Here is a 40,506-nt window from a genome sequence, read left to right on the forward strand (position 1 = left end):
CGAGCGCCGTAAAGAGATCATCGCCGAGCATCGCACCTATCAGCAGGGCTTGCTTTGGTTCGTGGCGAATGACCCGCGCGTGCCGAAGAAGGTGCAGGAAGAACTGCAAACATGGGGCCTGCCCAAAGATGAGTTCACCGACAACGGCAACTGGTCACACCAGCTCTACATCCGCGAGGCTCGCCGCATGATCGGCCACTTCGTCATGACGGAAAACGAGCTGCGCAAAAAGAAGCCCACGCCCGAGTCCGTCGGCATGGGCAGCTACACCATCGACAGCCACAACGTGCAGCGCCACATCACCGCCGAGGGCTATGTGCAGAACGAAGGCGACATCGGCGTGAGCACGAACGGCCCGTATGAGATCGCTTATGGTTCGATGGTTCCGAAAAAAGGCCAGGGCTCGAATCTGCTCGTCCCCGTCGCCATGTCCGCCACGCACATCGCGTATGGTTCCATACGCATGGAGCCCGTCTTCATGATCCTCGGCCAGAGCGCCGCCACCGCCGCCGTGATGGCGATTGATGGCGGCCTGCCTGTGCAAAGCGTGCCTTATGAAAAGCTGCGTGAGCAATTGATCAAAGACGGCCAGATCCTCCAATACAGCGGCCCGATGTCATCGCGCGGCATCGAAGCCAAGACGCTCAAAGGCATCGTCATGGATGACACGGAAGCCAAAGTCACCGGCCACTGGCAGGAAAGCAGTGCCGCGAAGAGTTTCATCGGCGACGGCTACAGTCACGACGGCAACTCCAAGGACGGCCAGTGTAGTCTGCGCTTTGAACCGAAGCTCACCAAGCCCGGCAAATATCGCCTCATGCTCGCTGCGCCGCCGAACAGCAACCGTGCCAGCAATGCGCTGGTCGAAGTGCAGCACTCGGGCGGCGTGCAGAAGATGAAGCTGAACCTCAAAGAGCCAAAAGCAGGCGAGGGGGTCTTCTGGCTCGATCTCGGTGAGTTCGAGTGCGGCAATGACACCGCCATCACCATCAGCAACGCTGGCGCGGACGGTTACGTCGTCGTCGATGGCGCGCGCTGGTTGCCCATCGAGTAGCACATGCATTACTCACCTGCATGTTCAAATCCCACGGCCAGACACCTCTGACCAAGCCTTCTGCAGGCTTGTACGATCTGGCTTTGGCGGCGGACGATACATTGGCCGATCACGACAAGGTCGGCCAGCCAAGCCAGGATCAACCCGGTATGATCATCAGCGACAGGTACATCCTGAAGTCTGTGATCGGCGAGGGTGGCACCGGCTATGTCTGGTGCGCCGAGCAAACCCATCCTGTGCGGCGTGATGTGGCCATTAAGATCATTCGCAGCGGTCTCGTCACGCAGCCTGTCTCGATGCGCTTCAACCGCGAGTATCAAGTGCTGGCGCGCATGGAGCACCCGAACATCGCTGCCGTCTTCGACGCTGGTGAGTTACCCGACGGGCGCACTTACTTTGTCATGGAGATTGTCTCAGGTTCGCCGATCACCACTTGGTGCATTCAGCACGACGCACCTGTTCGGGAACGTCTGACGATCCTGCTGCAAGCTTGCCTCGCCGTGCAGCACGCCCACCAGAAAGGCATCCCGCATCGCGACATCAAGCCGTCCAACGTCCTGGTCTCAACGCTGGATGGCAGGCCGCTTGTGAAGGTCATCGACTTCGGGATTTCCAAGGCCCTGGAGGGTGACCTCTCGCTGGGTACAGACATGACCCTGCGCGGCACTGTGCTCGGGACGCCGCGCTACATGAGCCCCGAGCAGGCAGGGCTCACCGGGCAGGATGTGGACACGCGCGCGGATGTCTATGCGCTCGGTGTCATGCTTTACGAACTGCTGACCGGCACAACGCCGATCGCGGAAGCTCACGACAAGGACGAGACACTCCCCGAGCTGCTGCATCGCGTGCGCCAAACTGAGATCGAGCTGCCCAGCCGCCGTGTCACGCGCCTGACAAAGAAGACCAAGCTTCTAGTTCAGGAGCTTCGGGGTGAGCTCGACTGGGTCGTGCTGCGTGCTTTGGAAAAAGATCGCGAGCGTCGCTACCCCACCGTACTCAGCTTTGCAGAAGATTTGCATCGCTATCTTTTGGACGAGCCGGTCATCGCCGCACCTCCCAGCTCAGCTTATCGGCTGAAAAAGTGGTTCGTCAGAAACAAGAGCGGCATTGCATCGGCGGCAGCGGTGGTCATTTCCCTCGCAGGTGGCATCGTCGCCACCTTGTGGGCGCTGGAACGAGAGGAGACTCAGCGGCGGGAAGTCCTGAAGCAAACGCAGACCGCCAGGAGTCATGCAGACCTCGCCAGACAGGTGGGAGATCAGCTTCAGGAGCTGCTCATCAATGCCCGCAGGCATGCCGATGCCGGCATGAACACGCAAATGTTGCGCAAGCTAGCGGATGAATGCGCTGCGGGCATGTCACGCTTTGCCGATCAGCCGCAGGCCGAGGCAGAGCTCGCCGGGCAACTTGCCAAGCTTTACTCCGCCCTCGAAGAGCGCACGCGCGCCCTGCCCTGGTTTGAGCGCCACTGGCAACTGCTGAAAAAGACGGAGGGTGAAAAGTCTCCCGACACGCTGACGGCTTTCTTTGAGCTCGGCACACGGAGTCTCGCTTTGATTTCGAAGGATCGGGCAATCGAGTATCTCCGAGCAGCTGCCGAAGGCTTTGAAAGCCTGGCCGAGTCGGATGCCCGGATGCGAGCGCGCGCTCTTCTCACCCGCAAGGAGCTCGCCCGTGCGCTCTCCTTGGCGGGGCGCCATGACGAGTCGCTGGCACTCTTTGAAAAAGTGATCCGCCTGAAAGGCATAAACGATCCTCTGGAGGTCTCGGCCTGGCTCCGAGAGCAGGCAGATGCCCTGCGCAGTGCAGGTCGGCTTCAGGACTCCGCCGCCGCCCTTCAGCGTGCTTTGGCGCTGCTGCCGCAGGAGCGGAAACACATCGCGCGTCGGGCTTATATCCTCAGCAGCCTGGCCACCACGAGCCAGCTTCAGGAGCATTATGACGAAGCGCTGGAAGCGTCTTCAGCACGCTTAGGGTTATTGGAGGAGGAGTATGGCACCCACCACCCACGCGTGCTGAATGCCCTCATCGAGCATGCCTTTCTGACCTGCCTATGTCCGGGGTGTCCGGGAGGTGAAGACACCGCGCGCAAGGCGCTGAGCATCGCCAAGGCCACCGGTCATGAATCCCGCCTCGTGGATGCCTGGATGGCTCTCAGTGAAGTCCAGCGCATGATGCGGAAATTCTCGGAATCTGAGCAGACCATCTGTGAGGCCATCGAGGATGTGAGCCAGACGCGCGCGGAATACTGGCGTATCCTAGAGCTGCATCGTCGGCTGGGTGACCTTCTCGTCGCACGCGGGGAGTATGAGGGTGCCTGGGAGCAGTATGAAATCGCCGCTGATGGCTGGTTTGCCGAGTCCACCGTCGGGAGGTCACCGGAAAAGGAGCGCCTGATCTTCGAAAGCATCATCGCTTTCTACGGACAGGCTGCGACAGCCCAGTCACCCTTCGCCAGTAGTGAAAAGCTCGCCGAATGGCAGCAGCGGCTCAAAAAGTGGGAAGACACCCAACCGGATATCCCAGGGGCGCATAAAAAGACGAAGTCCGTCGTTCCTTAACGTCATGTGCCTCGCCGCTTCAGCACGGCCACCCAGCGGTCCACGGACTTGCCGGGCGCATCTTTGAGTGCGCGGCTGGCTTTGTTCCGCTTGTTGCTCACCACCTCCATGCCGAGCGACTCCAGCGCCCGCAGTGCCAGACGATGCTCCACATCGAAGTAGCTCGTGATCACCAGCATTCCGTCAGGCCGCAGTTTGGCGATGCCTTGATCGAAGATCTTCTTCCACAGCTCCTGCCCGTGCCAGAAGTTCTGATGGCGAAGGAAGACCATGTTGAAGTCATCCCCCAGCTCTTGGTGCTCGTCGATCTTCGTGGCGTCCTCGATCAGGAACTTCGCAGGCAGGTTCGCGTGGTTCTCCCGCGCCTGACGAATCTCGCGGATGCGGATGTCCGCGCCGATCATCTCCACCTCGCCGCCTTTGGTCAGCTCCGATCCCACCTGGATCAGCGTCTCCGCTTCATCGCAGCGACCGCAGGCTAAGTTCAGGATTCGCATGTCGCTCTGAGGCTTCAGATGCGGCTGCAACGAGTCCTGTAGGAGCGTTTTCAGCTTCGACATGTCTTCGGCGATGATGGGGGGCTGCTGCATGGGGCGGGTCATTTATTTCTCGGAATGCCCGTTTCGGCAATCGACGTGCCGCATTTCTTTTGGCATTCGTCATTCTTTCCTCATGTCCTTCGCCCATCCCGCAGCTCTCTGGTGTCTGCTCGGCCTGCCCGCCGTGCTGGCCATCCATTTTCTGCAAAGGCGCAGCCGACGCGAGGTGGTGACGACGCTCTTCCTGCTCCAGCAGATGCGGCGCGAATCCGAGGTCGGGAACCGTTTCGAGCGGCTGCGTTCCTCCATCCCGCTATGGTTGCAGTTGCTCGTGGTGCTTATTTTTACCTGGCTGCTCGCCGGACCTCGCTGGCTGAAAAAAGATGCCGTCCAGCGCATCGCCATCGTCATGGATGCCTCCGCGTCGATGTCCGCTTTCCGTGACGATGCCGAGTCGTCCGTGCGCACCACGCTGAGCATGCTCATCTCACCGCTCTCCCGAGTGGAGCTGACCTTGCTCTCGTCTGATCCCAGCCAGCCCGCGCTGTATCACGGTGCTTCGCAGTCGGATCTGGTATCCGCTTTGCCGCAGTGGCAGCCCCTGCTCGGCGTACATGACTTCACCCCTAGTCTGCGCACGGCTCGCGGTCTCGTGGGCGCGCAGGGCAGCATCATTTTAATCAGCGATCATGTGCTCGCCGAGGCGCTTCCCTTTGAGGCAGCGCTGCTCTCCATCGGCCAGGAAACGGCCAACGTTGGTTGGGCCGGAGTCACGGTGGAGGAAAAGGACGGCCAGCTTTTCTGGCGTGCACTTTTGCGAAACTACAGCGCCCAGCCGCAGGATCGAAAATGGCGCGCCGTGGCCGGTGGCAAGACCTCCGCGCCGACAAAGCTCACACTGGCCCCGCAGGAAAGCCGCACCCTCAGCGGCCTCTTCCCGCCGGAGGATGAATGGATGCTGAGCCTCACCGCCGACGCCTTCACGCTCGACGACAACCTCCCGCTCCTGCGGCCCAAGCCCAAAATCCTTGGCCTGCATGTGCCCGTCTTGCCGGTCCAGGATGGCAGCAGCGAACTGCGGCAGCTCTTCGAGAAATTTGCCGACACTCGGCTCGCGCTCTCCGCAGCTGAGGCAGACATGCGCGGCATCGTCTGGCCGCCCAGCATCGCCCTCGGTGCCGATCAGCACGCCATCATCTTTGCCTCACCCGCCAAGGGCGAAAGCAGCGCCTGGCTGCGCGGCAGCATCGTCGCCGAGGCGCATCCGCTCATCGACGGCCTGAACTGGCAGTCCCTGCTCGTCCGCGAAGGCATGATCGTCCCGCGTGATGAGCGCGACCGCGTCCTGCTCTGGCAGGCGGATCGCCCGCTCATCAGCTTGCGCCGTACCGCCGCTGGCGCGCAGCAGCTCTTCTGCCACTTCGATCTCCTCAGCAGCAACGCCCGCAAGCTCCCTGCGCTTGCCGTTCTCCTCCACCGCTATCTCCAGACGATCCGTCAGGAAAAAATTGCCCCCGAGACCGCGAACTTCGATGTTCGCCAGCGCCTCACGTTCGCCCATCTCCGAGGTGAAAAAGCCACATCGCTTCAGCTCACCACGCGCACGCCTTCCGTCACAATCAGCATTCCCGTTGCCCAGGCTCACCTTCTCCGCGCACCTGCCCAGCCCGGCTTCTTTGAGGTGAAACAAAGCGATGCCCTCCTGCTCCAAGGTGCCGCCCACTTCGCCGATGCCCGCGAGGCCGATCTCCAGCAGGCGAAACCCTTTCAAAACCTCGCCAAACTCAAGCTCACCCAGACCGAAACCACCCTCGAAGCCAACTCCCACTGGCAGCTCTGGCTTTTCCTGCTGCTCACCGCCCTGCTCGGAAGCTGGTGGTGGAGCCGGAGCGGTCAGGGGCGGATGGCAGCACTTTAGAAGCCAGGAACATTTTATGGGGTCTGTTTGTCAGAGTCAGGTTGGCTCCACAAATTTTCAGATGTTGCCTCGCAACGAACGCACTTTCCACACAGTCTACTCGTGCTCTTACACGGGATATTCGTTCTCTAATTATCCACTGATTACGCACAGCAAAGAAAACAAATGATAGGCAAACCATTAGCCTTCCTCTCACCGTGATTCGCCGAGTTGCTATTTTGCTATTTTGTCTTCAGTGGCGGCCTTCTTTTTCTTCTTCGAACCTGCATTTCGCAGCACTTTCGGGATTGGGTCTTCCTTTTTCTGTAGTGCACGTCGTAATTTGCGAAGCGCGATATTCTGGAGCTGGCGAATACGTTCGCGTGTGACGCCGAATTCCTGACCGACCTCTTCTAAGGTGCGTGGTTTCTGTCCAGCCAAGCCAAAACGAGCATCAATGATTTTACGTTCGCGTTCATCCAAGACTGTAAGCAGGCCATCAAGCTGGCCGTGCATATTCTTGTGGCTCAACAATTCGAACGGTGTTTGAGCATTCTCGTCACCAACGATTTCACCAAATTCGGTGCTGTCGTCATCACTTATCGGAGCATCTAGAGATGCTGGTCGCATGGATGCAACCTTGAGTTGGCTAAGTTTTGCACGGTCAATACCAATTTCTTCGGAGAGTTCGTCGTCCGTAGGCTCTCGCCCGAGTTCTTCCGACATGGCCATGGCCACTCGACGCATTTTACTGATTTTATCCACCATGTGGACAGGCAGGCGAATCGTCTTTGATTGATTCGCCAGAGCCCGCTTTATCGATTGTTTGATCCACCAAGCTGCATAGGTGGAGAGTTTGCCTCCTTTGTTTGGATCGAACCTTTCGACTGCTTTCATCAATCCAATGTTGCCTTCGGAAATGAGATCCAGAAGTGGCAACCCATAGTTCGCGTAGTCCTGCGCAATTTTAACAACTAGGCGTAGATTGGCGCGGATCATGTGAGATCGGGCCTCAGGGTCCCCGCGTTTAATCCGTTCAGCAAGATCCACCTCCTGTTCAGGTGTCAGCAAGTCAGTCTTGCCAATTTCCCGCAGGTAGATTTTAATTCCGCCGTCTAATTCCATATGTTCTCGTTTGCTATATAAAGTGTGATTCGTGGCATGTTCTTGCTTCTGAAAGTGAAGAAAGGGGGGATCTAGAATATCATGGCCTATCAAAATCACCTTCTTTTTTTTCGTCCGAGGTAAAATGGGGGGTGATCTTCAAGGTTGAGGATGCTGATGCATACCTGAAGACAATATACAGATTCTCACTTCGGGTTAACAAAAAAAATTGAGGTAAATTTGACAACGGCGTTGATTCTTTGATTAAATTCCAAATTATGGCGACATTCATTGTTTTTTTACTACTTGTTTTGTGTTATCGGCGAATTTCTTAACTGTGGCTGCCGCAGAAAGTGAGACAAGGGCGGCAGAATTTACTCTTTCGAACTTGGAGGCTCCTATCGGGACTCTTGAGTTTGCTTCCATGCATGAAGCTGGCCACGTCGTAGCTGCCAAGAGTGTGGGGTTCTCGGTTAGTACTGCTACTGTTTTCCAGGTTTCTAAGCCAGGAATAGGCCTTTACTGGAAGGGGACAATGAAAATAAAAGGAAGAGGGTGTGGAATGGCCGTCACCAAGCTCGGAGGAAATTTTGCGGTGTTCTTTTTGGATCCTTATAATCGCTTCCAGATCCCTAGTTTTTTAGATATCGTCGGCAGCCGTAGTGTAATCAGTCGCACTGACACCATTACGGACGTTGACTTGGGGGGAGAAAGTTTAACTGAGGCTCAGTATCGTGCGTACAGGGCTTTAACGGCGAACTCGGCCTTGCTGAATCGGGTTTACAATCAATTAAAGACCAAGAAGTCTTATCCCTAGTAATTAATTGAAAAATGATAAATACAAACAACCACAATCGCGCTCTGATTTTGTGGTTTTTATATATACGGGAGCGAAAATGAATTTTCCATCTAAGGGTATTGGTTGAGTTATTGTCATGTGACGTCAGGTCACCTGTTCCACCAGCCCACGTTCCTACAGTCTGCTCACAAGTCATTGTTGATTTGACCAGTGGGCAAATCGGTAACCATTTCGAGAGCATGCATTGGGTTGATATCTGCCAATTTGTGACGGAGCAGTGTAGAATGAACGCCTTTTAATCCTCATAAAGGTGTACCTCCTGAGGCAGAAGTTTAAGGTTCGATGGTTGGTCAGCAAGTCCCCACCCCAGTATCTGCTCTTTCGCTTCAAAGCTTCCTGTTTGTCATGTGTAGTTATTGCGGACGCAGTCACAGCGTTTTTTGACAATCTTTCAGTATGAGATAATAAAATTCACCAAAAGTATCAATGAAAGTATGGCGGAAAATTTTATGATCCGTATCCATTTTGTACTCTGTTACCGCTTGTCTGCGATTAAGGTTTCCATTTGGCGGCTTCATCTGGGGAAGCCGCCTTCCATTGCTCGAGCAATTGGCTGCTGACCTCTTTTTGTCTAACCGGATTGCTGATTGAAAGGGCGGACTTCATCGCGGCCTCAGGATTCGTATTGATTATCATTCGTGCCATCTGTTCCAAGCCGAGATCCTTCTCTAGGCTCGGCCTTTGCTCTCCCAGCCAAGAATTGAAACGCAGGTTATCAGTCATGTACCATGTCTGCATAATGATCTCGAAGGCCTGGGTTCGTTCTGGCATGACCTGAATGCAGCAAACCAGTTCCTTTCTTTCCTGACCGCTGGTATCTTGATCGATCGGTGTAGTCTTGGAGATTGTTTACACATAAGGTGACCGATGTTAACTAATTAATTAATGTTGTGAAAGGTCTCAGTTGCTTGATTCTTGCTCATTTTTTTGCGAACTCATGCTTGATTTGAATGGTGACATATCAGATATAAAGAGCGGTTGCACTTCAGGTGTTCTAATTATTATCGTAATGTGAGTAATTGTATTTTTTTGATTTTTTTCGTGCATTCAGCTCAGTTGTGCGTAAAGTTCAAGCAATGCGGGTATAGCTTAGTGGTAAAGTTCTAGCCTTCCAAGCTAGCCATGTGGGTTCGATTCCCACTACCCGCTCCATTCCATCAATTATTCGTCTTCCGCCATGAAAGCTATGTCACAAAGAATGCAATCGCTTATCGCAACTCTTGCTTGTGGACTGTATTTTGTGCCTTGCCACTCAGGGGCGCAGTCGTCCAAAGATTGTACAGGCATCGCGGCAAATGTTACAGCGGCAGTGATTAAGGAACCTGGCAAAGTGTTAATGATCATCGAAGATGCTCTGGTAATCAATGAGAGCTGTGTCTGCGAAATTATAACAGCTGCAATCAGTGCCTCTAATGCTGATCAGCAACTCGTTACGCAGATTGTGCAGACCTCCATATCTGTTGTTCCGAAGAAATCGTCAGTCATCATGGATTGTGCCAAGCTATCCAGTGCTGGTATCATGAGTAGTGGCATGACTGCCACGGCATCTGGCAAGGATGCCAAGAATGTCAGTCTGGACAGCCCGGAACCCGAGACGGAGTTAGACAGCCCAGAACCCAATGTTCCTGTGCGAGGTGTGTATCTGATGCAGCCGCCTGTGGGAGGCTTCTTGCCTAGAACCCGTGAAAAGGAGTGCATTTCTGCAACACAGGCGAATCCCAATTACCCGTGATCACGGTTAGATTGGACTCAAATATGAATCAGATGCTGTCCACCATGCGTTTATACCCTTCACTCTTGATGGTTGTAGTTTTTACCTTCGTCGGAACTGGCGCTTGGGGACAAGGTTTGGTCGGCATTCAAAATTACTCAGCGGATTTTGAGTCTGATGAGCCGCTCAATTGGAGTGTTACGACGCGAGCGGGTTACGATGTCCTTGATTACGCACTCTCCACGACTGGTAACGACAGTTTCGAATCTTACTATATTCAGGGCGGACTCGGAGCTGCTTACACAAAGGCCGACCCCACCACGCCATGGAGTTTCAACGTTGATGCTGGAACAGTCCACTACTTAGACGGCATTCCACGTTACGATGACACTTTCTACAATGCGCGCGTTGCATTCAACATTGCACATCAATTCTCGCAGCGGCTAAAGATAAGCAACAATTTCTTTCTAACCTACGAAGCTCAACCAAATGTAGCTTTGGGTGGGTCAACGACTTTGTTCAACGGTCAATACCTCTATGGATTCAATAACTTTAACATGAGTTACGCTTGGTCTCAGAGATTCTCGACGACGACTTCATACACGGTCGATGGGATACGATACGAGGATGAAATCGTGTCTGATGCGGAGGATCGTCTGACGCATTTGCTGGCACAGCAGTTTTCATATGCACTAACCAAGCGAACAAGTTTAGTAGCTGAGTATCGTTACCGAACAACGAAGTTTGCGAATGCAGAAGGCAAAAATTTTCAGTCGCACTTCGCTCTAGCAGGTGTGGATCATGCATGGAGTCAGCGATTTGCCGGTTCCTTCCGGGCTGGTGCCGAGTTCTTCCGTTCGGAACGTTCCAACAGTACAGCGCCCTACGCAGAACTGGCTTTGAACTATGCTTTGGCTAAGCAGACACAGGCCCGGTGGTTTGGAGCTATTGGATATGATGGCGCAGAATTGAGTTCATACCAGAGTCGCTATTCGCTACGTACTGGATTGACTGTGAACCACCAGATCAACAAGAGGGTCGGCCTTCATGCAGGAGTGCAGTATGCCTTCAGTGATTTTGATGGTGGCAATATAGTGCCAGATGTGACCGAGCATTCACTTCTTATGTCCACTGGAATCAGTTATAATCTTACTGAAAATGTGGCCTTGGATGCGGCCTATAGTTATTCGATTTTGAGTTCTGATGACGAAGCTCGTGAATTCCAGCGCAACAACATCTCGCTAGGTGTGACAGCTTCTTTCTAACATTCCCCAACAGCCACGCCAACATTAGCCAGCGTGACGTGCGATGCGGCCGCTGTCAGATTCTAAATGGCAAAAGTTAATCCTGGCAGATAATCAATCAAATATGAATGGGCTCAGCAAGGATATCCAAGCTCAAGCAATTGACTCATGGCAAGTCATTCGCAATCGCCTCGGACTGATTTGCCTTTCGTTTCTACTCGTGTTCGCTACGGCAGCCATTATCACATACATTATGCCGCGGAAGTATCGCGGGCGTGTGGATATGAAAATTGAGCGTTTGCCGACGAAAGTGGAAGTCTTTAGCCGAAGCGGAACTGAATTCATGGCTCCCAGCGATGTTATAATCAAGAATGAATTCGAAACCATCAAGAAGCCTGAGACTCTGTACATCGTGGTGGATAAACTGGATTTGCAGAAGAGGTGGACTTTGCCGACCCGACAGGCGGCACTAGCCAAACTGGTGAACAATCTCGACACGCAGTACACGGTTCGTTCCGACTTCGTAGTTATTGAGTATTTTGACCAAGATGCAGTTCTGGCTGCTGAAATCGCGAACGTTGTTGCATCAAGCTACATGCAACAGAGAACAGAAATTGATTCCAAGCAGAAACTGGAAGAGCTCGAGAGAATCGGCAAACAAATAGCCGAACAGGAGCAATTGCGTGATCAGGCGAGGCTCAAAATGCAGGAGGCAAAAAAGAAAGCTGGAATAGTGGGCGACTGGGTATTGGGAGGCGGCCCATCCACTACACCTGGTGCCACCATACAAACCAGCCAGGATTCAATGTCTATTTCTCGCGAGCAGGCGTTGCTGCAGGCAGATCTGGAGGTCCAAAATCTAAACGCAGAGATTGAGCAACTGGCAAAGCTTTCCCCTGATGAACTGGTCGCCCGTGCCTCCGGCTTGAGGCTTGAAAACCCCAACCTTACAGGGATGACCGTTGAATATCAAAAGCTTCAGATCAGCCGGGAGGGATTGATTCAGCAGGGGTTGGGTAAACGGCACCCCCTTGTTCAGGGAGCAGATAGCCAATTAGCAAAGTCGAAGGAATTGATTCTCAGCGAAACACAGTCACACATCCAAGGATTGCAAAATCGCTACGAGGCAGCCAAAAAGCGCAGGGATGCTTTGAAAAATTACAGTGACGTTGCCGACAAAGAGCAATTGGACAAAGGAGATACTTACAATGAGTACAAAATAGCAAAAGATGAGGTGACTTATATAGAGGCGTTGTTGGTGAGGTTCAAGGAAGCCTATTCTGAAACCAAGGCAGGGCTCGAACTCGTTAAAACACCCGCTACAATCTATGCAAAAGCTGAAGTTGAGACTCGTCCGGCGAAACCCAATGTAATGATCAATCTCGCTCTAGGGGCCATCCTTGGCCTCATGTTCGGCCTCGGGTTGGCCTTCTTCCTTGAGTACATGGATACCAGCGTTAAAAGTTTGGATGATGTAGAAAGGTTCCTTGGGCTTCCAGTGCTTGCAGTAGTGCCCAAGAATGTCGGAGTCCTTCATCGTACCAGCGGATTCAATCCTGACGCCGAGGCTTACCGCATTCTGCGCACGAACATTGAGTTCAACCGGCGCAATCTTGAGGCCAATTGCATCACAGTCACCAGCGGAGGTGCCGGGGAGGGGAAGTCAACCACCTTATGCAACTTAGCCACCGTCTGCGCTCAAGGCGGATACAGTGTGCTGCTCATTGATGCCGACCTCCGTCGTCCGAGCTTGCACAGATTGTTTGAGGTCAGCAACGCGACAGGACTGACCAATTTCCTTACCACCAGTGTCAGGCTCGAAGATGTCGTGGTTCGAACACCAATCGAGAACTTGTATTTTCTCCCCAGTGGCCTGCTGCCCTCAGACAGTGCGGGCATTCTGAATTCTCAACGAATGAGCGATCTAATCTCCGATGCGAAGAGCCGTTTTGATTTAGTGCTCATTGATTCCCCTCCCATTCTTGGCGTGAGTGATGCTTCAGTCCTTTCCAATGAGGCCGATTTGACCATGATCGTCGTTCAGCACCGCAAGCTTCCCCGCCACATGCTCATGCGTGTCAAACAGACGGTGGAAAACGTCGGTGGTCGCGTGATAGGAGTGGTCCTGAACAATGTGGATGTACACAGTGATTCCGAGTACCAGTACTACACCAGTTATTACACCTACTACTCTCCGAACAACCAACCTGCGGCAGCAGGCACACAACCACAGAAACGTCGTCGCCAGTCCAAGGGGGCCATGTCTGGTGGTTCCTCGGTGACTTCTTCCCATTCTCCCCCGGCTGATCTTTTTTAGGCATTTCCCATCATCGAGAACACTCTTCTAACAGCCATGAAAACCCAGTTTTTTTTGCTCATTGCCCTGCTTTCAAGCGAGGTCGGCTCCATTGCTCAGACTGGAGAGTTACCCCTAAAAAAAGGTGATCGAATCACTATCTCCATTGGCGGCATACCAGACAACGAGATCGCCCAAATTAGGAATGTTTACACCGTCTCAGACGACGGAACCATTCCTTTGCTCTACATTGGAAACGTCCGTGCTGTTGGTTTGAAGCCATCATCCCTTCAAAGGTCGATTGAGCAAACTTACATAAACCAGGAAATTTATACCCGGCCATCAGTATTGGTTTCGATTGATGGTGGGGAGAGTGCAGCCACGATGAGAACCGTCATGGTTTCAGGCGCAAATAAACCTGGAGCCGTTCCTTATCGGCAGGGTATGACTATTTCCCAGGCCATTATGACAGCGGGCGGTCCCACCCCCTTTGGCAGCATGAAAAAGGTCAAACTGATCCGAGCAGGTCGGCCAGCGACGATTCATAACTTATCGAGTAATGCCGGTGACCCAAGCGTGGACATTCAGGTGCAACCCGATGATCAGATCATAGTGCCGGAGTAGCACTCTTGGTTCCATTCTGTAATGTTGGATGGCTCAGCCGCCACGCTCAAACTTACACTCAGGAAAGTGACTTATCAGGTCAATTCTCGAGTGACTGGCCGCACGGCTCTCACGGCTTCGGCATATTTTACGCCACTGGCGAGACCACGATAGCGTGCTAGCACGGTCTTGCTTTCCACGGCCGAGTCCTTTTGCGGGTCGAAGGGGCTGTTGCGCACAAAGGCCATCAGGCCGCCGAGCCATTCGACGGCTGAGGGCCATTCATCACTGACGTCGAAGTAGGTGTCGGGTGTAAAGTCAATCGTGTGTCCTGGGCCGTTGTCATACCAATAGACTTCACTCGGGCTGCGGACCTGATCTTTACCTAGAAGGCGCGCGGGCTGAAACAAGGCCGCATGGCAGATGGCGCTGGCGGCTTCGTGGTCGGGATGGCGGTCTCTTGGCCATAGCATGAAGGCGATGTCCGGGTGTACATCTGCCACGATCTGAGCGACGGCACGCTTCGCATCCATCGTGGCATCTAAGCCCATGGAGGCATAGTTTAGAAAACGCATCTCGATCCCGCGTTCCCTGGCCATTTCGATACTCTTTTGACGCAGTGCTTCCTCACGGCCTTTCACTGGCGGCCAGTTCGAGTAATCGCCGATCAGACTGAGCATCACGACTCGATGATGCTGCCTCACGGCTTTCAAAAGTGTGCCAGGAAGTCCAAACGGACAGTCATCATAATGGGCACCAAGGGCGAGAATAGTTTTGGGCATGAGCATCAAACGCTACATTCAAATCGCTTCCTTCGATCAGGCTGGGAACCTGGGCTATGCCGGGGGGCGAAGGGCCGCAGCCAGACTTGAGAATGGATGTCTAAGTGCGGCCACTCCGGTTCATGGCGCTTTCACCATGTCCAGGAGGCTGGGCAGGCCTTTTAACGGGTCTGCGGAGGCTGAGCCTGGAGTGGCAGCGGCAGGCTCATCCGAAGACTTCAGGTAGCGGAGGAAGCGGCTGTCGGTGCTGAGGATGAGGCTGGTGTCGGGGGTGATGACGGTTTTGTAAGCCTCCATGGTCTTCAGGAACTCGAAGAGTTCGGCGGATTCGGGGCTGCCGTTGTAGGCTTTGGCATAGATTTCGGAGGCTTTGGCGTCGGCGGCACCTTCGACTTCCTGGACTTTGCGGTAGGCTTCGGACTCGATGAGTTTGAGGTCGCGCTCGCGTTCGCCGAGGATTTTGGCGGCTTCGCCAGCACCTTCGGATTTGAATCGTTCGGCGATCTGGGTGCGCTCGCTGACCATGCGCTGGTAGATGGTCTGGCTGACGGCGGGGGTGTAGTTGATGCGCTTGAAGCGGAGGTCCATGAGCTCGATGCCGAAGCCTTTCACTTTGGGGGCGGCGTTGGCGAAGATCTCTTTTTCGAGCTCGGCGCGGCCTTTGGTGATGGGCGGCATGGTTCCGAGTCGGGCGTCGGCGATGGAGGCGACGGCTCCTTCGACGGCGGCTTCGCGGACGACTTTGCGGTCTTTGGTATTGCGGACGGCTTCGATGAAGTCGTGCCTAGCGATAACGTTTCGGGTTTCGCTGCCGAGGATGTCGGTGAGTCGGGACTGGGCGGTGCGCTCGTCACGGAGGTTTTCAAAGAAGACGCGTGGGTCGCTGATGCGCCAGCGGGCGAAGCTATCGACGACGATGTAGAGCTTGTCCTTCGTGGGCATGTTCACGGGCGGGCCGTCCCACTCGAGGATGCGTTTGTCGAAGCGGTTCACATGCTGGATGAAGGGGGTCTTCACATGCAGTCCGGCGTCTTTGATGGTTTCACCGACGGGTTTGCCGAACTGGGTGATGATGACCTGCTCGGTCTCGGCGACGCTGTATAAGCTGGCGCTGCCGATGATGTAGAGGGCGAACCCAGCAATGAGGATGAGAAGAGAGACGGCGGGTTTCATCGTGCGGAAGGGGCGGCGGGTTGGACGGTTTTGGCCTGCTGAAGCTGCATCAGGGGCAGGAACTGGGGGACTTTGTCATCAATGATGATCTTGCCGGGGATGGTGGGCAGGATCTCGGTGAGAGTTTCGAGGTAAATGCGCTTCTTGGTGACCTCCGGGGCTTTTTTGTATTCGGTGAGCATGGCGGTGAAACGAGTGGCATCACCCTCAGCGCGGTTGACGCGCTCGGTGGCGTAACCCTCGGCCTGGCTGATGCTCTGCTCGGCCTTTCCACGAGCTTCGGGGATGACGCGGTTGTATTCGCCGTTGGCGGCGTTGATGGCGGCTTCGCGCTGCTGCTGGGCGCGGTTGACTTCATCAAAGCTGTCTTTGACTTCGGCAGGCGGGTTGACGTTACCGAGCTGCACCTGATCGACGTGGACGCCCATGTCGAGGGTGCTGGCAATGACTTGGAGACGTTCGAGGGCTTTTACTTCCATCTCCTGGCGGCCGACAGTGAGGACTTCGTCGATGGTGCGGTCGCCGACGACCTCACGCATGACTGCCTCGGAGAGGTCGCGCATGGTGGCCTGGGGCTCGAGGAAGTTGAAGACGTAGGCTTTGGCATCGGAGATGTGAAACTGGACGACCCACTCGACCACGGCGGCATTGAGATCGCCAGTGACCATGTTTTTCTCCAGTTCCATATCATCGAAGTCCTGGTTGTATTGATACTCGTTCAGCGCGCCGCGTGAGCCGTAGCCGAATTCGAGCTTGAGCTGGCGGCGGGTTTCGACGGTGGTGACTTCATCGATGCCAAAGGGCAGTTTGAAGTGCAGGCCGGGCTCGGTGGTGTCGAGGAACTTGCCGAAGCGCTGGACGATGGCGACGGAGTTTGCCGGGACCTGGTAAAAGCTGGAGAAGAGGCCGACGGCGACGACGAGGCCGATAACCCCGAAGAGGATCTTCACCGGGTTCACACGGAAGTTTGCCGGATCAGGGAAGGGGAGGGTGGGACGAACAGACATGGTGGCAGGCTACTCGCTGCGGCTTGGAAGTCCAAAGCCAATGTCTTGCATGTCTGGGGCGTGACCTGTAAATCCTGCCACATGATGCAAACTGCCGTGCTCGTCTTTTTTCTTTTGGCTCTGCTGATCTCCGGAGTGCTAGGCACGGAAACCCGGTTGTTGTTTTTTTGGCCTGGGGCCATTCTGCTGGGGGTGGCTGGACTGCTGGCGACGTTGCGCTGGCGGTTGCGGGTGTTTTTTCCCCCGAGTGATCTCTGTCTGGCTGCAGCGCTGCTCTTTGCCGCTTACACGATCGGAAGGGCGGTATTTTCGCCTGTTTCAGCTTATGCAAGGGAGGATGGGATCATTCTGTTAGGCTGTTTCGTCGCTTATGTGCTGACGGTTACTGCGGCAAGTCATCCGCGCTGGCGAATGGCCTGGCTGGTAGTGCTGCTCATGCTGGTCGTGGGGAATCTGGCGATGGGATCAGTGCATTTATCAGGGAACTGGGGCTACCATCTGGTGCCACATTTTCTTCGGCCAGTGGAGCCTGGGCGGATCGGTGGATTCTTCGCAAATTCCAATCATCTGGGAGCCTTCCTATCAGTGGCATTCTTTCTTTCGGCGGGCTGGCTGTGCTTTGGCCGAGGTGGGGCTGCGTTGAAGCTATGGCTGGCATTCTGCTGTGTAGTGATGGCTGTGGGCGTGTCTTTGACGGTGAGTCGTGGAGCTCTGATCGGTCTGGCCGCGGGTAGCGTGGTGTTTGCAGTGCTGGTATTGTGGATGGTTTGGGAGACGCGGCGGCACTTGTTTTGGAGCCTGCTGGGCGGGGGAATGGTGGCAGGTTTGCTCGTTGGTGGTGTGCTTTGGAAGGTGAACGAGGAGTATCTGCGCAGCCGTGCCGAGCGCATCAAGATGACGGAAGATATTCGCTTTGGCATATGGGAGTCAGCGTTGGCTCAGCACGCGGAATCCCCCTGGATCGGCGTGGGGGCGCGGTCTTTCTATGATGGGGGCACGAGGCTGAGGTCGGCCAGGCTGCCGGCCTGGACGGCAGAACCGCTTTTCGCTCACAATGAGTATCTGCAACTGCTCGCCGACTACGGCTGGGCAGGGGCGGGGGCGCTGGCGCTGCTGGTGCTCGCGCATGTGTCGAATGGAGTGCGCTATCTGAGATGGTTTGTGAGGGAAAGGTTCCTCAGCAGTGGGCGCGTGATCAGCATGAATCTTGCCTTTTGTATCGGTGCCCTGGCCGCGCTGGCGGCGACGCTGGTGCATGCGGTGTTTGAGTTTCATTACCATGTGCCGGCCACGGCTCTTACAGGAGCGCTGCTACTCGGAGTACTGGCGAATCCCGGCTTCGAGCAGATGGCGCGTCCTCAGCGCCGCTTGCCCGGCGTACGAGTCCTGACAAAGCTTGCTCTTGGGGCCTCATCACTGGCCCTGCTGGCGGGAGCGTGGTTCTTCGGGCGTGGCGACCAGGCTTTTGCTCAAGCGAAACTCGCCCAAGCGCGGCGAGATGAGCCCGCACGGCGGCAGCACCTTGAAGACGCTGTGCGTCTAGATCCCTCGAACGCCGAAATTCACTATCAACATGCCCTCGCCATGATGGAGAGCCCAAGTGATGAGGGCCGCTCTCATGACAGTGAATCTTTGCGGCAAATACTGGCCGATCTACAGGTGGCCATCGATCTCAACTCGACAAATTTTCTCTACCACCTTGCCCATGCGGATGTGTGCGATGCCCTCAAGCAGCACGAAGAAGCTCTTGGGAGCATCCAAAGGGCGGTTGCTCTCGCTCCCCGGCATGAGGAGCCGCGACTGGCACTAGGCATTCATTGGCACCGCCTTGCTGGCTGGGAAAAGGCCGAGTCGGCGTATCTCTGGGCACGGGATGCCCAGGCTATGAACAAGCCTGGTACGGCAAACTGGCTGAGCAGCTACCGACTGTTGCTGCAACATGTGGCTCAGCAGCACGAGAAAAGAGCGGGGGCCAAGCCCTGAGCGGGGATGAGGGGAGTTTTTTGAAAAAAGAACCAAACAAGATTAAAAAGCATTTGCCTATTCCCTGATCTGTCCCAGAATGCGCGCCCCCAGCCCCGATCTTCCCCCGAAGGTTAGCTGAAACGAATCTCTCGAGATTCATTTTTCTATCGGAGCAGTGAACCGGAAAAACACTGTGCTCTCTCTGACTAACGCAGAGAAGGGTGCATTGTCTCCTCCAGTCCCATGCCCGGCGCGGCCACCTCAATTGGAACGGATTTTTTAGACAACATGCCCACCATCAATCAGCTCGTCAGACACGGCCGCAAAGACAAAGCGGTGAAGTCAAAGTCGCCTGCACTCGCCAAGTGCCCACAGCGCCGTGGCGTTTGCCTTCAGGTGATGACCCGCACCCCCAAGAAGCCAAACTCGGCTCTTCGTAAGGTTGCCAAAGTTCGTCTGACCAATGGATTCGAAGTCATCGCCTACATCGGTGGCGAAGGTCATAACCTCCAGGAGCACAGCATTGTGCTGGTCCGTGGCGGCCGCGTGAAGGATTTGCCGGGTGTGCGTTATCACATCGTCCGCGGCACTCTGGATTGCCTGGGTGTTGATAAACGTCGTCGTGGCCGCTCCAAATACGGTGCAAAACGTCCGAAGGCAGGTGCTGCTGCCGCTCCGGCTAAAGGCAAGAAATAAGCCTGCTGGTATTCCTCAACTGATTCTCTCTTAACCCTTTCATCAAGTCTTATGGCCCGCAGAAAACGCGTTTACGACAAAGAAGTCGTCAAAGATTCCCGCTACGACAGCGAGATCGTTGCCCGTCTGATCAGCCGCGTCATGGAGTCCGGCAAGAAATCCATCGCAGAGCGCATCGTGTACTCCGCCATTGATCTCCTCAACGAAAAGACCGAAACGGTCGACCCGCTCGAACTCTTCAACCGCGCTATCGAGAACTCCAAGCCCAAGGTCGAAGTCAAGGCCCGCCGAGTCGGCGGTGCCACATATCAAGTGCCGCTTGAAGTCAGTTCTGCTCGTTCCGAGTCCCTGGCCATGCGCTGGCTGGTCGCTTATGCCCGTGGTCGTAAAGGACAGCCGATGCATCGTGCGCTGGCCAACGAGCTCAAGGAAGCTTCACAAGGTCAAGGCTCGTCCGTCCGCAAGCGTGACGACGTTCATAAGCAAGCCCAGGCCAACCGGGCCTTCGCTCACTTCCGCTTCTAATTCAGAAGCGAATTTTTTCTCCTACACATCACACGATTTTCAGTCCCAATGTCCAATCCGAACTCTCCCAACCGCGAATACCCACTGGAGCGCACCCGTAACATCGGGATCTGTGCTCACATTGACGCGGGCAAGACGACACTGACCGAGCGTATCCTCTTCTACACCGGCATGATCCACAAGATCGGCGAGGTGCATGATGGTGCCGCCACGACAGATTGGATGGAGCAGGAAAAAGAGCGTGGTATCACCATCACGTCCGCCGCTGTGACGGCTCGCTGGAAACAGCTCAAGGAAGCTGGCATCTACAAAATGCGCGAAAATGAAGACATGCGGGTGAACATCATCGACACCCCTGGGCATGTGGACTTCACCGCTGAAGTTGAGCGTTCCCTCCGAGTCCTCGACGGCGCGATCTTCGTGCTTTGCGGCGTGGCTGGCGTGCAGCCCCAGTCGGAAACCGTGTATCGCCAAGCTGAGAAGTATGGCGTCCCGCGTATCGCTTTCGTCAATAAGATGGACCGTACGGGTGCCAACTTTGACAATGTGGTGAAGGATGTCCGTCAGAAGCTTGGTGCCAACGCCTGGCCGATCCTGATCCCCATCGGTGCTGAAGACAATCTCATCGGCCAGATCGACGTGGTGAATCAAAAGGCAATCATCTATTCTGATGACGAAAAGTTTGGTTCCAAGTACACTGTCCGCGACCTCGAAGGCGCTGAAATCGCCAAGGCTAAAGAAGCTTTCGATGGCCTGCTCGATCAAGTTTGCAGTCAAGATGACGAACTCGGCATGCAGTTCCTTGAAGAGAAGCCGATCACTATCCCTGAACTCAAGGCTGCGCTCCGCCGCACCGTGATCGCAAACAAGATCATTCCGATGGCCGGTGGTTCTGCCTTCAAAAACAAAGGCGTGCAGTATCTGATCGACGCCGTCATCGATTATCTCCCCGGGCCTCTCGACATCGAGCCTCAAAAAGGCCACGTCATAGACGAGCCTGAAAACGAAGTCATCGCTACTCCTGATGACGGTGGCAAGTTCATTGCCCTCGGATTCAAACTATGGTCTGACAAGTTTGGCCGTCTCGTCTTCTTCCGTGTTTATTCCGGCAAAGTTTCAAAGGGTGACACGATCTACAATCCCCGCACCCGCAAGTCGGAGCGCGTGGGCCGCCTGATCCAGATCCAGGCCAGCGTGCATAAGGATATCGAAACCTGCTACTCCGGTGACATCGCCGCCCTCGTGGGTGTGAAAGATGTCCGCACAGGCGATACCTTCTGCCATGAGAGCCTCGATGTGCTGCTCGAGCCGCCAACCTTCCCAGAACCCGTCATCTCCATGGCTGTCGAGCCAAAGACCAAGGGCGACCAAGAGAAGATGGGCAATGCGCTCCAGCGCCTCTCTGAAGAAGATCCCACGTTCTTCGTCAAGACCGACGAAGAAACCGGCCAGGTCATCATTGCGGGCATGGGTGAGCTTCACCTCGAAATTCTTTGCGACCGCCTCAAGCGTGAGCACAAAGTCGAAACCAACACCGGCAAGCCACAGATCGCTTATCGTGAGACGCTCACGAAAGATGCCGATGGCGAAGGCAAGCTCGTCAAGCAGTCCGGTGGCCGTGGTCAATACGGTCACGTCGTCATCAAGGTCCGCCCTGGTGAGAAGGGCTCCGGCATCGTTGTCGAAAATAAAACCGTCGGCGGCAGCATTCCGAAGGAGTTCATCAACCCCTCCAAGGCAGGTTGTATCGAAGCTGCTCTGAATGGCATCATTGCAGGCTATCCTGTCATCGATATGGCCATCGACCTTGTGGATGGTTCCAGTCACGATGTCGATTCGAACGAAAACGCCTTCAAGATGGCTGCTATCTTCGCCGTCAAAGACGCCCTGAAGAAAGCCAAGTGCATTCTCCTTGAGCCGATCATGGCCGTCGAAGCATCCACGCCGGAAGATTATCAAGGCGACATCATGGGTGACCTCAATCGTCGCCGTGGAAAGATCCAGGGCATCGACACCCGCGGCACGACAGCGATCATTCGCGCAGAAGTGCCTCTTGCTGAGATGTTTGGTTATTCCACCACCATCCGCACTCTTTCCTCGGGCCGTGCCAGCTACTCCATGCAGCCCTCGCACTTCGAGCAGGTCCCTCAGCAGATCGTCGAGCAGATCGTCGAGCAGCGTGGTGGCAGCAAATCCTGATCCTTTTAGCAACGAAACCCCTTTCACGTCGGAAATATCGCCATGAACAATCAAAGAATTCGCATCCGCCTCCGCGCATACGATTACCGCATCCTCGACAAGAGTACTGCGGACATCGTTGAGACAGCCAAGCGTACAGGCGCCAAGGTCGCCGGCCCCATCCCGCTCCCAACGCGCATCGAGAAGTTCACCGTGAACCGCTCTCCGCACGTCGATAAGAAATCCATGGATCAGTTCGAAATGCGCACACATAAGCGCCTCCTCGACATCGTCGATCCGACCTCCCGCACGGTGGATGAGCTAAAGAAGCTCAATCTCCCTTCCGGCGTGGACATCACCATCAAGATCTAAACTCGACTCACTGACTCTAACAGGAGAAACCTATTATGGCACTCGGCTTGATTGGCAAAAAACTAGGAATGACAAAGGTTTACACCGACAAAGGTGAAGCTGTGGCTGTGACCGTCGTGGACGTCAGCGGAAATAGCATCATCCAGGTGAAACAAAAAGCAGGCAAAGATGGCTACAGTGCTGTTCAGCTTGGCTACGGCGAACAAAAGGAGCAGCGCATGACCAAGCCCTTGCTGGGTCATTTCAAAAAGCACGGCAGCAGCGTGAAGCAGATTGTGAAGGAATTTCGTCTCGAAAACGATGCGCAGCTCCCAGCAGCTGACTTCAAGATCGACGCCGGTCTTTTCACCGCTGGCCAGTGGGTCGATGTGATTGGCACAACAAAGGGCAAAGGTTTCCAAGGCGTTGTCAAACGCTGGAATTTCTCCGGTCAGCCAGCCACCCACGGTCACATGATGCATCGTCGTCCTGGTTCCATTGGTTGCCGCTTGACTCCGGGCCTTGTTTGGAAAAATCAGAAAATGCCTGGTCACGATGGTGTTGATCGTGTCACGACGCAAAATTTGAAAGTCGTCCAGAGCCGTCCCGAAGATGGTCTGCTGCTTATCAGCGGAGCAATTCCGGGGAACAAGGGCAGCATCGTTGTGGTGCGTCCAGCCAAGAAGAAACCCGCCCCAGCAGCCAAGTAATCCGAGGAGGATCTGAATCATGTCCGCTACTATTCTTTCCATCGACGCCGCGAAGCAGGCGAACCTGAACCTTGTGGAAGGCCACAAAGGGAAGCAGGCCCTGCATGAGACCGTCGTTGCCTATCGCGCCAACCGCCGTCAGTGCAACGCACACACCAAAAACCGCTCGGAAGTTTCCGGGTCGGGCAAGAAGCTGTGGGGCCAGAAAGGCACCGGCAATGCACGAATGGGTTCCAAGCGCTCTCCCATCTGGTCTGGCGGTGGTGTGGTTTTCGGTCCACGTAACACAACCATTTACGCCAAGAAGACCAACAAAGGCATCCGTAAGCTCGCTCTCCGCACAGCTCTGACTGCCCGCATCAAAGATGGTGCTATCTCGACCATCCCCGACCTGTCTGTCGCTGACGGCAAGACGAAAAGTTTTGTGAGCGCCGTCAAAGGTTTGTCCGACGCCAAGAAACTCCTGGTCATCGGTTCGTTCGACGAAAACACCTTCCGCTCCGCACGCAACGTCCAGAGCGTGCAACTCATCTCCGCCGACGATGTCAATGCCGAGCAACTGCTGAACTATCCGCAGGTGCTGGTGACAGCCGAAGCACTTTCAACCCTTGCCCGGAGGACTGCATGATATGATCAAAGACCCGCATTCCGTGATTCAAACCATCCGCCTGAGCGAGAAGGCCACCCGCCTCGGTGAAGAAAACAACGAGTATGTTTTCATTGTCGATCCCAAGGCCAACAAGCTTCAGATCAAAGCCGCTGTGGAAAAACACTTCGGCAAAAAAGTGGAAGGTGTACGCACCCTCAATACTGCAGGCAAAGCACGTCGCGAACGTCGTGCTGACTATGGCCGCACGAATCATTACAAAAAGGCCATTGTCCGTCTCAAAGACGGTGAACGCCTCGACCTCGTGTAATTTCCTAACCCGGTTCCGAACCTTTAACCCAAAGGACTCACAGCCATGGCGCTGAAAACTTTCAAGCCCAACACCCCATCGAACCGCTATAAAGAGTGGAACTCCTTCGAGGAAATCACCAAGGACAAGCCAGATCGCGCCCTCACGGTCGCCCTGCGTAAGTCTGGCGGACGCAATAACACTGGTCGTATCACCTGCCGTCACATCGGTGGTGGAGCCGTCCGTCGCTATCGCCTCATTGACTTCAAACGCGAACGCCGCGAAGAGGCCGCCAAGGTCGTTGCCATCGAGTATGATCCGAACCGCTCAGCACGCATTGCTCTCATTGAGTATGCTGACAAACAGCGCTCTTACATCCTCGCTCCGAACAATCTCAAGGTCGGTGATTCTGTCATCGCCGGAGAAAAAGCTGCTCCAGATGTTGGCAATGCACTTCCGCTGCGCAAAATTCCTCTCGGCACCACGATCCACAATGTGGAACTCGTCCGTGGCCAGGGCGGCGTCGCTGCCCGTGCTGCTGGCCAGGCTGCCATCCTCTCCAACCGTGAAGGTGAATACGCTCTGGTTCGCATGCCCTCCGGTGAGATCCGCAAAATTCACTCTGAATGCTACGCCACTATCGGTGCAGTCGGTAACAGCGAGCACATGAACGTGGTCTCCGGCAAAGCTGGGCGCACCCGCTGGAAGGGCACCCGCCCTACCGTCCGCGGTATGTGCATGAACCCGATCGACCATCCAAACGGTGGTGGTGAAGGTCGTTCCAAATCCGGTGGTGGTCGTCAGCACCTTCTCAGCCCCTGGGGCCATGCGAAGGGTGAGAAGACCCGCAACAAGAAGAAGGCGACGAACAAGCTCATTGTTCAGACCCGTCACGCTAAAAAGTAATACCCTGATTCCCTGACCCATGGCACGCTCACTCAAAAAAGGCCCCTTCGTCCAGCAGGCACTGCTCGACAAGGTGGACAAGCAAAACGCCGCTGACCACAAGCGCCCCATCAAGACTTGGGCACGCTCTTCGATGATCACGCCTGATCTCGTCGGACACACCTTCCTCGTTCATAATGGCAAGGATTTCGTGAGCGTTTATGCCACGGAAAACATGGTTGGTCACCGTCTCGGTGAATTCGCTCTGACCCGTATCTTCAAGGGCCATGGCGCGCACACCGTCAAGGCTGCCAAGTAGTCCCTTCATTCCGTTCCTCGACTTCCCACAACGATGTTCCCCCTCTCTGTCAGCTTCATTCAGCGTTCCATACTGCCCCTCGCAGCAATGGTGATGCTCGGTGGTGCGCAGGCCCAGACGTCGTTTGAGTTGCAGGAACTGAATACGACCCTTCAGATCGCCGCACAGAAGATCCAAGCCCTTGAAGCCCAGGTCGCTGCCGCAAAGGATAAGAATGATGCCTTGGCTCAGAGTGCGGCTGCTTCAAACCAGGAAGCGCTGGAACTGAAGGATCGCTATGAGCGTCTTCGAGGTCTTCTCGAAGGTTTGGGGATTTCTGCTCTTGAGAATAACAGAGAGCAGACTCAAGATCGCCTTCTATCCGCTCTCAGCGATCTTCGCATTTCCGAAACTTCCCGCCAGAAGCTCGCTGACAGCTTGATGCAGCTCGCCGAAGCCTCCTTGGTCTTCGCTAAGACGGTGCCAAATCCCGACGCTGCTGCGGGTGACCAGTTGCAGAAGGCACTCGTGAAAGCTGAAGCCACACTTGACAGAGCATCCGCCCACCCTTCTCATGACACTACCCCAGCCGTCGACCTTCAGGACGCGCGAATTGTGAGTCTTAAAAACGAACTTGGCATAGCCGTCATTGGCGTTGGTTCCCGTGACGGCGTTAAGCCTGGGATGCCTTTTGAAATCTATCGCGAAGATAAACCCATCGCGAAAATACTAGTCACCGAAGTCCGCCACTCAGTCAGCGGCGCGGTGGTTCAGGAACTAGCCAGTGTCTCCGATCCAGTCCGGGTCGGTGACAGTGCCAAAGTCAATATCACCCGTTGATCCTTGTTTTATGGAAGTCCGCTCCTCTTACAAATACGCCCGCATCTCCTCTCAAAAGGCGCGCCAGGTAACACGTGCCATCACCGGCATGCCAGTCTCCCAGGCCCTCAGCGTGCTTGACTTCACTCCGAAGAAGGCCGCATTCATGGTAGGCAAAGTGCTCCGCTCTGCCATTGCCAACGCCACCAACAATCATGAACTCGACGCCGAGGAAATGATCGTCTCCAGTGCCGTTGCTACTCCAGGCCCAGCTTTGAAGCGCATCATGCCACGTGCTCGTGGTTCTGCTGCGCCGATCAAGAAACGCATGACGCACATCACCGTCATCATTGGTAACAAGCCAGAACAGGCAGAAAAGACCAAGCGCGTTCATAAATCCAAGGCCAAAGCTTCCGCCGAATAATCATCCTCACTCCACGCACCTATGGGACAGAAAGTTAATCCGATCGGCTTCCGCCTCGCAGTCAGTAAAGACTGGCGCTCCAAGTGGTTCGCCACTGGCAAGGAATTCACAGAATCCTTGCACGCCGACATCGCCATCCGTAATTTCTTGAAGGCGAAACTCATGCAGGCCGCTCTCTCCAAGATCGTCATCGAGCGAGCATGGAATCAGGTTCGTGTCACGCTCCACACAGCACGCCCAGGCCTCGTTATCGGACGCAAGGGTCAGGAAATCGAGGTGATGAGCCAGAAGATCTCCGAAATGTGCGGCGGCAAACAGGTGAAGATCGACATCTTCGAGATCAAGCAACCAGAAGTGGATGCCCAGCTTGTCGCAGAAGGTGTCGCTGTTCAGCTTGAGCGTCGAATTTCTTTCCGCCGTGCCATGAAGCGTGCGGTGCAGACCGCCATGGAACTCGGTGCAGACGGCATTCGAATTCGAGTCGCTGGTCGCCTGGGCGGTGCTGATATCGCCCGTGCAGAGTGGTATCGTCTTGGCAAAGTTCCTCTCCAGACCCTCCGTATCCCGATCGACTACGGCTTCACTGAAGCTCGCACTGTTTATGGTATCATCGGCGTTAAAGTCTGGCTGAACCGTGGCACGGCTGGTGAAAATGCAGCTCCTCGTCAGGAGCGTCGTCGTGAGCGCCGTGATGACCGCGGAGGTCCACCCCGCCGTGGTGAGCGCGCCCAGCGCGACACCCGCGTACCTTCCGCTGACATCGCACCTCCGGCTGAAGTCGCTGATGTTGCCGTAGCCGAATAGTTGTTTGCCTCTCCCCTTTATCAAGAACCGGATACCCAGAATTGACCCATGGCCCTTCTTCCCAGTCGAGTAAAATATCGCAAAACCCAGCGCGGCAACCGCGGTGGTAATGCCACCAGTGCCAACAAATTGGACTTTGGTGACTTTGGTCTCCAGGTGCTTGACCGCGGCTGGCTTAAAAACAATCAGATCGAAGCTTGCCGAGTTGCCATCACCCGTTTCCTCAAGCGTAAAGGCAAGGTTTTCATCCGTGTCTTTCCTCATAAGCCAGTTACTGCTCGTCCGCCAGAAACACGAATGGGTAAAGGTAAAGGCTCCCCTGAATTTTGGGTTGCCGTGATTCTTCCTGGACACGTCCTTTATGAAATCTCCGGCGTGAATGAAGCTACGGCCCGTGAAGCCTGCCGTCTCGCCGCGAACAAGCTGGGTTTCCGCACCCGCTTCATTACCCGCGCCATCTCCCATTAATCTCTGCCTGACTGACCCCAATGAAGATCAAAGAACTCCGTGAGCTATCCGTGGAAGAACTCGGTGCCCGCAAGCGCGAAATCCGTCAGGAAATGCTGAATCTGCGCGTGCAGCAGCAGATTGGGCAGCTCGAAAACCCTTCTCGCCTTCGCACTCTGCGTCGTGAAGTGGCCCGACTCGAGACACTCATCACCCAGCGCAACAGTGCCGTCGCCGCAAAGGCCGCCTGATTTCCATTTAACGTAACCTTTTGAACTGACCGAAGCATCATGAGCGAAACAGCAACAGCGACCCCAGCCAAAGCCCCCGTGCAGAAAACGCGCGTCGGCATGGTGGTCTCAGACAGAATGAACAAGACGATCGTCGTCGAAGTCGAGCGCCGCGTGCCCCACGCCAAGTTCAAAAAGATCGTCCGTAAGACCTCCAAGTTTTATGCCCACGACGAAAATGGTCAGGCCAAGGAAGGTGACAAAGTGCTCATCGCCGAGACTCGTCCACTAAGCAAACTCAAGCGCTGGAACCTCGTCGAGGTGCTCAAGCATTAATCGCCGTCCGTCTTTCGCAAGCTCACTTAACCCAATCATTCGAGGAGAATACCACAATGCTTCAGATGGAGTCTTCAATCCCGGTCGCTGACAATACCGGCGCCCGCATGGCCGAAATGATCGGCGTTCTCGGCAAGAAAAACAGCCGTTTCGCCTACATCGGTGATATCATCACTGCTCACGTTCGCGAGTCCACCCCGACTGCCAGCGTGAAAAAAGGTGAAGTTGTCCGCGCGGTGGTTGTCCGCACCGCGCACCCAATCCGCCGCAATGATGGCTCTGTCCTGCGTTTTGATAAGAACGCCATCGTTATCATCGACAAGGATAACAACCCCAAGGGAACCCGTATCTTTGGTCCTGTTGCCCGTGAACTTCGTGACAAGAATTTCATGAAGATCGTCTCCCTCGCCCCCGAAGTGCTGTAACGCCATGAGCCGTACCAAGACCCACGTCAAAAAAGGCGACACTGTCGTCGTCATCGCCGGAGCCCACAAAGGCGCTCAAGGCACCATCAAAGAAGTGCAGCCAGCCAAGAGCCGTGTGCTTATTGAAGGCGTTCGCATCATCAAAAAAGCGGTGAAGCCTTCCCAAGCCAACCCTAACGGCGGCTTCATCGAAAAAGAAGGCCCCATCCATATTTCCAACGTCAAACTTGCCGAAGCCCCAAAGAAAGCGGCTCCAGCAAAGAAGAAGGTTGCGAAGAAGTAAGAGACCCCCTAATTGCCGCCCCCTCTGATTCCTTGCCCGTCCGTAAAACGTGGCCCCCAGAGAAAAGGCAGCACAGCCAAACTGAAACATGACCCCAGTCCTCAAAACCCTCTATCAAGAGAAAATTCGCTCCGCGCTCAAAGAGCAGCTCGGCGTCCCCAACATCCATCAGGTTCCGAAGCTTGATAAAATCGTCATCAACTGCTCAGTCGGCTCACAAGGTGAGCGCAAGCAAGCGATCGAAGATGCCGTGAATGAAGTACAGCTTATCACCGGTCAGAAACCCATCATCACAAAGTCAAAGAAGGCCATCGCCAACTTCAAACTTCGCATCGGTGAAAACGTAGGTGTCAAAGTGACCCTCCGTGGAACGAAGATGTATGACTTCCTGATGCGCCTCGTCCGCACAGCATTGCCGCGTGTGCGTGACTTCCGTGGTGTCGCTCCCCGTTCCTTTGATGGTCGTGGCAACTACACTCTAGGCATCAGCGACCAGTCTATTTTCCCCGAGATTGAGCTTGATAAAATTAAGCGCACCCTCGGTTTTGACATTACCTTTGTGACTTCGTCTAAAAACGATGATCATGCTCGTGAACTCCTCCGTGCGCTCGGCATGCCCTTCCGTGGCAAAATCAGCCAGCAGCAGAAAAAGGACGAAGGCGAATCTGAAGCCGCCGCCTAAACTGAACCTGAACTGAAACGTCCGACTCCACTGAGCCATGACTGACCCGATTTCCGATTATCTCACCCGCATCCGTAACGCTGCCGCCGCCGGCCAGCAGGAAGTCTTCGTACCCTTCTCCAAAGTGAAGAACGAGATTTCCCGCATCCTTCAGGAAGAAGGCTACCTGTGGAGTTACGAAGTTGACACCACCGCCGCTCGCCCTCGTTTGAAACTGAAGCTCAAGTATCAGGATAAACTTCCCGTCGTGCGCCACATCAGCCGCGTCAGCAAACCTGGCCTGCGCAAATACGTCGGTTCTGACGAGATCCCCCGTGTGCTCGGCGGACTTGGCATTTCCATCCTTTCCACCTCACGCGGTCTCATGACCGGCACCCGTGCCAAGAAGGCCAAGGTCGGCGGCGAATTGCTCGCCAAGGTCTGGTAACCCCCAACACAAGAGGAATCCCAAATCATGTCACGAGTCGGTAAACAACCCATCTCCATCCCGGATAAAGTCAGCGTCAAAATCGGCGCAGATCGTTCCGTTCTCGTTGAGGGCCCCAAAGGCAAACTCAACTGGACCCTTCCTGAAGGCGTCACCGTCGTCTCCGAAGGTAAGGAAGTTCAAGTCACACGTCTGAACGAAGATCGTAAGGTGCGCGCCATGCATGGCACCACCCAGCGTCTGATTTCCAACATGGTCCACGGCGTCAGCCAGGGCTATCGCAAAGACCTTGAAATTCACGGCGTCGGCTTTCGTGCCGCCGTCAAAGGCAATGTCATTGATCTCCAGCTCGGCCAGAGCCATGACCGCCTTCATCCCATCCCTGCCGGTGTCAAAGTCACTGTGGCGGAAAACACCAAGATCGCCATCGAAGGCATCGACAAACAAGTCGTCGGCCAGCTCGCCGCCGACATCCGCGCCTACTACCCGCCAGAGCCTTACAAGGCCAAGGGCGTCCGTTATGTCGGCGAAGTGATCCGCCGCAAGGCCGGCAAGAGCGTGAAGTAACCCCAGACGAGCACCACGAACATGGCTTTAGATCGCAAAATCATCCGCTCGCGCGTCCACGCGCGCATCCGTCAGAAAGTCAAAGGCACCGCAGCCCGTCCGCGCCTTGCCGTTTACTTTTCCAACACCAACGTTTACGCCCAGCTCATCGACGACGAAGCCGGCAAGACCATCGTTTCCGCTTCCACCAAGGAAAAAGGATTTGAAGGCGGCAAAGCAAATATCGCCAGCGCCACCAAGGTTGGTCACACCGTTGCTGAGCGCGCCATTGCTGCCAAAGTCGAAGAAGTCGTCTTCGACCGAGGTGGTTTCATTTATCACGGCAAAGTCAAAGCACTCGCCGATGCCGCCCGTGAAAAGGGTCTGAAGTTCTAATCCCCTACCGCACCCAATTATGGCAGAAGAAAACCGCAACTCTGATGGCGACTCCGTCGAAAAAGTCGTCCACATCAACCGATGCGCTAAAGTCGTGAAAGGTGGACGTCGCTTCAGCTTCTCCGCTCTAGTCGTCTCTGGTGATCGTAACGGCCGCGTTGGCTGGGGATTTGGCAAGGCGAACGAAGTCGCTGACGCCATCAAAAAAGCCACCGAATCTTCCCGCAAGAAGATGAATGTTGTGCACCTCAATAACAACACCATCCCGCACGAAGTCATCGGCCAGCACGGCGGTGGTCACATCATGCTCAAGCCTGCTTCCCCGGGTACTGGCATCATCGCCGGTGGTGGAGCGCGCGCTGTTCTTGAAGCTGTGGGTGTCAAAGACGTCATTGGCAAATCCTTTGGCTCCAGCAATCACGCCAACGTCGTGAAAGCTACCCTCGCCGCCCTCGCCGCTCTCCGTCCAAAGGATCAAATCCTCCGTGCACGTGGCAAAGAGATCAAAGAGCGCAAAGCCCTCTAAAGTCTCCAACCTCCAATCTTCAATTTTAGATTTTCTCATGCGTCTTCACGATTCCCAACCCCGCCCTGGTGCAGTTAAACGCAAAAAGCGTATTGGCTGCGGCGAAAGCTCAGGCCATGGCAAGACCTCCTGTAAAGGACACAAAGGTCAGATGGCCCGTTCCGGTCGCGGTATCCGCCCAGGCTTCGAAGGTGGTCAGATGCCTCTCTTCCGTCGTCTTCCCAAAAAGGGCTTCTCAAATGTCCAGTTCCGCGACGTTTACGAAACCGTCAATGTCGGCGATCTCAATGCCTTCGACGACGGCGCTGTCATCAACGAAGGTTCTCTTCGTGAGAAAGGCCTCGTTAATCGCAACTGTGACGCCATCAAGATCCTCGGTACTGGCGATCTGAGCCGCAAGCTCACCGTCGAGATCACGAGCCTGAGCGCCTCCGCCCGCGAGAAGATCGAGAAGGCTGGCGGCTCCGTTGCCGCCTGATCCCCGAATCCCTACCTTTGAGCGGGCCGGTCCCTGCCAACTTTACTGTTGGTCATGTGGCCAGGCCCGTTTTTCTTTATCACGACACGCTTTTTTTTGACCTCACCATCATGATTTCCGCCTTCTACGACAGCTTTAAAATCCCGGATCTGCGCTCACGCATCCTCTTTACATTGGCGATGATCGTCATCGTCCGAATCGGAACGGCTATCACACTGCCCGGCGTGGACGGCAGCGTGCTCGATGAGTGGATCAGCAGTCGTGCAGACAACGGTGGTGCTGCCGCTCAGGTGGCTGCCCTGCTGAACGTCTTCTCCGGTGGTGGCCTGCAAAACTGCGCCATCTTTGCCCTCGGCATCATGCCATACATAAGCGCCAGCATCATGCTTCAGCTTCTCACTGCGGTGTACCCCCCGCTGAGTAAAATGGCTCGTGAAGAAGGTGGTCGTCAGAAAATCACCCAATACACCCGCCTTGCCACCATCGCGCTGTGCTTGTTCCAGGGTTATCTGCTTGCCAAATCCCTCGCCCAGCCCGGCCAAAACATCTTCCTCGGCGGTCTCCAGGAAGTCATCGACCGCACTGGCAAGCCACTCGTGCCCGATTATGGCCCGATGTTTGTCATCGTCACCGTCATCACCATCACCGCAGGCACCATGCTCATGATGTGGCTGGGTGAAATGATCACCGAGCGTGGCATTGGCAATGGCGTCTCCATCCTCATCTGCGTGAATATCGTTGCCGACCTTCCTGGTGCCATGGTTCAGGTTTGGCAGACCTACGTCGGCAATGCTGCCGGTGATGCCAGCAAGCCTGCTACGCTGGTTCTTTTGCTCGCCTTCATGATCATCGTCATTGCCGGGGTTATTGCTATCACCCAGGCCACTCGACGCATCGCCATTCAATACGCCAAGCGCGTTGTCGGCCGCAAAGTCTATGGTGGTCAGACCCAATATCTACCCTTGAAGGTGAATTATTCCGGCGTCATGCCCATCATCTTCGCTCAGGCCATTCTGCTCTTCCCGGCACAGATTCTCAGCGCTCTTTTCCCTGACGTTCGCTGGGTGCAGGACTTCTCCGCTCTCATCGGTTCCGGTTGGGTCTATTATGTGCTCTCCGCTGGGTTGATCTTCTTCTTCAGCTACTTCTGGGTTGCCACCATGTTCCAGCCCACCCAGATCTCCGAGGACCTAAAAAAGAGTGGCGGTTATCTCCCAGGCATTCGTCCAGGTAAGCCGACAGCGGACTTCCTCGACTTCACGATGAGCCGTCTCACCTTTGCAGGTGCCATCTTCCTCACTGGCCTTTACGTCATGCCTGCCGTTGTCAGCCGTTTCCTTGGCATCTCACCTCAGACCGCCCAGTTCTTCGGCGGCACCAGCCTTCTCATTCTTGTCGGTGTCGTGCTTGATGTGATGCGCCAGATCGAAACCCATCTCCTCCAGGCCCATTATGACGGGTTCCTCAAAAAGGGCCGCATTCGTGGTCGTTTTGACCGCATGGCACAGACCGGACAGGTTGCGGATTCCCGCACCGTCGTCTGGCTCTGGACTGGCATCGCCATCCTCGCCCTCGTCGGCGTCGCCTACTTCATTTCCACAGGCAAATAATCGAGGCCGGCATCCAAGAACATGCTCGGTAACAAGATTCCGATCCGTCATGGCTCCGTCCTGAACGGTCTGCGCGCGGCTAATGCGCTTGCTCGCGATGTTCTCCTCAAAACGGCAGCACAGGTAGCCGTCGGCATCACCACGGGTGAAGTTGATCGCTACGCTGCCTCAGAAATGAAAGCGCGTGGATGCAAAAGCGCTTTCCTCGGCTATCGCAAGTTCCCCGGTCACATCTGCATCTCCATCAACGAGGAAATTGTCCATGGCATCGGTGGTCCGCGTGTCATTCAGGATGGTGACATCGTGAAGATTGACGTCGGCATCGAATACGATGGCTGGATTGGTGACAACGCTCTCACCGTTCCCGTCGGCAACGTCGCCAAGGAAACCATGCACCTCCTCGCTGCCACGGAAGAATCTCTCCACGTCGCCATCCGTCACGCTCGAGATGGATGGATGCTCGGCGATCTATGTCACAGCGTCGAAAACCACGTCAAACAATACGGCTACACCGTCGTCCGCGAATTCGTCGGTCACGGCGTGGGCCGCAAACTCCACGAAGAACCACAGGTCCCGAACTACGGCAAAAAGGGCGATCGCCCCCGTTTGAAGGCCGGCATGTCCATTGCCATAGAACCGATGGTGAACATGGGCACTGAGAAGACGCGAGTCCTCGCCGACAAGTGGACTGCCATCACGGTGGATCGCAAGCCCAGCGCGCACTTCGAACACGTTGTCCTCGTCACCGATCAGGATCCCGAGGTGCTCACCTTCCGTAAACGCATGTTCCCCAATGGTGTGAACGATCTCACGCCATTGCCAGTCAGCGCGCTGATGTGAGTTTGGCTACTGAGTAGCAAACTTCGTCAACAGCCCACGCTTGCGTGTGAGGTTCAGAATCCAGACGAACAGGCAGCCTGCCACAGCCAGGAAGAGCACGTTCAGTCCCGTGGAGATCCATAGGTAGTTCCAGTTCATGCTTCCGGTCTTCATTACCTCACGCATGCCTTCAAAAATGTAAGTCGGGGGGAAGCACCAGGCGATGGGCTGTGACCATGCTGGCATCTTGTCCACGGGGTAAAACACCGCGACGACGGGCTGGAAGAAGAAGGGAACGGCCCATGCCAGTGATTCCGCCGCCTGCCCCCAGCGCAGGATGAGCGCCGTGGACATCATGCCCAGTGACCAGCCGAAAAGCATCAGATTGGCGAAGAAGGGAATGAGCCACCATTCGAGCTGGAAGATGTTAAACGAGTATCCAAACCACGAGATGAGGCTGAGAACAATCGCAGTGATGGCGATACGGAGCGTGCCTACAATGAAGGTAGCACTGACGTATTCGAGGGTGCGCACCGGGGCGACGAAGATGTTCAGCAGATTCCGAGTCCACACATCCTCCAGGAATGAAATGGCCACGCCTTGCTGGGCACGAAACATGATGTCCCAAAGGATCATCGCACCGAGGAAGAAGAGGATGAACTCGCCAAATTTGGCGTCGCTGTTTGCCTGGATGAAGACGGTTACATTCCCCCACACCACGAGATCCACGACCGGCCAAAAGACCAGCTCAACGAGGCGCATGGGGCTGCGGGTGTAGAGAAAGAGATAGCGCAACACGAGGGCGCTGATGGTGTGAAAGTTCATGACTGCTTTTCCTTCGCGGGTTCGTCGATGATTTCGCCGTCGCGGGCGATTTTGATGAAGACATCCTCCAAGTTCGCACTGCTGGACTGCGCGACGATGTCTGTCGGCGTGCCTTCGCAGACGATTTTGCCTTTGTGCAGGAAGATCACGCGGTCACAAACCTCCTCGATGTCCCGCATGTTGTGGGAGGTGTACATGATGCCGATGTTCCGCTCGCGCTGCACCTTGCGTACGACCTTGCGCACCTTGTCCGCAATGTCTGGATCAAGGCTCGCTGTCGGTTCATCCAGCATCAGCAGCTCAGGATCATTCAGGAAAGCCTTCACCAGATTCACGCGTGTGGATTCACCTGCGGAGAGCTGCCCCGTCACGCGATCCGCTAGATGCGAGATCTCCAAAAGCTCCATCAGCTCAGCGATTTTTTTCTTCGGCTCCTTCACTCCGTAGATGCGAGCAAAGACGATCAGATTTTGCCTCACCAGCAGGTTCCCCGGCAGAGCCGTGTAGGCTGATGAAAAATTCGCCCGCTGAAGGATCGCGATGCGGTGTTGATGCAACGGCAGACCAAAGGCGAAAAGATCGCCCCCAGTCGGCAAAGTCAGGCCGAGCAGGCAGTTCATCGCCGTCGTCTTGCCAGCACCATTGGCACCGAGCAGTCCCAGCACCTCTCCGCGATGCAGTTTGAAGGAAAAACGGTCGAGCGCCTTCACGCCGTCGAACTCACGGGTGAGCTCGCGGGCCTCGAGAATGACTTCGCGTGTGTCTGGGGGGGCTGACATGGGCGCGGAGAATCGTCGGACCTCGGCGGAATGCAAACGCGAGCCTGTATCGGGCGTTGGTTGTGGATGCTTTTCAGCCGAGCCAGCATCCTAGTCGCCATTCTTCCCGTTCACCTCACGGCAGCGGAGCTGTCGTTCAACCGCGACATCCGCCCGATCCTCAGTGACAACTGCTTTTACTGCCACGGGCCGGACAGAAACAACCGGAAGGGCGATCTGCGGCTCGATGTGAGCGAGGAGCTGATCAAGCTCGGCCCGAAGACACTGATCGAACGCATCACCACCACCGATGCCGATGATCTGATGCCGCCGGCGGATTCGCACAAGAAGCTCTCGGCGAAGCAGAAGGATACGCTGAAGCAATGGATCGCCGAAGGAGTGAAGTATGAGCCGCATTGGGCGTTCGTGCCGCCGGTGAAATCGAAAACGGGCAAGTCCATCGACGACTTCATCCGGGCGGAGTTGAAGAAGCACGGGCTTCAGCCTGCGCCGAAGGCTTCACGGGAAACTTTGATGCGGCGGCTGGCTTTGGATCTCACGGGGCTGCCGCCGAAGGTGTCTGACAAGGCTGACCTGAATGACTTTATTGACCACCTTCTCGACTCGTCGCATTACGGTGAGCACATGGCGGTCGCGTGGCTGGATGCGGCGCGGTTTGCGGATACGAATGGCTACCAGGTGGATCGTGATCGCGAGCTGTGGCCGTGGCGGGACTGGGTGATCAAGGCCTTCAACGCGAACATGCCTTTCGATCGGTTCACCATCGAGCAGCTTGCGGGGGATTTGCTGCCGGGTGCCACGCTGGATCAAAAGATCGCCACGGGTTTTCATCGCAATCACATGCTCAATGAGGAGGGCGGCATCATCGCGGAGGAGTTTCTGGCTGAATACACGGCCGACCGCGTGGAGACGACGGCTGCCGTGTGGATGGGACAGACCTTCAACTGCTGCCGCTGCCACGATCACAAGTTCGATCCCTTCACCGCGAAGGACTTCTATGCGATGAAAGCCTTCTTCCACAACGTGCCGGAGCGTGGCGTGGGCATTTACAGCAATCCAGTGCGCACCAATGCGCCGCCTTTTGTGAAACTGCCCGCACCTGAGCTGGAGGCAAAAATCGCGGCGCTGAATGCGAAGCTCAAGCCCGTCGAGGACAAGCTCAAAGGCCTCGCGGCGGGTGATCTCGAACCTTGGGCAAAAAAGCTCGTCGCGGCGAAGATCGACTGGCTGTCGCTCGAGCCGCAAAAAGCCACGGGTGGTGACAATCCGCCTCAAATCTCCGAAAAAGCTGTTTTGATCGGTCCGCAGGAAACGCGGGCGAACAACATCGTGATCAAGGCCAAGCTGCCGCCGGGCAAAATCACTGCGATGCGTCTCGAATGCTCCACCACGGCTCCTGCGGCCAGTTTTCAATGGAGCGAGCTCAAAATGGGCGAAGCCAAGCTGCATCCCATCGATGCCACGCACGCCAGCGTGCTCGACAATGATCGCAAAACCAAATCCGTGCTCTCGGTGGCACCGAGCAAGTCGGTGCAGGCACTGTTTAAGCTCGAAAAGCCTCTCGAAGGTGCCGAGGTGACGATCACGATCGGTGTCGAGAATGCCGGCGGACCTTCGCAGTGGCGTTTGTTTGCCACGACGACTCCGACCGATGTCATCGCGCCCGCGAGCATCGTGAGCATCGCAGAGAAAGTGCATGCGAAACGAACAGCCGCCGAACGAAAACAACTCGCGGACTTCAGGCTTGCTCAAATGCCTGAGCATCGTCGCCTCAGCGCTGAAGCCGCTTCTTTGAAGAAGCAGATCGCCTCTGCGGAAGCGGAGATTCCCACCACGCTGGTCATGGAGGAGCAGAAGGAGATGCGTCCCACCTTCATCCTCATGCGCGGTGCCTATGACAAGCCGGGCGAAAAGGTCGCTGCGGCCACGCCCGGTGTTTTGCCCGCACTCGCCGCTGATCTACCACGCAACCGGCTCGGCCTCGCGAAGTGGCTCGTGAGCCGTGAGAACCCGCTCACCGCACGCGTGATCGTGAACCGCTTCTGGCAGCATTTCTTCGGCACCGGTCTCGTGCGCACCAGCGAGGATTTTGGCTCTCAAGGTGAACAACCAAGTCATCCTGAGTTGCTCGACTGGCTCGCGGTGACGTTTCAAGAGAGCGGCTGGGATGTGAAGAAGCTCGTGAAGATGATCGTGACGAGTGAGACGTATCAGCAGAGTTCTCAGTTTTCGGTTCGCAGTGCTCAGTTGGACCCGATGAATACCTGGCTCTCCCGTGGTCCGCGTCATCGTCTCAGCGCCGAAGTCATTCGCGATCAAGCTCTGGCCGCCAGCGGGCTGCTGGTGGAGAAGATCGGCGGCCCCAGTGTGAAGCCGTATCATCCGCCGGGCCTTTACGAGCAGGTGGTGGCCCAGCGTGACAACCCCAAGGCCACCTACCAGCAGGGCAGTGGCGATGATCTTCATCGCCGCAGCCTCTACACCTACTGGAAGCGCAGCGTGCCGCATCCGGGCATGCTGCTCTTTGATGCGCCTTTCCGCGAGACCTGCGCCCTCCGACGCTCTCGCTCGAACACACCGCTGCAGGCGCTGAACTTGATGAATGACCCGACGTATGTCGAAGCGGCTCGGTTTCTTGCTCAGCGCATGATCAAGGAAGGCGGCACGAGCATCGAGTCACGACTCACGCATGGTTTTCGACTACTTCTCGGACGAAACCCGAGCCAACAAGAATTCCAAGTCCTCACCGCCGCCGTCGAGCGATCCACCCAGGGCTTCACCAAGGACCCCGAAGCCGCCAAACAGCTCATGGCGTTCGGCGAAGCCAAAACCGACGACAAACTGCCCCCCGCTGAACTCGCGGCCTACAACACCGTCGCCAGCACGCTGATCAATCTCGACGAAACCATCACCAAGGAGTGACCTTATGAGCACCGAATCCTCTCTCGCACCCTTCTCACGTCGTAACTGGCTCAAGACTCTCGCCGTAGCTTCGCTCGCGAATCCGAAGCTCTTCGCTTCGCAGGCGTCTCACTTCGCACCCAAAGCAAAGCGCATCATCTGGCTCACGCAGGCGGGTGCGCCTTCACAACTCGATCTGTTTGATTACAAGCCCGGTCTCGCGTCGCAGTTCGACAAGGACTTGCCGAACTCCGTGCGTGGCGAGCAGCGGCTCACGGGCATGACAGCGGGTCAGAAGCGCTTCCCCATCGCGCCGTCGGTGTTCAAGTTTGCGCAGCATGGCCAGAGCGGCATGTGGTTGAGCGAGTTGCTGCCGCACACCTCGAAATTCGCGGATGAGATATGCCTCATTCGCTCGCTGCACACCGAGGCCATCAATCACGATCCAGCGATGACGCTGCTGCAAACCGGGCATCAAATCGGCGGTCGGCCCGCGTTTGGCGCGTGGGTGTCGTATGGCCTCGGCTCGGACAACGCGGACTTGCCTGCGTTCGTCGCGCTCATCTCGCGACCCAGCGGTCCTACGAATGCGCAACCGCTGCACGAGCGCATGTGGGGCAGCGGCTTTTTGCCGTCGAAGTATCAAGGCGTGCGCATGAGCTCCGGCAAAGACCCCGTGCTCTTCCTTTCGAACCCGCCCGGCATCACCACCGAGCGCCGCCGCGCCATGCTCGACGATGTCGCCGCGCTGAACCGGCTCAAGCTCGCCGACTACCACGATCCCGAAACGCAGGCCCGCATCGATCAATACGAGATGGCCTTCCGCATGCAGTCCGCCGTGCCCGACCTCGCCGATCTCTCCAAAGAGCCCGCTGACATCTACGAGCGCTACGGACCCGAGTCGAAGAAGCCTGGAACCTATGCCGCGAACTGCATCCTCGCCCGCCGGCTCGCCGAACGCGGCGTGCGCTTCATCCAGCTCTACCATCGCGGCTGGGACCAGCACAACAACCTGCCCAGCGGCATCAAGAGCCAGTGCCACGACACCGACCAGCCCACCGCGGCGCTTTTGGCCGAGCTCAAAGAACGCGGCATGCTCGATGACACGCTCGTCATCTGGGGCGGCGAGTTTGGGCGTACGGTCTATTCGCAGGGCGTGCTTACGCGCGACAATCACGGCCGCGATCACCACCCGCGCTGCTACAGCGTCTGGATGGCCGGAGCTGGTGTGAAAGGCGGCCACGTCCACGGCGAGACCGACGACTTCAGCTACAACATCGTCAAAGACCCCGTGCACATCCACGACCTCAACGCCACCGCCCTCCACCTCCTCGGCCTCGATCACACCCGCCTCACCTACCGCTTCCAAGGCCGCGACTATCGGCTCACGGACATTCATGGCGAGATCGTGAAAG

Annotated in this window: 44 protein-coding genes and 1 tRNA gene (1 of these 45 cut by a window edge); 37 read left to right on the forward strand and 8 right to left on the reverse strand. The window is 55.9% G+C overall.

Annotated elements, in window-relative coordinates; all coding sequences use genetic code 11:
• Together AC6FTP_RS02410 and AC6FTP_RS02415 are read left to right on the forward strand one after the other, a co-directional pair.
• A protein-coding gene (locus AC6FTP_RS02410) for an FAD-dependent oxidoreductase (RefSeq protein ID WP_497205308.1) crosses the window boundary here: on the forward strand, positions 1-1,054 show its 3' portion. The gene continues 1,028 nt to the left of window position 1, outside the view; 1,054 of the gene's 2,082 nt are visible here — the last part of the coding sequence; its start codon lies off the left edge, out of view; the stop codon is at positions 1,052-1,054.
• A 20-nt stretch (positions 1,055-1,074) separates the two neighbouring features.
• The gene (locus AC6FTP_RS02415; RefSeq protein WP_497205309.1) at positions 1,075-3,615 is read left to right on the forward strand and encodes a protein kinase domain-containing protein; all 2,541 of its coding nucleotides are present in this window, start codon (positions 1,075-1,077) and stop codon (positions 3,613-3,615) included.
• 2 nt (positions 3,616-3,617) lie between these two features.
• Here AC6FTP_RS02415 and AC6FTP_RS02420 read toward each other — a convergent pair whose 3' ends face one another.
• Positions 3,618-4,205 (reverse strand): class I SAM-dependent methyltransferase, encoded by a 588-nt coding sequence (locus tag AC6FTP_RS02420; protein ID WP_497205310.1) that lies wholly within the window; start codon positions 4,203-4,205, stop codon positions 3,618-3,620.
• A gap of 82 nt (positions 4,206-4,287) precedes the next feature.
• On the opposite strand from AC6FTP_RS02420, the gene AC6FTP_RS02425 reads away from it, so the two are divergent.
• A complete protein-coding gene (locus tag AC6FTP_RS02425) occupies positions 4,288-6,072 on the forward strand; it encodes a vWA domain-containing protein (protein WP_497205311.1) in 1,785 nt (594 codons plus the stop codon).
• 213 nt (positions 6,073-6,285) lie between these two features.
• On the opposite strand, the gene AC6FTP_RS02430 is transcribed toward AC6FTP_RS02425, so the two are convergent.
• On the reverse strand, positions 6,286-7,176 hold the full coding sequence (locus tag AC6FTP_RS02430; RefSeq protein WP_497205312.1) for a sigma-70 family RNA polymerase sigma factor: 891 nt from the start codon (positions 7,174-7,176) through the stop codon (positions 6,286-6,288).
• A 403-nt stretch (positions 7,177-7,579) separates the two neighbouring features.
• On the opposite strand from AC6FTP_RS02430, the gene AC6FTP_RS02435 reads away from it, so the two are divergent.
• Positions 7,580-7,972: a hypothetical protein gene (locus AC6FTP_RS02435; RefSeq protein WP_497205313.1), complete on the forward strand. Its 393-nt coding sequence runs from the start codon at positions 7,580-7,582 to the stop codon at positions 7,970-7,972.
• Positions 7,973-8,506: 534 nt separating this feature from the next.
• Here the strand turns inward: AC6FTP_RS02435 and AC6FTP_RS02440 are convergent.
• Positions 8,507-8,785, reverse strand: coding sequence for a hypothetical protein (locus tag AC6FTP_RS02440; protein ID WP_497205314.1), 279 nt, complete (start codon positions 8,783-8,785; stop codon positions 8,507-8,509).
• A gap of 307 nt (positions 8,786-9,092) precedes the next feature.
• On the opposite strand from AC6FTP_RS02440, the gene AC6FTP_RS02445 reads away from it, so the two are divergent.
• The 5 genes from AC6FTP_RS02445 (at position 9,093) to AC6FTP_RS02465 (ending at position 13,889) form a co-directional block, all read left to right on the forward strand.
• Positions 9,093-9,166: transfer RNA gene (locus tag AC6FTP_RS02445), tRNA-Gly, on the forward strand.
• A gap of 25 nt (positions 9,167-9,191) precedes the next feature.
• Positions 9,192-9,746 carry a hypothetical protein gene (locus tag AC6FTP_RS02450; protein ID WP_497205315.1) on the forward strand — a complete coding sequence of 185 codons (555 nt, stop codon included), beginning with the start codon at positions 9,192-9,194 and terminating at the stop codon, positions 9,744-9,746.
• A 23-nt stretch (positions 9,747-9,769) separates the two neighbouring features.
• On the forward strand, positions 9,770-10,990 hold the full coding sequence (locus AC6FTP_RS02455) for an outer membrane beta-barrel protein (protein WP_497205316.1): 1,221 nt from the start codon (positions 9,770-9,772) through the stop codon (positions 10,988-10,990).
• 103 nt (positions 10,991-11,093) lie between these two features.
• Positions 11,094-13,286, forward strand: coding sequence for a GumC family protein (locus AC6FTP_RS02460; RefSeq protein ID WP_497205317.1), 2,193 nt, complete (start codon positions 11,094-11,096; stop codon positions 13,284-13,286).
• A 36-nt stretch (positions 13,287-13,322) separates the two neighbouring features.
• On the forward strand, positions 13,323-13,889 hold the full coding sequence (locus AC6FTP_RS02465) for a polysaccharide biosynthesis/export family protein (protein WP_497205318.1): 567 nt from the start codon (positions 13,323-13,325) through the stop codon (positions 13,887-13,889).
• A 74-nt stretch (positions 13,890-13,963) separates the two neighbouring features.
• On the opposite strand, the gene AC6FTP_RS02470 is transcribed toward AC6FTP_RS02465, so the two are convergent.
• The 3 genes from AC6FTP_RS02470 to hflK all read right to left on the reverse strand — a co-directional run bounded on the left by AC6FTP_RS02470 (position 13,964) and on the right by hflK (position 16,830).
• Entirely contained in the window at positions 13,964-14,650 is a 687-nt protein-coding gene (locus AC6FTP_RS02470; protein WP_497205319.1) for a PIG-L deacetylase family protein, read from the reverse strand.
• A gap of 120 nt (positions 14,651-14,770) precedes the next feature.
• On the reverse strand, positions 14,771-15,823 hold the full coding sequence (gene hflC / locus AC6FTP_RS02475) for a protease modulator HflC (RefSeq protein ID WP_497205320.1): 1,053 nt from the start codon (positions 15,821-15,823) through the stop codon (positions 14,771-14,773).
• Positions 15,820-16,830: an FtsH protease activity modulator HflK gene (gene hflK / locus AC6FTP_RS02480; protein ID WP_497205321.1), complete on the reverse strand. Its 1,011-nt coding sequence runs from the start codon at positions 16,828-16,830 to the stop codon at positions 15,820-15,822. The genes hflC and hflK overlap by 4 nt, the downstream gene beginning before the upstream one ends.
• An 81-nt stretch (positions 16,831-16,911) precedes the next feature.
• On the opposite strand from hflK, the gene AC6FTP_RS02485 reads away from it, so the two are divergent.
• The 26 genes from AC6FTP_RS02485 to map all read left to right on the forward strand — a co-directional run bounded on the left by AC6FTP_RS02485 (position 16,912) and on the right by map (position 34,607).
• Positions 16,912-18,813 (forward strand): O-antigen ligase family protein, encoded by a 1,902-nt coding sequence (locus AC6FTP_RS02485; protein ID WP_497205322.1) that lies wholly within the window; start codon positions 16,912-16,914, stop codon positions 18,811-18,813.
• Between the two features lie 270 nt (positions 18,814-19,083).
• Positions 19,084-19,491 (forward strand): 30S ribosomal protein S12, encoded by a 408-nt coding sequence (gene rpsL, locus AC6FTP_RS02490; protein WP_497205323.1) that lies wholly within the window; start codon positions 19,084-19,086, stop codon positions 19,489-19,491.
• A gap of 51 nt (positions 19,492-19,542) precedes the next feature.
• Positions 19,543-20,016 (forward strand): 30S ribosomal protein S7, encoded by a 474-nt coding sequence (gene rpsG / locus AC6FTP_RS02495; protein WP_497205324.1) that lies wholly within the window; start codon positions 19,543-19,545, stop codon positions 20,014-20,016.
• Positions 20,017-20,064: 48 nt separating this feature from the next.
• Entirely contained in the window at positions 20,065-22,215 is a 2,151-nt protein-coding gene (fusA, locus tag AC6FTP_RS02500) for an elongation factor G (RefSeq protein ID WP_497205325.1), read from the forward strand.
• Between the two features lie 42 nt (positions 22,216-22,257).
• The gene (gene rpsJ / locus AC6FTP_RS02505; RefSeq protein ID WP_497202364.1) at positions 22,258-22,566 is read left to right on the forward strand and encodes a 30S ribosomal protein S10; all 309 of its coding nucleotides are present in this window, start codon (positions 22,258-22,260) and stop codon (positions 22,564-22,566) included.
• Positions 22,567-22,634: 68 nt separating this feature from the next.
• Complete coding sequence (gene rplC / locus AC6FTP_RS02510) at positions 22,635-23,255, forward strand: 50S ribosomal protein L3 (protein WP_497205326.1); 621 nt, start codon at positions 22,635-22,637, stop codon at positions 23,253-23,255.
• Positions 23,256-23,274: 19 nt separating this feature from the next.
• Positions 23,275-23,883, forward strand: a complete 609-nt coding sequence (rplD, locus tag AC6FTP_RS02515) for a 50S ribosomal protein L4 (RefSeq protein WP_497205327.1) — start codon at positions 23,275-23,277, stop codon at positions 23,881-23,883.
• A gap of 22 nt (positions 23,884-23,905) precedes the next feature.
• Positions 23,906-24,172 (forward strand): 50S ribosomal protein L23, encoded by a 267-nt coding sequence (gene rplW / locus AC6FTP_RS02520; protein ID WP_497205328.1) that lies wholly within the window; start codon positions 23,906-23,908, stop codon positions 24,170-24,172.
• Between the two features lie 45 nt (positions 24,173-24,217).
• The gene (rplB, locus tag AC6FTP_RS02525) at positions 24,218-25,057 is read left to right on the forward strand and encodes a 50S ribosomal protein L2 (protein ID WP_497205329.1); all 840 of its coding nucleotides are present in this window, start codon (positions 24,218-24,220) and stop codon (positions 25,055-25,057) included.
• A gap of 19 nt (positions 25,058-25,076) precedes the next feature.
• Positions 25,077-25,355 carry a 30S ribosomal protein S19 gene (rpsS, locus tag AC6FTP_RS02530; RefSeq protein ID WP_497202359.1) on the forward strand — a complete coding sequence of 93 codons (279 nt, stop codon included), beginning with the start codon at positions 25,077-25,079 and terminating at the stop codon, positions 25,353-25,355.
• A gap of 33 nt (positions 25,356-25,388) precedes the next feature.
• The gene (locus AC6FTP_RS02535) at positions 25,389-26,174 is read left to right on the forward strand and encodes a hypothetical protein (protein WP_497205330.1); all 786 of its coding nucleotides are present in this window, start codon (positions 25,389-25,391) and stop codon (positions 26,172-26,174) included.
• Between the two features lie 10 nt (positions 26,175-26,184).
• Complete coding sequence (gene rplV, locus AC6FTP_RS02540; protein ID WP_497205331.1) at positions 26,185-26,577, forward strand: 50S ribosomal protein L22; 393 nt, start codon at positions 26,185-26,187, stop codon at positions 26,575-26,577.
• A gap of 21 nt (positions 26,578-26,598) precedes the next feature.
• On the forward strand, positions 26,599-27,381 hold the full coding sequence (gene rpsC, locus AC6FTP_RS02545; protein ID WP_497205332.1) for a 30S ribosomal protein S3: 783 nt from the start codon (positions 26,599-26,601) through the stop codon (positions 27,379-27,381).
• Positions 27,382-27,429: 48 nt separating this feature from the next.
• On the forward strand, positions 27,430-27,849 hold the full coding sequence (rplP, locus tag AC6FTP_RS02550) for a 50S ribosomal protein L16 (protein ID WP_497202355.1): 420 nt from the start codon (positions 27,430-27,432) through the stop codon (positions 27,847-27,849).
• A gap of 20 nt (positions 27,850-27,869) precedes the next feature.
• Entirely contained in the window at positions 27,870-28,079 is a 210-nt protein-coding gene (gene rpmC, locus AC6FTP_RS02555) for a 50S ribosomal protein L29 (protein WP_497205333.1), read from the forward strand.
• A 39-nt stretch (positions 28,080-28,118) separates the two neighbouring features.
• Positions 28,119-28,394, forward strand: coding sequence for a 30S ribosomal protein S17 (gene rpsQ, locus AC6FTP_RS02560; protein WP_497205334.1), 276 nt, complete (start codon positions 28,119-28,121; stop codon positions 28,392-28,394).
• Positions 28,395-28,450: 56 nt separating this feature from the next.
• Positions 28,451-28,819, forward strand: a complete 369-nt coding sequence (gene rplN, locus AC6FTP_RS02565; RefSeq protein ID WP_497205335.1) for a 50S ribosomal protein L14 — start codon at positions 28,451-28,453, stop codon at positions 28,817-28,819.
• 4 nt (positions 28,820-28,823) lie between these two features.
• A complete protein-coding gene (gene rplX / locus AC6FTP_RS02570; protein WP_497205336.1) occupies positions 28,824-29,102 on the forward strand; it encodes a 50S ribosomal protein L24 in 279 nt (92 codons plus the stop codon).
• An 88-nt stretch (positions 29,103-29,190) separates the two neighbouring features.
• Entirely contained in the window at positions 29,191-29,784 is a 594-nt protein-coding gene (gene rplE / locus AC6FTP_RS02575) for a 50S ribosomal protein L5 (RefSeq protein WP_497205337.1), read from the forward strand.
• 37 nt (positions 29,785-29,821) lie between these two features.
• Positions 29,822-30,211 (forward strand): 30S ribosomal protein S8, encoded by a 390-nt coding sequence (rpsH, locus tag AC6FTP_RS02580; protein ID WP_497202349.1) that lies wholly within the window; start codon positions 29,822-29,824, stop codon positions 30,209-30,211.
• A gap of 27 nt (positions 30,212-30,238) precedes the next feature.
• Entirely contained in the window at positions 30,239-30,778 is a 540-nt protein-coding gene (gene rplF / locus AC6FTP_RS02585; RefSeq protein WP_497205338.1) for a 50S ribosomal protein L6, read from the forward strand.
• Between the two features lie 21 nt (positions 30,779-30,799).
• Positions 30,800-31,153: a 50S ribosomal protein L18 gene (gene rplR, locus AC6FTP_RS02590; RefSeq protein ID WP_497205339.1), complete on the forward strand. Its 354-nt coding sequence runs from the start codon at positions 30,800-30,802 to the stop codon at positions 31,151-31,153.
• A gap of 19 nt (positions 31,154-31,172) precedes the next feature.
• Positions 31,173-31,679, forward strand: coding sequence for a 30S ribosomal protein S5 (gene rpsE / locus AC6FTP_RS02595; RefSeq protein WP_497205340.1), 507 nt, complete (start codon positions 31,173-31,175; stop codon positions 31,677-31,679).
• A 37-nt stretch (positions 31,680-31,716) separates the two neighbouring features.
• Positions 31,717-32,157 carry a 50S ribosomal protein L15 gene (gene rplO, locus AC6FTP_RS02600; protein ID WP_497205341.1) on the forward strand — a complete coding sequence of 147 codons (441 nt, stop codon included), beginning with the start codon at positions 31,717-31,719 and terminating at the stop codon, positions 32,155-32,157.
• Between the two features lie 110 nt (positions 32,158-32,267).
• On the forward strand, positions 32,268-33,767 hold the full coding sequence (secY, locus tag AC6FTP_RS02605) for a preprotein translocase subunit SecY (protein WP_497205342.1): 1,500 nt from the start codon (positions 32,268-32,270) through the stop codon (positions 33,765-33,767).
• Between the two features lie 21 nt (positions 33,768-33,788).
• Positions 33,789-34,607 (forward strand): type I methionyl aminopeptidase, encoded by an 819-nt coding sequence (gene map, locus AC6FTP_RS02610; protein ID WP_497205343.1) that lies wholly within the window; start codon positions 33,789-33,791, stop codon positions 34,605-34,607.
• Positions 34,608-34,613: 6 nt separating this feature from the next.
• On the opposite strand, the gene AC6FTP_RS02615 is transcribed toward map, so the two are convergent.
• Both AC6FTP_RS02615 and AC6FTP_RS02620 read right to left on the reverse strand, forming a co-directional pair.
• The gene (locus AC6FTP_RS02615) at positions 34,614-35,411 is read right to left on the reverse strand and encodes an ABC transporter permease (RefSeq protein ID WP_497205344.1); all 798 of its coding nucleotides are present in this window, start codon (positions 35,409-35,411) and stop codon (positions 34,614-34,616) included.
• Complete coding sequence (locus AC6FTP_RS02620; RefSeq protein ID WP_497205345.1) at positions 35,408-36,190, reverse strand: ABC transporter ATP-binding protein; 783 nt, start codon at positions 36,188-36,190, stop codon at positions 35,408-35,410. The genes AC6FTP_RS02615 and AC6FTP_RS02620 overlap by 4 nt, the downstream gene beginning before the upstream one ends.
• Positions 36,191-36,256: 66 nt before the next feature.
• Between AC6FTP_RS02620 and AC6FTP_RS02625 the strand changes: the two genes are divergently transcribed.
• Both AC6FTP_RS02625 and AC6FTP_RS02630 read left to right on the forward strand, forming a co-directional pair.
• Positions 36,257-39,112: a PSD1 and planctomycete cytochrome C domain-containing protein gene (locus tag AC6FTP_RS02625; RefSeq protein WP_497205346.1), complete on the forward strand. Its 2,856-nt coding sequence runs from the start codon at positions 36,257-36,259 to the stop codon at positions 39,110-39,112.
• 4 nt (positions 39,113-39,116) lie between these two features.
• Positions 39,117-40,506 (forward strand): DUF1501 domain-containing protein (locus AC6FTP_RS02630; protein WP_497205347.1); only part of this gene is annotated, 1,390 nt, incomplete at its 3' end.

This window comes from Prosthecobacter sp., from assembly GCF_044378005.1.
In the GTDB taxonomy this organism is placed as follows: Bacteria; Verrucomicrobiota; Verrucomicrobiia; order Verrucomicrobiales; family Verrucomicrobiaceae; genus Prosthecobacter.

Coding starts and splice junctions, on each gene's coding strand:
- fusA (WP_497205325.1), top strand. CDS start 20,065: ATGTCCAATCCGAACTCTCCCAACCGCGAATACCCACTGGAGCGCACC.
- rpsL (WP_497205323.1), top strand. CDS start 19,084: ATGCCCACCATCAATCAGCTCGTCAGACACGGCCGCAAAGACAAAGCG.
- rpsS (WP_497202359.1), top strand. CDS start 25,077: ATGGCACGCTCACTCAAAAAAGGCCCCTTCGTCCAGCAGGCACTGCTC.
- AC6FTP_RS02430 (WP_497205312.1), bottom strand. CDS start 7,176: ATGGAATTAGACGGCGGAATTAAAATCTACCTGCGGGAAATTGGCAAG.
- rplO (WP_497205341.1), top strand. CDS start 31,717: ATGCGTCTTCACGATTCCCAACCCCGCCCTGGTGCAGTTAAACGCAAA.
- AC6FTP_RS02415 (WP_497205309.1), top strand. CDS start 1,075: ATGTTCAAATCCCACGGCCAGACACCTCTGACCAAGCCTTCTGCAGGC.
- secY (WP_497205342.1), top strand. CDS start 32,268: ATGATTTCCGCCTTCTACGACAGCTTTAAAATCCCGGATCTGCGCTCA.
- rpsJ (WP_497202364.1), top strand. CDS start 22,258: ATGAACAATCAAAGAATTCGCATCCGCCTCCGCGCATACGATTACCGC.
- AC6FTP_RS02485 (WP_497205322.1), top strand. CDS start 16,912: ATGATGCAAACTGCCGTGCTCGTCTTTTTTCTTTTGGCTCTGCTGATC.
- AC6FTP_RS02425 (WP_497205311.1), top strand. CDS start 4,288: ATGTCCTTCGCCCATCCCGCAGCTCTCTGGTGTCTGCTCGGCCTGCCC.
- AC6FTP_RS02535 (WP_497205330.1), top strand. CDS start 25,389: ATGTTCCCCCTCTCTGTCAGCTTCATTCAGCGTTCCATACTGCCCCTC.
- rplF (WP_497205338.1), top strand. CDS start 30,239: ATGTCACGAGTCGGTAAACAACCCATCTCCATCCCGGATAAAGTCAGC.
- rpsG (WP_497205324.1), top strand. CDS start 19,543: ATGGCCCGCAGAAAACGCGTTTACGACAAAGAAGTCGTCAAAGATTCC.
- rplV (WP_497205331.1), top strand. CDS start 26,185: ATGGAAGTCCGCTCCTCTTACAAATACGCCCGCATCTCCTCTCAAAAG.
- AC6FTP_RS02455 (WP_497205316.1), top strand. CDS start 9,770: ATGAATCAGATGCTGTCCACCATGCGTTTATACCCTTCACTCTTGATG.
- rplR (WP_497205339.1), top strand. CDS start 30,800: ATGGCTTTAGATCGCAAAATCATCCGCTCGCGCGTCCACGCGCGCATC.
- hflC (WP_497205320.1), bottom strand. CDS start 15,823: ATGAAACCCGCCGTCTCTCTTCTCATCCTCATTGCTGGGTTCGCCCTC.
- hflK (WP_497205321.1), bottom strand. CDS start 16,830: ATGTCTGTTCGTCCCACCCTCCCCTTCCCTGATCCGGCAAACTTCCGT.
- rplP (WP_497202355.1), top strand. CDS start 27,430: ATGGCCCTTCTTCCCAGTCGAGTAAAATATCGCAAAACCCAGCGCGGC.
- rplB (WP_497205329.1), top strand. CDS start 24,218: ATGGCGCTGAAAACTTTCAAGCCCAACACCCCATCGAACCGCTATAAA.
- map (WP_497205343.1), top strand. CDS start 33,789: ATGCTCGGTAACAAGATTCCGATCCGTCATGGCTCCGTCCTGAACGGT.
- AC6FTP_RS02440 (WP_497205314.1), bottom strand. CDS start 8,785: ATGCCAGAACGAACCCAGGCCTTCGAGATCATTATGCAGACATGGTAC.
- AC6FTP_RS02420 (WP_497205310.1), bottom strand. CDS start 4,205: ATGCAGCAGCCCCCCATCATCGCCGAAGACATGTCGAAGCTGAAAACG.
- AC6FTP_RS02435 (WP_497205313.1), top strand. CDS start 7,580: ATGCATGAAGCTGGCCACGTCGTAGCTGCCAAGAGTGTGGGGTTCTCG.
- rplE (WP_497205337.1), top strand. CDS start 29,191: ATGACCCCAGTCCTCAAAACCCTCTATCAAGAGAAAATTCGCTCCGCG.
- rpsE (WP_497205340.1), top strand. CDS start 31,173: ATGGCAGAAGAAAACCGCAACTCTGATGGCGACTCCGTCGAAAAAGTC.
- rplC (WP_497205326.1), top strand. CDS start 22,635: ATGACAAAGGTTTACACCGACAAAGGTGAAGCTGTGGCTGTGACCGTC.
- AC6FTP_RS02470 (WP_497205319.1), bottom strand. CDS start 14,650: ATGCCCAAAACTATTCTCGCCCTTGGTGCCCATTATGATGACTGTCCG.
- AC6FTP_RS02450 (WP_497205315.1), top strand. CDS start 9,192: ATGAAAGCTATGTCACAAAGAATGCAATCGCTTATCGCAACTCTTGCT.
- rpsC (WP_497205332.1), top strand. CDS start 26,599: ATGGGACAGAAAGTTAATCCGATCGGCTTCCGCCTCGCAGTCAGTAAA.
- rplX (WP_497205336.1), top strand. CDS start 28,824: ATGAGCCGTACCAAGACCCACGTCAAAAAAGGCGACACTGTCGTCGTC.
- AC6FTP_RS02625 (WP_497205346.1), top strand. CDS start 36,257: ATGCTTTTCAGCCGAGCCAGCATCCTAGTCGCCATTCTTCCCGTTCAC.
- AC6FTP_RS02465 (WP_497205318.1), top strand. CDS start 13,323: ATGAAAACCCAGTTTTTTTTGCTCATTGCCCTGCTTTCAAGCGAGGTC.
- rplD (WP_497205327.1), top strand. CDS start 23,275: ATGTCCGCTACTATTCTTTCCATCGACGCCGCGAAGCAGGCGAACCTG.
- rplN (WP_497205335.1), top strand. CDS start 28,451: ATGCTTCAGATGGAGTCTTCAATCCCGGTCGCTGACAATACCGGCGCC.
- rpsH (WP_497202349.1), top strand. CDS start 29,822: ATGACTGACCCGATTTCCGATTATCTCACCCGCATCCGTAACGCTGCC.
- AC6FTP_RS02615 (WP_497205344.1), bottom strand. CDS start 35,411: ATGAACTTTCACACCATCAGCGCCCTCGTGTTGCGCTATCTCTTTCTC.
- AC6FTP_RS02460 (WP_497205317.1), top strand. CDS start 11,094: ATGAATGGGCTCAGCAAGGATATCCAAGCTCAAGCAATTGACTCATGG.
- AC6FTP_RS02620 (WP_497205345.1), bottom strand. CDS start 36,190: ATGTCAGCCCCCCCAGACACACGCGAAGTCATTCTCGAGGCCCGCGAG.
- rpsQ (WP_497205334.1), top strand. CDS start 28,119: ATGAGCGAAACAGCAACAGCGACCCCAGCCAAAGCCCCCGTGCAGAAA.
- rpmC (WP_497205333.1), top strand. CDS start 27,870: ATGAAGATCAAAGAACTCCGTGAGCTATCCGTGGAAGAACTCGGTGCC.